This window comes from uncultured Arcobacter sp., from assembly GCF_937982575.1.
Classification (GTDB): domain Bacteria; phylum Campylobacterota; class Campylobacteria; order Campylobacterales; family Arcobacteraceae; genus Arcobacter.
In genome coordinates this window covers 57,672-115,342 of sequence record NZ_CALJLR010000006.1, presented here as the reverse complement: position 1 = coordinate 115,342, position 57,671 = coordinate 57,672, and the positions used below count along the sequence as shown (strand labels likewise).

The window sequence follows — 57,671 nt, the reverse complement described above, 5'->3', positions numbered from 1 at the left end:
AGGAACCATCCTTTTTTGTTTATGCAAATCTTCTAAAATAGTAAGTCCATCAGTATCTGGAACATTTATATCAAAAACAAGTAAATCAAATTTCTCATTTTTTAGAGTTTCCACACATTGATTACCATCCATAACTGAAATTACAACATGTCCTGTTGATTTAAGATATTGGGTAATGGCATTATTTAGCATAATATCATCTTCTAGTAGTAGTATTTTCATTTATTTGCCTTAAATATATATGTAAAACTTGTATTATCCAAATCAGAAGTAACATTTATAATAACTCCCTCTTCATCACAAATTCTTTTAACTAAATTTAATCCTAATCCAAAACCATTTTTTGATTTTTCTTCCCTATAGTATTCATCAAATATTTTTTCTGGCTCTTGTATTTTTTTTGAATGACTTGAAACTGTAAATTTAAAAAAGGTATTGATTTTTTCTACCTTTACATTTATATCTTCACCATTGTTTGTATACTTTATGGCATTTGATAGGGTGTTATCAACTATTCTTTGGAGTTTTGTTTCACTAAAATTAATCTTCATCTCATCACAATTACACTCTAAGTTAAATTTTGATGAGACTTGAGTTGCTACACTCTTGAAAAAATAGACTCTACTTCGTACAAAATCAACTAAATCCAGTGAATAAACCTTGTAATCTACTTGGTCTTTTTTTACAAGATAACTCAAATCATCATAAATAGAAAAAATACTCTTCATTGCAACTTCTATATTTGAAAGATATTCATCTTTGCCATACTGCATTTCATATAATTCAATATTACTCATAATAACAGATAAGGGAGTGTTGGTTTCATGAACTGCGTGTCTTAAAAAAAGTTTTTGATTTTTTAGAATATTTTGTGAATATTTCATCTGCTCTTCTAATATTTTTGATTGTTCATTGTGGTCTTTTGCACTTTGTTGTATCAAGTTTGTTAGTGCTTGAATAGTTTTTGCATAAGAGCTTTCTGTTTCATTTACTAGTTTATTTGGTTTTATTAAATTATCTCTTGTATGTTGAGTATTTTCAGTTAATCCTACTAGGGTAATAGTTTGATTCATAAGTTCATTTTTCTTATTTGTATGGAAAAACTCTGCATAGGTAAAAAAACCAGAAGTTGGAGCAATGGATGCAAAAGGTTCAATTTCAACTTTGATTAGACTTTGCATATATCTTCGTCTTGCCATACAAGAGTATATGAAAAATGTCTCTGCTTGATAGTTATTTATATTTTTTAAATATTTTACGGGATTTTTCATAATCATCTCTGCATTTGCAAATCCAAGTCTTATTTTATCACCTTTATATAAGTTACCTCCACATCCAAAACTTCCATCTGGGTATCTTGTAAGAACAGCACGTGCAACAGAGATGCCATTTCTTTGAACTATTAGTGGAAACTCTGTATATGAATCAGAACTACCAAGATACTTTTCATAAAAGGCTATTGCATCCATTCCTGCAATTTCATAGATTCTATTTCCTTTTACCTTATCAATAGTATGCTCAATTCCAATAGGTGACCAATCATACTTGTGGTCATTGAATACTTGAAGAGTATCTGAATTAAGTGATACAGCAACTGCTCCACAGCTTATAATCTTTTTTCCACAAGATACAAAGGTTTGTTTAAAGTGTCCATTATCTCCAGCCATTCCGCCACAAACCATGATATCTTCATTAAAAGCAGTAATTCCTTTTAGGTAATCTTCTCCATTGGTACTTGTTCCATCTGTAAATGTAATGATAAGTTTAGTCTTTTCAGTTACTAACTCTTTTGCTATTTCATATCCACTATTAAAAGAGTTAGTACCCTCTTTCATAGAGACTTTTATAGAAGTGTTTTCAAATATAGATATCGAAATAACTGTTTTAAAAGTAGAGACTTTTTTATCTTTTATCTCTCCATCTGTTGTGGTTCCTAGAATAATTGCATTTGGTAAATTATTGACTAATAGATTAGTCAGATATTGTAAAGTATTTTCATTTTGTCCACAAAAAATTTGTATTAGAATATTTTTTTCATCTTTAAATAAAGAATAATCTATCTCTTTTTTAAATGAATTATTTTGATATGTATAGTTATAAGTATTCATAAAAATATTGTAGCATAAAATATTAATTTTTTTATAAAAAAATAGGCTAATTTTCAATAGACTTTAAATGCTGTAAATACTTTAAAATGGGCTTTTATAAGAAAAATATCAACGCTATATTCATGCTATACTTTTCGCTATATTCAGGCTATAAAATTCATGTAAGATTTCGATACAGAAAAATTCTGGTAATCAAAATTTTTCATATTTTGACATTAATTTAAATACAAAAGGAAAAAAAATGGCATACGTAAAACCAACATATAAATCTCAATATGAGAACTTCATTGGTGGAGAATGGATAGCTCCAAAAAGTGGTGAATATTTTGAAAATCTTTCTCCTGTTGATGGTGAAGTTTTAACTAAAATTCCAAGATCAAATGAAGCAGATGTAGATGCAGCAGTTGCAGCAGCAATGGTAGCTTTTGATTCTTATAAACACTCTTCTGTTATTGAAAGATCTACTATGTTAAATAAAATTGCAGATGCAATTGAAGCTAACTCTGAAGCGTTGGCAATTGCTGAAACTTTAGATAATGGTAAAGCAGTACGTGAGACACTTGCAGCAGATGTACCTTTAGTAGTTGATCACTTTAGATATTTTGCTTCTGTTATTAGAGGAGAAGCTGGTTCTGTTGCTGATTTAGATGAAAATACAATTTCTCAAGAAGTATATGAGCCTTTAGGTGTTGTTGCTCAAATTATTCCTTGGAACTTCCCTTTATTAATGGCAGCATGGAAAATAGCTCCTGCATTAGCAGCTGGAAATGCAGTAGTACTAAAACCTGCATCTGCAACTCCAATGTCAATTTTGATGTTAATGGAAACAATTCAAGGTGTTCTTCCAAAAGGTTTAGTAAATATCATTAATGGTGCTGGTGGAAAAATTGGTAAACATTTATCAACTCATCCAGATATCAAAAAAGTTGGTTTTACAGGTGAAACTACAACTGGACAACTTATTATGCAATATGCTACAGAAAACATTATCCCATCTACATTAGAACTTGGTGGAAAATCACCAAATATCTTCTTAGAATCAATAATGGATGCTGATGATGAGTTCTTTGATAAAGCTATTGAAGGTCTTGTACTGTTTGCATTTAACTCAGGGGAAGTTTGTACTTGTCCTTCAAGAGCATTAATCCAAGAGTCAATCTATGAGCCATTTATGGCAAGAGTATTAGAGAGAGTTAAAGCTATCAAATTAGGAGATCCTTTAGATCCTACGTGTATGATGGGTGCTCAATGTTCAACTTCTCAAAAAGAGAAAATTATGGATTACATCAGAATTGGTAAAGAAGAGGGTGCTGAACTATTAATCGGTGGTGATGAATATAAAAGTGAAAAATATCCAAATGGAAACTATATTCAACCAACACTATTTAAAGGTCACAATAAAATGAGAATCTTCCAAGAAGAGATTTTTGGACCAGTTCTTGCTGTTACTACTTTTAAAGATGAAGATGAAGCATTAGCTATTGCAAATGATACTATTTATGGATTGGGTTCTGGTGTTTGGTCAAGAGATGCACATCAATTACATAAATTCTCAAGAGGGATTGAAGCAGGTCGTGTATGGGTTAACTGTTATCATATGTATCCATCTCATGCATCATTTGGTGGATATAAAAAATCAGGAATCGGAAGAGAAACTCATATGATGATGTTAAACTCTTATAGACACACAAAAAATATCTTAACTTCTTACAGCAAAAATGCGTTAGGTTTTTTCTAGGCCTTTACTTTAAAGTAAATAATTTTAAAATGCATAGAAGAATCTCTTCTATGCATTTTTTTTTGCTAGAAGAATAAAAATAGGAAAAGGAAAAATATGGCAACTGAAAGATTATCTGTAACCCCGGCTGCTGCTGAGGTAATAGAGAGATTAAAAGAAGAAACAGGTGAGTTGGTATTTAACCAAAGTGGTGGATGCTGTGATGGAACAGCTCCTATGTGTTATGCTAAAAGTGATTTTTATGTTCCAAGTCGTAATATAAAAATGGGTGAAATTTGTGGCTGTGAATTTTTTATAGATAAAGATCAATTTGAATATTTTAAGCATTCACATATAACTATTGACGTAAAAAAAGAAAAAGCTGCTTTTGGAAACTCTTTTTCATTGGAAATAGATTTAGGTTATCAATTTATTACAAGATCTAGAATTTTTACAGATGAAGAGTATAAAGAAATAGAAGATTTAAATTAAAATGCTACTTTTTAATAAGTAGCATTTTAAACCTATCTCCCATACCTGTTGGGTCAAGTAAAGTTTTTACTTTTTGAACCTCTTTTAAATAGTTCTCTTCACTTACATTTTTTTGTAAAATTTCAAGTAAATATAAAATCCCAAACTCTACTAAAGCTTTCAATTGGGTTTGATATTCAACCTCGCATTTACAAATATCAGAAAAACTATCAATTACTTGAGAAAAGTTTACATCATAGGTAATATCTGAGTTTTTATAAAGTTTAGTTAATTCAATATTTTCATCAAATATCGGGAAAACTTCATGATTAGAATAAACCCTACATGAGAAATCATTTCTTGGATATTTTTCCCCATAATCAAAGGTAAGAAAGTGAAAGTTTTTGATATTTGTACAAATATTTTTTGCAAACTCTTCATATCCTAAGGCTAATTCACCTTTTGTGATTTTGTATTTTTTACATTTAGTTTTTATATCTTCATCAAAACAATCTTCAAATATAATCTTATCATCTATTACACTTGCAGTTTGGAGTTTTTCATCTTTTGTATAAACTAATTCACAAGCAAAAGCATCATAAATCTCATTTGCTACAATAAAAGCATTGTCAAGTTTTACTTCACTAATATCAGAATAAAAATCAACCTTTATAGTATTTCCAAAAGAGTTTTGTAAATACTCTTTTTGCTCAAGTTGAAGATGTTCAAACCTTTCAACTATAGCGAAGTTTAGAGTTTCAAGAAGTTTTGGATTTAGGGTATAGATAAATTGTATAATATCAGCCAATAAATAGCCGTGATGGGCACCAATTTCTAAAATAGTAGTATTGGCTGGTAATTCATTTTTAGATATAGTATCAACGATTTTTTTAGCTATGCTTCCACCAAAAAACATTGAAGTTGAAACAGCAGTAAAAAAGTCTCCGTCTTTTCCAATAGCCTTATATTTTGTATAATAACCATCTTGTCCATAAAGCCAATTGTTAAAATAATCACTAAATTTTTTTTTCATGGGCGTAGTTTATCTAAAATCTGTTTATAAAATGTTACTAGAGTGTAACTGCTATTGTGCTATAATGACAAAATAAATATGAAAGGATTATATTATGGATAAAAGAACAAAAATATTAGCAACATTAGGCCCAGCAAGTGATACATTAGAAATAATTGAAGGTTTAATTAAAGCTGGTGCAAATATGTTTAGACTTAATTTTTCACATGGAAGTCATGAGTATCATTTAAACACGTTAAATAATATTAGAACAGCAATGGAAAACTTAAATACAACAGTAGCTATTCTACAAGATATATCTGGACCAAAGGTAAGAATTGGGGATTTAAAAGAGCCTTTTGAATTAAGAAAAGGTGACACTATTAGATTTGTAAAAGAAGATATAGTGGGTTATCAAGAAACAGAAAATACTTATGTAGCTTCACTAAACTACCCAGAATTACTTGATAAAGTAAAAATAAATGAATATATTTATTTATATGATGGAACTATAAGAGCAAAGGTTATAGAAACTGGAGTTCAAGTAAAAGCAGAAATTGAAAATCATGGAAAATTAGGTTCACGAAAAGGTGTAAACTTTCCAAATACTGTAATTGATATTGATGTTATTACCCAAAAAGATAAGATAGATATTGCATGGGGAGTAGAAAACAGAGTTGATTATTTTGCTATTTCATTTGTACAAAACAAAAAAGATATGGAACATGCAAGAGAGCTTTTAAATGGATACAATGGAAAGTTAATTGCAAAAATTGAAAAGTTTGATGCTGTTGAAAATATTGATGAAATTATAGAAGCTAGTGATGGGCTTATGGTTGCAAGGGGTGATTTAGGTATAGAAGTTCCTTATTATGAAGTTCCAACTATACAAAAAAGACTTATCAAAAAAGCAAATGCAGCTTGTATGCCTGTAATTACAGCAACTCAAATGCTTCTATCAATGACTGAAAATGAAAGAGCAACAAGAGCAGAAATCTCTGATGTTGCAAATGCAGTTTTAGATGGAACTGATGTTGTAATGCTTTCTGAAGAGAGTGCTGTGGGAACAGACCCTATCAATGTAGTTGAAACTATGAGTAATATTATTGCAAAAACAGAAGAGATTTATAACTTTGATAAGCATGATAAACTTGAGTATACAGATGAATTTGATGTTATTCAAGGAACAGTTACAAAACTTGCTGATGATTTAAATGCAAAAGGTATTTTAGCACTTACAAGTTCAGGAAAATCAGCTATGAAGATATCAAGATATAGACCAAAAACAAAAATCTTAGCATTTTCTCATGAAGTAAAAACTCTAAACTCTTTATGTGCTATTTGGGGTGTTTATCCTATTAGTGTAATAAAAGAAGGACAGGCATCTAAGATGATTCAAAAGATGCTGAAAAATTTAGAATCAAGAAATTTACTTGACAAATCTGGACCATATATAGCAACTATTGGATATCCAGCTGGTATTCCTGGAAGTACAAATACTATCAAAATCCTAACAGAAGGTGAGATTGAGTACTATTTAAATCTACCAAGTAAGAAGAAATAATCTTCTTATTTGAGTGGTAATTTTATCTCAAATGAAGCTCCAAAAAAATCTTTGTCTTTATAATTAAAATTAATATTACTAGTTAAGATTTTACCACCTAGGTTACTTTCAACAATATTTTTACTCATATATAGACCTATTCCTGTACCTTGAGATTTGAATTTTGTTGTAAAATATGGTTCATAGATACGAGGTAAAATTTTTTCATCTATTCCACCTGCATTGTCATAAATTTTTATTATTAATACTCCATTATTTTCATAAGAACTTATAAAAATATATCTTTTATTTTTTATATTATGCAGTGCATCTTTTGCATTATTTATAATATTTAATAAAACTTGGATGAGTTCATTTTCAAAAGTATATAGTTTTACCTCTTTTATATCTAAGACTATTTCAATATCATTATTTTTTAAATTAGCAGAAACTAAATTTAGTACTCTTTGTATAGTTTTGCTTATGAAAAATTCTGTCTCTTTTTTATCTCTTGAATAAAAGTTTCTAAAATCATCTATTGTATTTGATAATATAATTGTTGTTTGCACAATGTTTTCTAAATCATCTTCTAAGTTAGATTCATTTAAATCACCAAGTTCTCTTTTTAGTTTTAGACCACTTGCTAGTGTACTAATTGCAGATAGAGGTTGTCTCCATTGGTGGGCAATATTTCCAAGCATTTCACCCATAGCAGCCATTTTTGATTGCTGATTAAGAGCAATATCTTTTTCTCTAATAACAGAGAGTTGGTTCTCAACTTTTTCTTCTAAACTATTATTTAAATGTACCAGCTCCTGATTACTTTGGGCTAGTTTTTTTGAGTAAAAATCAAAGATATTCTTTAATTTCTTTGATAAATATAGAAGTAGAAATATTACGCTTCCCGTAATTAAAAATGATATTAAAAGTATGCTTTTAATATCTTCACTTAGTTTGGTTTGTAAATTTTCATCAAATCTATTTATCTCTTCTTCTAAATCATCAGTATACAAACCAGTTCCTATTATGAAATCATAATTTGGGATATATTTTATAAAAGAGATTTTTTTTGATTGTTTAAAATTTTTAAAAATTTTATTTGATTGAGTATATTCAAGAAAGCTACTGCCCTCATTTAAAGCAGTATCAACAACTTTTGTAATAGTCTGTTTTATTTTTTCATCTTCTATTAATTCAAAGGGGATATTTAATATTTGTTTATTTTTATGTACAAGGGTAGTCTTATTTGCATCTACTACAAAAATATAACTTTCATCAGAAAAGTTAAGTTTATCTATAAAAGTTAGTATTTTATCCTTGCTTGTACTGTTATTTGATAAAAATAGAGAAAGGTCTTCAATTCTCTCTTTTATTTTAACTTTTAAATTTTCTTTATGGGTATTTTCTAGGTATTCAATATCTTTTTCATGGGAAGTATATTTTGAAGATATAAAAATATTTGTAAGTAGAAAAGATGTTAACACTACACCAATAATTGGAAGAAGTAACATCCATCTGATTATATTTGCTTCATTTTTATTCATTTAAAATTATATCATAAAAAAACGTCTGATAAAGTTTATAATTATTAACTTATTTTTGAATATATTTCAAGTAACTCAATTTGCTTTTCAATGCTCAGAATTTTAAGCTCTAATTCTCTTATTTTTTTAGAGTTAAGCAAGGTATCAACATCACTTTGAGTTTTTAATTCTGCCTCTTTTTCTTCTACAATTACATCCAATAAAGAGTTATATAACTCATAATCATCTTTTGCAATAGTTATTTTTGAATCTATCATTTTTATTTTTGATAGTTTACTTTTGAAGAAATTCTCTTGTTCTAAAATTACATTATCAAAATCAAGTTTTGCTTTTAGATAATCTATTCTTGTACTTTGTATATCGTTATATGTTCTTGTATCAAGGGGCATTGTAACTTTTATACCGTAGTTTTGAACACTTTGATCTATATTGATAGTAGGGTTATTACTATCGTGATATTTTGTATAATCAAAAGTTGCACTAACTGTTGGAAGATATTTTGATATGGTCATCCATGTATAGTCATTTTTACTAGATATATCTGCTTTTGACTTTAGGATGTTTAGATTGTTTTTTATAAAAGATTCTTTTTCTAAAAGCTTAAATTTTGGTAATTCAAAACTTGTATAATCACCCTCTGCATAAGTGTTAAATTGATTTATTAATTCCTCTTTTTGATAAACTAATTCAGCCAAAGCATTTTTACTTGTATTTGTATCTAAAATTGCAGTATCAAGGACTGATGTATCTGCAAAGCCATTAAATACTTGCTCTTTTTTTCTTTGAATATCTATTTGTCCATTTTTTACTAAAAGCTCTTGTTTTTTTATCTCTAATATTAATTTATGTATATTAAAAAGCAGTGTAGTAGTATCTTTTATAAGAGCTTTTTTCTGTAAATCTAAATCCAAATGTGAATAAAGTCTAGTGGCATTTGCATATTTTATAGCTTTATAAATTCCACCAGCTTTAAAAATAGGCTGATCTATTGATACTAAAGATTTTTCAGTATCATAAGTCTCTCCATATACTTTTGAGTAAGTATACATGATTGGATTTATCCAATCTTTTTTGAGTTTTGAACTATCTTCTTCAATTTGCTCTTTTGATAAATCAAAAATCTCTAATCTCTTTTTTGAAAGAATTGAGTCATCAAGTTTATCTGTCGTTTGAGCTGCAAATGAAGAACTAGCAAGAAAAAAAATAGTTGCTAGTGATAGTTTAAATCTTAGAGATAGCATCATCTAACCTTTTAAATCCTTCATCAATTTCTTCTTTTGTAATAGTAAGTACTGGCAAAAGTCTTAAAGTACTTCTTCCAGATTTTAAAACAAGTACACCATTTTCAAAACTATTTTTAATAATAGCAGCTAAAGTCTCTTCATCTTTTACTCTAAGTCCTCTCATAAGTCCAAGACCAACTTTTGAGCTAAAGATATTAGGGTATTTTTCAAAAATAGCACTTATTTTTGATTCAAAATAGATAATTGCTTCATCTAGGGCACCTGTATCTTTATATTTATCCAAAATATCTAAAACTTCTAAAGAGGCTCTTGTTACTAAAAAGTTACCTCCAAACGTCGAACCATGGTCTCCTGGAGAGAAAATATCTTTGTGTGTAGTTAAAACTGCACCAATAGGAACTCCACCACCTAAACCTTTTGCAAGTGTTATGATATCTGGTTCTATTTCATATAGATTTGAGGCTAAAAATTCACCTGTTCTATATACTCCTGTTTGAACTTCGTCAACTATAAGTAAGATCTCTTTTTCTTTTAAAAATTTTGCTAGTTTTTGAATCTCTTCTTTTTCAAAAGGTTGAACTCCACCTTCTCCTTGCACAAGTTCTAACATAACAGCAACTGTCTCTTCATCTATTGAGTTATAGATATCATTGATTTGCTTATTGTATGAGAATCCATCAGGATATGGAGAAAAGTTTACAGAGTGAAACTTATCTTGTCCAGTTGCTCTTACTGTTGTGATAGTTCTTCCATGAAAAGAGTGCTCTAAAGTTATAACTTTATATTTTTTATTTGCAAATTTTGTTTGTCCATATTTTCTTGCAATTTTTATGGCACCTTCATTTGCTTCTGCTCCACTATTTGCAAAGAATGTTGCAATATCAAGCCCACTAAGTTGAGCAATTTTTTGGGCTAAAAGTGCTTGGGGTTCGATTGCATAAAGGTTTGAGATATGAGTAATTTTACTTGCTTGCTCATAAATAGCATCAGCAACTTGCTTATTGCCATGACCAACACTAACAACACCTATACCTGAAGTAAAATCTATATAACTATTATCTTTATCATCAAAAAGTGTAGCATTTTTTCCACTTTTAAAGTTAACATAATTTCTTGCATAGGTATTTAATACATAATTTTTATCTAATTCTTCTAACATTTTATAAACTTCCTAAATAAATATTTTTATTATATCGAAAAAATATTTTTAATTTGTCACAGGATTGAAGGTTTTTTTAAAATATCTATTTAAATCAAAAATTCCTGAGTTGATTGGTTGTTGTTTATTAAACTCATTTTGAAACCAATCATATACTTCCCAAAAGTTTTTATTATCCCTTAGAATAAAGTATTTTGATAGTTTTACATCATCGTCGTTTTTATAATTTATCAAAAGATTAAAAAATGCGCTTAAGTCATCTTCCTTAACTACAATAAATAGGTTTGGATATGAACCTACAAATCCTTCTATTATATTTATGTCATCTTTTTTTGGATTTAATCTTTGTTTTTCATCAAACATAAATGCAACATTGTCATGCCATTTATTTATAACAATAGAATATACATAATTCTGACCATTATTCATCTGTATTCTTAAATATGAAAGATTGAAATTATCACTTGTATATTTTTTAAAAAGTGATATGTTCTTTCTTGAAGTTAGATTTTTAAAACTGTTTTCTATTTTTTCTTTTGTGGAATATCTTCCTAATATTGGTGTTTCTTTATGGTCATTATCTACAAAATTGATACTATCTTTTTTTGTATTTGTGTGGTCTAATATTTTTAGCATAAACTCTTTTTTGTACTCTTTTGTTGTGTAGTTTATATGCGTCTTATTTCGGGAAGGAGTATATGTTGTTAGCCATCTTGCTTTATATCCTAAATACCACTTATCAAATTGATTTTTTCTAATATCTTTTGGAAGATACTCTAAAAAGTTGCTTTCACCCTCTATTCTTAATCTATCCATATATTTTCTCACAAGCAACTTGTGGGGAGTGTTACCAAATACATCAAATCCAGCTACAAGTGAATAATAAAGTCTTTCTAATAAAGGATAATCAATAATCCACATGGTCTTGGGAATATTTCCCAATGCTCCTTTATGAACTGATGAAGAGTTGAAATGCCTATAAATAGTTAGCATGGCATCATCGTTATTGTTACTTTGATTTCCTTTCCAAATACTATTTATATCTAGTGCTTTTTCATTATGTTTTTCATATAGCTCATTCTTATTTTTATAATAAGTAATAGTATCTTTATCATAATTATAAAAGTCAAAAGTATCTAAAATAGCGGTGTTTGCTCCGTATTCATTAGGGATGCTTAGATTTTGTGAATTATTTTGTATGAAGTTTCTATCATGAATAGTTATATCATATTTGGGGTCTTTAAAGGCAACCCAAAAATGGTCATTTATAACGTTTAAAGCAATTTGTCCTTTACAAACAGGACCTCTAATAAAAGTCATTATAAAGTAATGTATATTATCAAGCAAAAAGTTATATCTTGATGTTGCAGGTATTTGTTCATACGCAGTTAAAGGATTTGCAGCTATTTTTGAGTCATAACTTACAAGTATTGGTTTATTTTTCCACTCTATATTTATAAAAAGGTCTTGATATCTTTTTAGTTTATTTGTATCAAGTTCATATACCATATGTGTTTTATGCACAATAGATGATGTGATTTTTTGAAATCTATAATAAAAGGGTTCTTTTGCTTCATCATATGGAAGTCTTGTTGCTATTACTTCTATAGGGGTATTGGGTTTTGTGTAAGACCTAACAAGTTTATAAAAGTCTTTACTATTGGGAAATTTTATGTGGGCTAAAAAAAGGTGTTCATAAATATATCTAGCTGTTACTTTATGTTTTATATCTTCTTGATTTAAAAAATCTTCAAATATTTTTATCTCTTTTGGTTTGTTTGCTTTTTTTATATTTGGTTTTTTGATTCCATTATCAAGCCAAGTCATAAGAAGGTTGAACTCCTCTTTTTTAAGAGACGGAAAACCATAAGGCATGCCGTGATAAGGCTTTTTATCTAAATATTTTTCAAGTTCATTTTTATCTTTTATACAAGTTAGTTCATCCTCTTCAGGAGCATAGTCACCTTTTACTTGGGAAAAAACTTCTTTTTGGTTTAATAAATAAGCCATAATAGAGGCATTTAGATTTGGTACTTTTTCATTTATTGCAAAAAAGCCTTTTTCTCTCCATTGTTCTGTTGTATGGGCATCTACAAAGAGTCTTGTCATTTCAGCAGCTTCTATTCTATTTTTATAAATAGGCTCTTTTGTTGCCCCTCTTAAAAGTCCTTCTAGTGAACTCATTTTTAATTGACAAGGTGAATTATAACAAGAGTGACATACTACACATCTATTATCTAAAATTGGTTTTGTATCATTTTCGTATGAAATTTCTTTTTTTATTTTTTCAAAGGTGATTTTTTGAATAAACTCTGCTTTTGCATTTGAAAGGATTAAAGTGGTAACAAATAGGATAAAAAGAGAAAATTTCATTGAGTTCCTTATGGAGAATAAGAAAATATTATAACCAATTTAATCTTTTTTTTGATAAAATCTGTTTTTAAAAAGGCAAGGATAATAGATGCAAAATCTTATAAAAACTTCAGACTTTTCTAAAGAGGAGATTATTTCATTATTTGATGATGCGAAAGTATTTTTAGATATGAAATCACGGGATATTTTAAAGGGTAAAATAATAGTTATTTTATTTTTTGAAAATTCTACAAGAACAAGAAGTGCATTTGAAACAGCAGCAAAAAGATTGGGTGCAGACATTATAGCTTTAGATGTAGGTACTAGTTCTAGAAGTAAAGGTGAAACAGTATTTGACACAGTTGCAAATATCAATGCAACTAAACCTGATGCTATTATTATAAGACATTCAGAGTGTGGATTACCTGGAAGTTTAGTTGATTATGTTGATTGTCCTATTATAAATGCAGGTGATGGAAAACATGCTCACCCAACTCAAGCATTACTTGATCTTTTTACTATTATGGAACATTTTAATGATGATGTAGAGGGAAAAAAGATTGCTATTGTAGGTGATGTAAAAAGTTCAAGAGTAGCAGGTTCAAATAAAAGACTTCTTCCTCGATTTGGTATAGATGTTTGCTTTGTGGCTCCTGATTGTTTTAAAGCAGAGGATGATGAGTATAAACAGTATGATAATATATCAGAGATTATTGATGAGGTTGATGTTGTAATGAGTTTAAGAACGCAACTTGAAAGACATAATGAGATATTTTTTCAATCATTAAATGATTATGCAAAAGATTATTGTATTACAAAAGATACTTTTGGTGATAGGGATATTTTACTTTTACACCCAGGTCCAGTGAACAGAAATGTGGATATAAGTGATGAGATGTTAGTTGACCCTAGAAATAAAGTTTTAAAACAAGTTACAAATGGTGTTGCAGTTAGAATGGCAATACTAAAAAAACTAATACTCAATCAATAGAATATCTTTGAATAATAAAGAACTAATCGATAAACTTAATAATTATGGCTCTTTAAAAGAGCCATTTTTTTTTATGATAAGTTATGATTTAAGTAACTATTATGTAAAAGCTCTAAAAGATTTAGATGAAGATATAAAATATGAAATCTCATCTAAAGATAAAAACTATACTACAAAAAATAAAAGTCTAAAAAAATATCCAATTAGTTTTGAAAAATACAAAAAAAAGTTTGATTATATTCAAGAACAGATTGCCTGTGGTAATAGTTATTTACTAAATTTAACGGCAAAAACTAAAATAGAAACGACCTTAAGTCTTGATGAAATATATGAAAAAGCAAATGCAAAATTTAAAGTAAAATTCAAAGATGAATTTGTCTGTTTTTCCCCTGAGCGATTTATAAAAATCAAAAAAAACAAAATATTTACCTATCCTATGAAAGGTACAATTGATGCTTCAATCCCCAATGCTAGTGTTAAAATATTGGGAGATATGAAGGAGATGGCTGAGCATACAATGGTAGTGGATTTGCTTAGAAATGATTTAGGAATTGTTTCAAATAAAGTAAGAGTAGAAAAGTTTAGGTATATCGATCAAATAGATGCAGGCGATAAAAAACTTCTACAAGTAAGCTCTAAAATATCAGGAGAGTTGGAAGATAATTGGAATGAGAAACTTGGAGATATTCTTATATCACTACTTCCAGCAGGCTCAATTACAGGAACACCAAAGAAAAAAACTGTTGAGATACTAAAAGATATAGAAGGGTATGAAAGAGAGTATTATACTGGTATTTTTGGAGTTTTTGATGGTAAAAATTTGGATAGTTCTGTCATGATTAGATTTATTCAAAAAGATAAAGATGGAGAGTTTTTTTATAAAAGTGGTGGAGGAATTACTTGTGATAGTAGTGCAAAATTAGAGTATCAAGAGCTTCTTGATAAAATTTATATACCATCTTAATGAATATCTAATTTATATCCAATCCCCACTTGAGAAGTGATAGCCTCTTTTGGTAGTTTTTTTCTTAATCTTTTAACCAAGGTTCTTATATTTTCATTTGTTGTTAAATCACCCTCCCAAACATATTGTTCAATTTGTTCAAAAGTCACTATTTTCTCACAATTTTTAATTAGTAGATTTAAAAGTAAAATCTCTTTTTTTGCTAACTTCACCTCTTCTTTATTTTCATTATATAAAATCTCACAATCTGTATTATAAATATAACCTTTTGGTAAAACTATACTATCGTTGCACTTTTTACAAAACTTGTCTAATTTTAACTCTAGTTCATAAATATAAAAGGGTTTTTTTATATACTCATCACAGCCTTTATTGTAGGCATCTTTTATTGTCTCTAATTCAACATTTGCACTGATTATAATAGCTGGTGTTTTTTCATCCATAACTCTTAGTTCTTTTAATAAACTAATACCGTCAATCCCAGGTACATTTATATCCAATATAAAACAGTCGTAGCCATTATATATAGCATCTAAAGCATCTCTACCATTTTCAAACCAGTCAACTTTATAGTTTTTTTGAGATAGTGCCTCAATAATTAAATTTGATAATCTTTTATTATCTTCAAGTAGTAATATTTTCATTTTCTAACCTATTTTTTATGGATAAAAAGATGCAAGCACCCACATCACTCTTTTGTGCTCTTATTGTCCCACCCATTTTTTCTTCAATCATTAGTTTTACCATATAAAGTCCAAAACCATCGCCATTTTTTTTAGTTGTATAAAATGGTTCAAATATTTTATCTTGATTTTCTTCTTTTATCCCTATACCATTATCTTGTATATAAATAGAAGTAAACCCATTAATTGAATTGACTTTTATAGATATCTTACCTTCAAAATCTTCACTCTGTCTTCTTTTTAAGATACTATCTTTTGAGTTATTTATAATATTTAAAATTGCTTGTTTAAACTCATTTACATAGCCATATAAAAGGTATTTTTTATCGTTTTCATATGTTATATCAATATTTATATAGTTATATTTAATATTATGCTCAATTACTCTTAAAAGTTGTTCTAAAGAGGAGTTTATTTCAAACTCACTTTTTCTTAAAGATGGTTTTATAAAATCCCTAAAATCATCAATTGTATTTGTCATATATTTAACTTGTGTCATAATCTCATCCACAAACTCTTTACTATCATTTAAGGAGAAGTTTTTTTTCTCTTTTTTATAAAGTAGCTCTTGTGCAATAGTAGATATCTCTATTAATGGTGCCTTCCATTGGTGTGCAATAGAAGTCATCATCTCTCCTATTTCAGAAAGTTTTGAACGCTGTATTGTAAACTGTTCATCTTTTTTTCTTCGGTTTTCTAGTTTTTTGATTTGGGTTATATCATTTATAATTGTAACAATCCCAGCTTCAATATTTTTTTTATTTAGATATTTTTTTCTTCTTATTAGGACATTAATAGTTTTTCCATCTTTTTCTAAAGTAGTCTCTAATTCACCAACAAAACTTATACTATCATCAACTTTTAGACAAAGATTAGGAGATATATCTCTTAGTTTTCTTCCAATTATTTCATCTTTTGAAAGGTTTAAAAAATCACATAAATAGTCATTGCAACCTAGAATAATACCTTCATTACTTTTCCAAAAAATTATACTTTTTATGTTGTTTAATAAAACATTATCCAATTTATTTTGTTCTAGTAGTTTTATCTCTAAATTAAATTTTTTTATAATATTAACAATAAGCCCAATAATTAAAAGAATAAGTAATGGCATAAGAATAAAAGCACTATCAATAAACTTTCTATTTTTTTCAAAAAAACCTTTTGGTTTATTTATTATGTTTGAAAAAAGTGGTATATCTGAATTTAATAAATTAAATTTTTTTAATACCTCATGATCAAAATAATATTTTGATGGAGGAGTTGAAATATTAATATCATGTACAGGTATATCTTGCAAAATATCTACAGTTTTTAAAGCTGCCAATCGTCCCTGTTCAAATGGCTCCACCATAATCCCACCAATAACTCCCTGACCTAAGTGGATAGAATTTAAAGCAAAAACAGGATATGCGGAGTTATTAAAAAACTCTCTTAGATGGCTATAGGGAACATATTCTTTATTTATATCTTTGTATAAGCTTGTAAATAAAATAGCACTATTTTCAGGGAGATTTTTTACTTTTTTGTCTAAAGTATGTATATCTATCTTATTATCAAAAATTATATTAATATCATTTTTAAACTCTGACATTGCTTTTACTATCTGCTTTTTTATAGCTTTTGAAGATAGGGTATCATCACTTATTATATATATGGTATTTAGATCTTTTATAACATCTTTGATTAATGCAATATTCTCTTTTATCTCTTTGTACTCTATAACCCCAGGTATTGTATTTTTAAGTTTATTTGGAATTTTGATACTTTCAAAATTTTCCACACCACAAAAAACGATTTGTGAGTTATTAAATATCTCTTTATGATTGGATAGGGCAAAATTAAAAGCAAAATTATCAGCAGTAATTATTACATCGTAGTTTCTATTTGAAAATTTCTTTTTGTAAAGTTGATGTAAGATATTAAAATACTCTTCATTAGTTATCTTTTTGCTATCCATATATTCAATGGTGAGTTCATAGTTTGGATATCTTGAAAGTACACTTTTAATACCTTCTGTTATGGTATCACTCCACTTTAAACCATTATTATAAGAGTGTAGAAGTAAGATTTCTTTTTGAGGATTTGCAAATAATGTGCCTAAAAAAATGAGAATAAAAAATATAAATTTCATATATAACCTAATAATATTTCTCTCATTTTATCAAAAAAGAGAGTAAAAACACTTTTTTTGATATCATATTAAAAAATTTTAGGTGAGATAAATGAAATACTTTGAAACTATTAAGTGTGATGACAAAGAGATTTTTAACTTAGATTTTCATAACTCAAGAGTTGCAGCAACTATTGGCAAAAATATTGATTTAAATGAGTACATTTACCCAATCAATAGCAAACTTTTAAAGTGTAAAGTTATATATAATGATGATGAGATATTGGATGTCTCATATACTGAGTATAAAAAGAAAGAGATAAAAAGTTTCAAAATTATATATGATGATAAAATAGAGTATTCAAAAAAATATTTAAATAGAGAAGAGTTAGATAGACTCTACGAAAAAAAACAAAAAGCCGATGAAATCATAATTATAAAGAATGGATTAGTTAGTGATACATCTATTGCAAATATAGCAATATATGATGGTACCAATTGGTATACTCCTAAAAAACCCTTATTAAATGGGACTTCAAGACAAAGACATTTGAAACTTCAAAATATAATTGAAAAAAACCTAAGTGTTGCTGACTTAAAATCTGCAAAAAAAATTGCCCTTATGAATGCCATGATTGATTTTGATATTTTACATAAGCACATCCTATTGTAATCAAAAAGTTTTTTTTCTAATATAAAATCCTTTTGTGTGACTACAAAAGGAGAAAAAATGAGAAATACAATATTCATAATTGAATATGCAAAGGGAAGTGATAAAGGCTTTGATGGTTTTAGACCTGATACAAAACCAATCTTGGATGCTATAGAAGAGCTAACTAATTATAAAACAGAAATAGTTTTTTATAGACCAAATAGAAAATATGATTTATTGGATTATTTAAAAGAAAAAGCAGTTTCGATTATAAGTAGAATCAATCCAGGAAACCTAAAAGAAGCGGATGAATATTTCCAATTTTTAAAAGCACTTGGAAATGCTGGAATAGTAGTGCATACTCATCCAGATGTTATGATTAACCTTGATTTTAAAGATATCCTAGCCAAACTAAAAGGGACCAAGTTGGGAGATGATGAGAGCTATTTTTATCACACTTTTACTGATTTTGCTACAAGATTTCCAGCTGATTTAGATAAACATGGCATTAGAGTTTTAAAAACAAATTATGGCTCAACAGGTGAGGGTGTTTATTTAGTATCAAAAAAAGAAGATGGTTCAATATTTTCTGTGGAAGCTGTAAATAATCAAAAGTTTTATTACGATGACATAAATGAATTTTTACATAAATTTGAACCAAATTTTGAAGATACCATATCAGAATATGCTGCATATTTTACTGGAAAAACAGGATTTGTGGGATGTAGATATTTAGAAAGAATTGCAGAAGGTGAGATTAGAGTTTTACTTGTAAACGATAAAGCAATTTCTGTTGTTCATAAAAAACCTCAAGAGGGACAGTTCTCTGCGACACTTTTCTCAGGGGCAAAATATAATTATGAATCACCAAGTGAGCCTAAATGGAAAGATGTAGTTGAGCTAACAATGAATGGACTAAAAGATTTAAAACCCTATCTAAATGGTCAAAATTATCCACTTCTATGGACTATGGATTATATTTTGGATTATAATGAAGATGGCAGTGATAAATATGTTTTATCAGAGATAAACTGTTCTTGTGTGGGAATAACAACAGAATTACAGTATGCAAAAGAAGTAGCCCAAGTGTTTGTTCCAAAAAAGAAAAGTAAGTAAATAATGGAGTAATTTTACTCCTTATTTATATAAACTCTTTTTAGTAAATTCTGCCATTTGTCATCCTCTCCCCAATTTACATTTACTTTTTTACCTATTTTATAACCATTCATTAAAAAAGATTCTTCTTCATTAAATATAAACCTTACATTGAGTTTTGGTCTTTTGTTTAAGGGGATAACTTTAAAGCTAAGATTATCTAGAACATATGGTATTTCATCTCTTGATTTAAAATAAAACAAAACCATGTGCTCTGTATCTCTTCCCTCAACTTTTACAACAGCTAAAAAAAGATTGTCTTTTGAAAATCCATTTTCAATAAGTGAAAAATATTTGGCAATGGTATAATCTTCACAATCACCTCTTCCTTCAATAATAAACTCTTTTCTTGTACTCCAATGATCGCTTATACCATATTTTTGTTGGTCTTGCTGGGGAAGTATATTATTAAAAAAACTATTTATATGTGAGAGTTTTCTAATCACAGAATAATTTTTAATTTTCTTTTTTAATTTTTGATAGTTTTTGATTCTAATAATGATTGCATTTTTATTTGGACTAGCTTTAATTTTTTCTATGTCAGCTCTAGTAAACTCAATACTTTTGCCATAAATTAATGTTGAAAGCAGTAGAATAGTTATAAAATTTTTCATGGAAAAATATAATAACATGGATTTTTAAAAAAAGGGATTAAATATGATAAGTGACATAATTGAGAATAATGATTTTAAAAATATAATGATTAAACAGATTTATGAAATGATAAATTTTATGTTAGAAAAAGATAGTGAGTTTGCAATTACTGTAAATGTAGAAGGGGCAACTTTCTCGCCTACTTTACCTACAAGCATAGAAAAGAAGTTATCAAAGTTTTCACTTTTTGTTTTGAGTAATTATACATATTCAACTATAAAAATAGATGAAAAAGTTATCTCTTTTGAAGCTGGTTTTGGAACAGAAAATTTTGGTTCAACTGTTACTATTCCTTTGGAATCAATTTTTCAAATAGTAATAGAAGATTCTATTTTATTGATTAATCCAGTTGCAACTGTAGAGAAGTTTAACGATAGTTCAAAAGCATCATTACATAAATCTATAAATGTATTTAAAAATAACCCTAACAATCAAAAATTTCAATAAAAGGTAAAACTTGGATATAAGCAAAGAAGAGAAGAGACTAGTATTAATTATTAGATACTCTCTACCTATTTTTATTATCTTTATTACAATATTAGCATCTATTTTAGTTACATATGAACATAAAAATAATATTCAATCAGAAAAAGAGTATATAGAAAATCAGTATATAATCGACCAAAAAGAGGTAATAAAAGCAGATTTAAATAGAGTTTATAAATATATAGATAATAAAGAGAAAAAAACAAAAGAGAATTTGCAAATTGATTTAAGAAATAGAGTAAATAATGCATATTCAATACTAAATTCAATTTATGAAAATAATAAAGATAAAAAAACAAAAAAAGAGATTATTGAGCAGATTAAATATGCACTAAAAGATATACGGTTTAGTAATGGCAAAGGTTATTTCTTTGTTTATACGATGGATGCAAATACAATACTAAACTCTGCTTTTCCAAAGTTTAATGGAATGAGTTTTTGGAATCATCAAGATGCAAAAGGTACTTTTATATTTCAAGATATGAAGAAGCTGTTAAAAAACAATAATGAAGTTTATTATGATTGGTATTGGAAAGATCCTTTAAAAAAAGAGGGAAATGAACGCTTAAAAATAGGATACTTCAAAAAGTTTGAACCCTATGGTATTTATATAGGAACAGGTTTTTATTATAAAGATTATGAATATAGTTTAAAAGAAGAGGTTGCAAACTATATTTCAAAACTAAGATATAAAGATAATAGATATATCTTTGTAATAGATGAATACAGAAATTTAATAGTTAATAAATATAAAAGTATTTTATATAAAAATATTCAGGAAAATACAGATGGTGATTTTTGGGAAAATAGTATTGATGACCTAATAAAGAAAAAAAACAAAACAGATGGATTTTATGTAGAGTATGGCTTAAAAGTTGATGAATATGTGGATCCTATCAAAAAAATATCTTATCTTTTATATTTTGAAAATTGGGATTGGGTATTAGGAACTGGATTTGAATTAAGTTCTATAAAGAGTACTATAGAAGATAAACAAAACTATTTGGAAGAGAAATATAAAAATTATTTAAATAGTATATTTTTATTAGGCTTTACTTTTGTCTTTTTTATTCTAATATTCTCTTCTTTTATATCAAAATATATAGAAAAAAGTTTTTTAAATTATACGCGTAATCTTGAAGAAAAGCAAAATTTACTTTTAAAAGCTCATGAAATAGGAGGTTTTGGGAATTGGGAAATGGATACGAATAGTATGACTGCTATTTGGTCTGATTCCATAATAAAAATCTTTGGTATAGAAAAAGTACCTAAAAAAGTAGGTCCAGAGTTTTTAAAAACAATTATGCATAAAGATGATTGGAAGTGTTTTGAAAGTTCCATTTATACTGCAATTAAAGAGCATAAAGAACATAGATGTACTTATAGAATTATCAAGCCAGATGGCTCAATTGTTTGGGTTGAATGCAAAGGTTTATATGATTCCTCAACAAAGAAAATTCTAGGTACTATTCAAAATATTACAGAAAGAATGCAGTTTGAAATAGATAAACAAGAAAAAGAAAAACTAATACAGTATCAAAGTAAAATGGCTGCAATGGGTGAAATGATAGGGAATATCGCCCATCAATGGAGACAACCTCTTTCTGTAATATCTACAGCATCAACAGGTATTAAACTAAAAAAAGAGATGGGAGAGTTAAGTGATGAAGATTTACTTAACACAATGGATAATATAAATAATTCGACTCAATATCTATCTCAAACAATTGATGACTTTAGAAACTTCTTCAATCCAGCACAACAAAATTTTACTATGGTAAGTATTGAAGATATTATTGAGAGTACTTTTAATTTAGTTCATACACAATATGTATCAAAAGGTATATCTATTATCAAGAATATAGAAGATATAAGTTTTAAGACATCTAAAAATGGCTTAATTCAAGTATTAATCAATATTTTAAATAACTCCAGAGATGTATTAGCAGAACAAAATAAACAGAAGAAATATATCTTTATAAATAGTTTTAAAAAGAGTAAAGATTTAGTTATAGAAATCTATGACAATGGAAATGGAATAGATGAGAAGATAATAAATAGAATATTTGAACCCTATTTTACTACAAAATATAAGTCTCAAGGTACAGGAATAGGTCTGTATATGAGTCAAGAGATAATAGAAAAACAGTTAAATGGAAAAATAGTAGTTGAAAATTATAGTTATAATTATGAAGGTGAAGATTATATGGGTGCAAAATTTACAATCAAGATATCTCTATCTTAATTGTAGAGTTTTATTTGTTTGGTGAAAATGGGAACAGAGCGCTTCCCCATGTAAGGCCAGCTCCAAATGCATCAAAAAGTACATTCTCACCAGCTTTGATTCTTCCTTGTTCATATGCGTAGTTCATAGCCATAGGAATTGAAGCAGCTGATGTGTTTCCGTATTTATCAACAGTTACAACAGTTTGTTCTTCAGTTAATTTTAGAGCTTCACCAACAGCTTTGATTATTCTAAAGTTTGCTTGGTGAGGAATAAAGTGTTTAATATCTTCTGGTTTTAAATTATGTTTTTCTAACATAACTTGTACATCAGAAGTTAGCGTTTTAACAGCTAGTTTGAAAGTCTCATTCCCTTTCATTTGGATACAAGCTAGTTTTTGCTCCAAAACTTCTGGTGAACATGGATTTTTACTTCCTCCACCAGGAGTCATAATTAGATGGTCATAATCCCCATCACTAGAACATTTTACATCTACTATTGCTTCATCTTTGTTTTCAGTTGCAGATATAATAGCTGCTCCTGCACCATCTCCAAAAATAAAAGCAGTTCCTCTATCTTCATAATTTAAAATAGAAGTATATTTTTCAGCACCGATTATAAGTACATTTTTTTTCATTCCAGATTCAATAAAAGCTTTAGCAACAGATAAAGCATATACAAATCCAGTACAAGCTGCACTTATATCGAAAGCTTGTACATCTCTTAGACCTAATTTTGATGCTGTTACACAAGCAGTAGAAGGCATACAAAGATAATCAGGAGTAACAGTTGCAAATACGATTAAATCCACATCGCTTACTTCTATTCCTGCTCTTTGAATAGCAAGAGTGGCAGCTTTAGCTCCCATATCAGATGGATATTCATCTTCAGCTGCTATTCTTCTTTCTTTGATACCAGTTCTTTTTGTTATCCATTCATCTGACGTATCCATGATTTTTTCAAAATCTGCATTTGTCATGATTTTTTCTGGTATGTAAGCACCAATTGATCTAAAAGCTGCGTAAGCCATTCTTAGTCCTTAAAAATTTCTATATTTTGCAAGTTTATCTTCTATATCTTGTTCTAGTCTAGAACTTGCTGCACTTATAGCTTGATTTATTGCATTTTTAATAGCTTTAGGATTTGATTTTCCATGGGCTATAATAACTGGAGCTTTAACACCTAATAAAGGAGCTCCACCATACTCTGCATAATCAACTCTAACTTTTAAAGATTTAAAAACTTTTCTCATCAATACAGCACCTGCAATAGAGATTAGAGATCTTTTTAGATTTTTTTTCAATATTTGACCAATTGTGTCTGCTACACCTTCGGCAGTTTTTAATAATATATTTCCAATAAATCCATCACAAACTACAACATCAACTGTTCCTTTGAAGATATCACTACCTTCAACATTTCCAGCAAAGTTTTTTATTTGTGAATTAGTTAGTAATTCATAAGCTGCTCTTGTAACTTCGTTACCTTTTGATTCTTCTTCCCCATTACTTAGTAATCCAATAATTGGTTCATCAAGTTTCAAAACATCTTGAGCATAGATTTGTCCCATAACTGCAAATTCAAAAAGATTTTTTTCATCACAATCAACATTTGCACCAACATCTAAAACCAAAGTATTTTGGTTTTCACTTGTTGGCATAAGTGTAGCTATTGCAGGTCTTGTAACACCTTTAATTCTTCCAATTCTTAATGTTGCTAAAGACATAGAAGCCCCAGAGTGACCCGCTGAAACAACAGCATCTGCAAGACCGGTTTTTACTAATTCAATAGCTTGGTAAATTGAGCTGTCTTTTCTTTTAAGTGCATCTGTTGCATGATCTTGCATTGATATTACATCATTACAATCATGGATTTCTATTCTTTTTAAGTATTCATTTGGAATAAGTTTAAGTAGTTCGTCTTTTTTACCTACAGCAATTGCAGAAAATGCTGTGTTAATTCGTAGTGCAGCTATAAGGCCATCAATGATAGGCTCGGGACCGAAATCCCCGCCCATCGCATCAATTGCTATTTTAAGCATTAGTTTTTATATTCGCCAGTGTTTGGGTTAACTGTATGAGGCATCTTCCAAGTTCCGTCACTATCTTTTACAGGTCTTTTTAATGTAATTTTATAGTGAGTTCTTCTTTTAGCTGCTCTTGAGTGTGATACTCTTCTCTTTGGTACTGCCATGTTATTCTCCTTTTAATATTCTTTTTCTATACTATCTTTATTTTCTAAACAAAGAGTACAAATGTGATAGTCACTTCTTATAGATGAAATTTCACTTTCGATTATTTCATCAAAGTCAATCATATCGTTTTCTATTTCAATTACTAAGTTTTCCAACTCAGATTCATCTTTATACACTCTATCAGATAATAAAAATTCTAAATTTTCATTAAGTTCAATAGTGTATTCAACCCCGCATCTACAACAATCTACAGATGCAGAACCTACTAAAGCTGCTTCAACTTTAGCTAACGTAGGCGATATTTTACAAAAAGTACCCTCTAATTTAACTGAAGCAAGTTCAACTGAGAACTCTTTTGCAGTAAAAGGGACTTTTCTAAATTCTATTTGCATAAATAATTATTAACAGATTTCTCTATCTGAAAAGAAAAATTTAATTTCATTAGCTGCATTCTCTAAAGAATCAGAACCATGAACTGCATTTGCATCAATTGAATCAGCAAAATCAGCTCTAATTGTACCAGCAGCAGCTTCTTTAGGATTAGTAGCACCCATTAAATCTCTGTTGATTGACATTGCATTGTCACCTTCTAAAACTGAAACTACAACAGGTCCAGAAATCATAAATTCTACTAGTTCACCAAAAAATGGTCTTTGGGCATGTACAGCATAAAAAGCTTCAGCGTCAGCTTTGCTTAGTTGCATTTTTCTAGTAGCAGCAATTCTTAGTCCAGCAGATTCAAATCTGTCTAAGATTTTCCCTACAACATTTTTAGCAACAGCATCAGGTTTGATGATAGATAACGTTTGTTCCATATGATATTTTCCTATTTTAAATTTCAAGTCGCGGATTATATCTAAAAAAATAAAAAAAGGCAAGTAGTTTAAAACTACTTACCTTTTCTACTATATTAAAAATATTATAATATTAGTCTTCTACGCAAGGCTCTCCGGCTACTTTACCTTCTGTATCAGGATTTTCTCCCCATACAATACATCCTTCAGTAGGACAAGCTTCAGCACAAGCTGGTTCGTCATGGTGACCTATACATTCAACACATTTGTCTTCATATACATAATAAATATCTTCACCTGTAGGATTTTCGTCATTATCCACAATTGCTTCAACTGGACACTCATCTAAACAGGCATCACAGCTGATACATGTATCAGTAATTACTACTGCCATTCTAACTCCTTTGTTATACTTTTGAATAACTTTATCACATCAAATATAAATATATCTTTAAAATTTATTAAACAAAAAGCAATTATATTTGAAGAAATTTAGCTATTTTTTAGAATTTTTTTTTCTTCATGTGTAAAGTAGCCACTAAAGTGTAGTTTTTTATAAATATTTTAAAATAAATTTTATTTTTAAGCAGAGTAATAGAGATATCTTTTTTACACACATTTTAATACTCTTTATATATAAGAGAGAAAATATTCATAATATATGACTTTAAGGATAATTTTTATCCTAAAGTAAAATTTTTCTTAAATATAAAATTAAACAAAATAGTTGATGTTTTATTTTAGAATATTGTATTATACTTACATTACTTAAAACTTAAAAAAAGGAAATAAATATGTTAGTTACAAAAAAAGCTCCAGATTTCACAGCAACAGCTGTACTTGCAGATGGTCAAATTGTTGAGGATTTTAATTTATATGAAAACATTGGTGAAAAAGGTGCGGTTTTATTTTTCTACCCATTAGACTTTACATTTGTATGTCCATCAGAAATTATTGCATTTTCAAAAAGAATTGAAGAGTTCTCTTCAAGAGGTGTAAATGTTATTGGTGTTTCAGTTGATTCACAATTTTCTCACTTTGCATGGAGAGAAACTGCTGTTGAAAACGGTGGAATTGGAAGAGTTAAATACCCATTAGTTGCAGATTTAAGCAAACAAATTTCAAAAGATTATGATGTATTATTCGGTGATGCTGTAGCACTAAGAGGATCTTTTTTAATTGACAAAGATGGAACTGTAAGACATGCAGTAATCAATGACTTACCACTAGGAAGAAACATTGACGAAATGATTAGAATGGTAGATACTATGATATTTACAAACGAAAATGGTGAAGTTTGTCCTGCAGGTTGGGCAAAAGGTGACGAAGGTATGAAAGCTTCAACTGAAGGTGTTGCAGAATACTTAGGAAAACATGAGGCTGATTTATAATAATCATTTTTAAATATTGAATAAAAAGGTGTCAAGTAATTGGCACCTTTTTTGTTTTATATAAATAATATTTGACAAATTCTAAAATAAAGACTAAAATTACACCACTTAAAATTCTATACACAGAATTAACTACAAAAAATCACTTTACTGAAAATGACAAAGGTCTAAATATAAATGGAAGAGACAACAACTCAAACTAAGAAGAATACTCCCTCAAAAGGAAATTCTAATGGCAGAAAAACTAGGACACATATCCCTGTAGAAGGGCATACAATTGAAAAACTAAGAGAATATCCTTTAGAAGAACTACTTCAAATAGCTAAAAAACTCGATGTTGAAAACCCTCAGGAACTTAAACGACAAGAACTTATGTTCTCTATTTTAAAAACACAAATCGACCAAGGTGGATTTATTCTTTTTACAGGTATTTTAGAGGTAAAAGATGGTGGATTTGGTTTTTTAAGAGCAATGGATGGAAATTTTTCTGATACTTCTAATGATTCTTATGTAAGTGCAACACAAATCAAAAAGTTTGCACTTAGAACTGGGGATATTGTTACAGGACAAGTTAGACCTCCAAACAAAGATAGTGAAAAATATTATGCTTTACTTAAAATTGAAGCAATAAACTATCTACCAATACATGAATCAAAAAACAGACCACTTTTTGATAACCTAACACCTTTATATTCAACAGAAAGATTTAAATTTGAGTATGAATCAACTAAAATGACAGGAAGAATATTAGACTTATTTTCTCCTATGGGTAAAGGTCAAAGGGGACTTATCGTTGCTCCTCCAAAAACTGGTAAAACAGAACTTTTAAAAGAACTAGCTCACGGTATTTCAAGAAATCATCCAGAAGCTCACTTAATGGTTTTACTAATAGATGAAAGACCAGAAGAAGTTACAGATATGCAAAGAAGTGTAAAGGGTGATGTTTACTCTTCTACATTTGATTTACCTGCTCAAAATCATGTTAGAGTTGCTGAAATTGTTATTGAAAAAGCAAAAAGAATGGTTGAGATGAAAAAAGATGTTGTTATCTTACTTGACTCAATCACAAGACTTGCACGTGCATATAATACAGTAACACCAAGTAGTGGAAAAGTACTTTCAGGTGGGGTTGATGCAAATGCACTACACAAACCAAAAAGATTTTTTGGGGCTGCTAGAAATATAGAAGAGGGTGGAAGTTTAACTATCATCTCAACTGCACTTATAGATACAGGTTCAAAAATGGACGAAGTTATTTTCGAAGAGTTCAAAGGTACAGGAAACTCAGAAGTTGTACTTAGTCGTGATGCTTCAAACAAAAGAGTTTATCCAGCTGTTGATATTATCAAATCAGGTACAAGAAAAGAAGAACTACTTCTTACTCCAGATATCTTACAAAAAACATGGATACTAAGAAATGCAATCGCATCTATGGATGAAGTAGAAGCGTTGAAATTTCTTTATTCTAAGATGTTAAAGACTAAGAATAATGATGATTTTTTCTCAGGAATGAACGAATAGCTTCATAAAACTGCCTCTTTTTGCAAATTTCCGCGTCAGTTGCGGAAATTTTGCTCGTCATGTACTAATTGTACACTCCAACACAAAATTACCCCACTTCCTTGAACTTTACAAAAATATTCAGCTTTCTGAAGCTATTACAATGTAAATGAAAAATTCATTAAATAAATAATTTGCTATAATCCCCCCATGCACAAAAAATTACAAAAATATATAGAATCATATGATTTAATACAAAATACAAATACTTACGAACTAAAACCAAATGGTGGAATGATAGTTTTAATCAATCAAAATGATAAATGTGAAGTTCTTATTCAGGAGGAACTTTTTATTTTGGATAGTTTTCAAGCTATGTTAATCAATGCTTATGAAGAATCTGTAAGTATACAATCAGCCGAAGAGATTACTTTAGTAGCTGTTAGATTTAAAGGGGCTGGGGCTTCTTTTTTTTATGAAGAGTTTATGGATGAGCTTATGCATCATCCTACTGAGCCTATTTATTTACAAAAAGATATTTTGAAAGGTTTTGATAATTTTGAAGTAGAACTAGATGTTTATTTTCAAAATCGATTTAAGCCTAGTAAATCTCAGTTTGGTGTTATGCGAATAATTGAATTGGTTGAAAAAAATGATGGTGACTATGATATGGAAGAGGTGTTGAGAATAGCTAATGTACCTAGGAAAATCTTTGATAAGGTTTTTAGATGGCATGTGGGTTTGGCTTTAAAGAGTTATGCAAGTATTCGAAAAGAGTTATTGCAATAGTTATTTAAAAACTTTTTCATACTGCTCAACTCTAAAGTCAAAGGTTGTGTAGTTTGGATTCTCTTTTTTCATCTTTTTGTAGTACTCATTTGCTCCTATACTTCTGTTTGCTGCATTTGATGGGGAGGTTAAACTTATGGTTTGGATTTCTCTATTATCATAGGTAAATTTATGTTTTTTTGGGATGTTCTCACAGATGAGTTTTAAGGCTATATTCTCTTTTTTTAGGACTTGTCTAAAGAAGTATTCTGGGGAGTTTTTACATAATCCGCCTGTGAAGATTATAGTTTGGATATTTTTGTATTTTTTTATAAAACCAAGTATATCCCTTAAAACTACTTCACTCATACCTATATCACTAGCATCTATTTTTTCTCTTTTACACGATTGGACAATATCACAGACGCCTATTTGATTTTTTATTAGGAACTCTTTTCTTAAATTTGTAGATTCAATACTCTTATCAAAGGGTAGATTTAGATTATGGATTTTGTTTAAGACTTGCCAAAGTAGGTTATCTTTTGAACCATAACAAAAATCCACATCGCTTTCTTTGAACTGTTTATTACAAAACCTTGGAGGTGGTAAAGTTCCTACTAAAATCTTTTTTGTTTTGTCATTTAAGAACGGTTTATATGGATGGAAATGAAAAAACAAAATAGACCCCTTTTTTAATAGTGTAGTTTAATTATTACAAAAAAGAAATTAAAATTAGAATATAAAAAATAATTTTTATTTTCTAATTTTTATATTCATTATTAATTCTTGCTGAATTAAATTATTAACATTATTTTATATAACACGTTTAAAACTACAAGTGCTAAAATCAAAGATTACATACTTTAAGTAAATTATTTATAAGTTAGAAAACCAAATTAAAAGGTTTAACATGAAAATAATAGCAAGTTATTTTGAAACACTTGAAGAGTTGATAGAGAAAAATAATCACCACCAATACTTATTGCTTGTTGCTTCTAAAACAGATGTAGATTTAAATCTTTTAAAAAACTCTGATATTAAAATCTATGGTGGAATATTCCCTCAAATAATTTTTAAAGACAAAGTATATGACTATGGAGTAATAGCTATAGAGATAAGCAATAATATGAAATCAAACTTTATAAAAGATATAAGTAATGCTTGCTTGGATAAAAATGATTTTAAGAATATAAAATCTGTTATTACTATTTTGGAAGGTTTATCAAATTACACAGAACCATTTATCCAAGAGCTTTTTGAAAATGTAGACATCCATACAAATATACTAGGAGCAGGCGCTGGTTCTTTTGAGGATAAAAGCGAAGCTTTTATTTTTGATAATAGTGGATTTTATAAAGATGCAGCGATTTTGATTAGCCTAAAAAATAGTATTGATTTAGGTGTAAAACATGGCTGGGAATATTTAGATGGACCATATGTTGTAACTTCAGCAGAAGGTAATATTGTAAAAACTATTGACCACCGAAGTGCTTTTGAAGTCTATAAAGAGATAGTTGAAAAAGATTATCAAGTAGCCTTAACAAAAGAGAACTTTTTAGAAATCTCAAAAAATTATCCCTTTGGTATTGTAAAATACAAAGGCGAAGAAGTAGTAAGGGATCCTATTGCTTTTGATGGTGATAATTTAATTTTAGTAGGAAAAGTTTCAAATAACAGTGTCTTAAATATTTTAAAAGGTAAAAACGAAAGTTTATTGAAGGCATCAAGGGAAGCCATAAGTGATGCTTTGAAAAATAGTTGCGAATTTATACTTGTTTTTGATTGTACTACAAGAAAAAGCTTTTTAGAAGATAAGTTTGATGATGAGTTAGGTACAATCTATCAACAAACAAATGCTTCTACTTTTATAGGAGCCATATCTATTGGTGAGATAGCCAATGAAGGTAATAAATATATTAATTTTTTAAATAAAACTTGTGTAATAGGTGGTATATGCTTTTAAGTCAACTCTCAATCTCGTACAAATGTCATAGTTCAATAGGTAACAGCCTAAAGTTAAAAGATATGATAAATGAAGTAATAAAAACCTTTATTATGGAAACTGATGCTATTTATGGAAGTTTTTATCTAACAAAAGAAAATATAGAACCTATTGTTTCCCATGGAAAAAAACTAGACTTTGATATAAATGATTTACTCAAAAAAAGTAAAGATGAAAAAATAATAGTCACCTCTCTTTCAGAGACAATAAATGCCTTATTATACAAACTTGAAAATGGTTTGATAATATTTTTTTATGATAAAGAGATTGATTTAGAATTTATCACTTCTACTTATGAAAGCTTTAGACAAAAATTAAATATAAGCATAAACTCTTGTTTAAATGTACAAAAACTAGAAGAGAAAAACCTTGAGTTAGAAGACTTGACTTTAAATTTAAAAGCTAAAGTAAAAACAGCAATAGAACTTACAAAAGAGAAAGAAAAACAGTTTTTTGAGCAATTAAAGATGGCACAAATGGGTGAATTAATAGGAAATATTGCTCACCAATGGAGACAGCCTTTAAGTGTTATTTCCACAGCTGCAAGTGGCATGAAAATAAAAAAAGAGCTTGAAGTTTTAAGTGATGAAGACTTTTTTCATTATGCTGATAGTATATTAAATAATGTAACTTTTTTATCGGATACTATTGATGAATTTAGAGACTATATAAAAGAGAGTCATAAAGAAAAAGAGATAATTGTTCAAGATAGAGTAAAGATGGCTTTCAAGATGGTAGAAACAAGTTTTTCTATTGAAAATATAAAAATCATCGAAGATACTATGGAAAAAGAGCCCATAAAATTCAAACTTATTTTAGGAGAACTTCTTCAAGTAATTATTGCCATTTTAAATAATGCTAGAGAGGCTTTATCTAGTAAAAAAAGTTCTGATAATTGGGTTAAATACTCTGCATATAAAGATGAACATAGTGTAGTTATTACGATAGAAGATAATGCAGGTGGAATTAAAGAAGAGATAATAGATAAAATCTTTAATCCATACTTTACAACAAAACATCAGTCCCATGGTACTGGTATTGGACTATATAGTAGTTACGATATTGTAGTTAATCATTTAGGTGGTACTTTAGATGTTGAAAATAGTGAACATGGAGCTAAGTTTTTTATAAAACTTCCTTTGAATATTAACTATACAATTTAGTCTCAAATTTAATTTCTTTGTACTAATGAATTTATATAAAAACTTATGATAGAATATTTGCTTATTATGAAAAAGGTATAAATTGAGAGTAGGCGTATTTGATTCTGGCATTGGTGGTTTAACAGTTGTTAAAGCCATAACAGAAGTTTTAAAAGGTGCTGAGATTTTTTATATTGCAGATACAAAGTTTGCACCATATGGGGAAAAATCAAAAGAACAGATATTAAAACATAGTTTTGATATTGCTAACTATTTGATTAAAACTCATAATATTGATGCTTTAGTAGTTGCTTGTAATACAGCAACTTCAGCTGCAATAAAAGAGTTAAGAGAACATTTTCCACAACTTATAGTAATAGGAACAGAACCTGGTATAAAACCAGCTATACAGTTAAGTAAAAATGGAAAAATTGGGATTTTAGCAACACCTGCCACTTTAAAGGGTGAAAAGTATCAACTGTTAGTTGATGTTTTGTCAACTTCTAGTTCGCATATCACTTTGTATGAACAAGCTTGTCCAGGTCTAGTTCAGCAAATTGAAAATGGTAAAATAGATGATGAAAAGACATTTTTACTTTTACAAAATTGGTTAAAGCCTATGAAAGAAAATGGGGTAGATACAGTAGTTTTAGGTTGTACACATTATCCTTTGGTAGAAGATACAATAAAAAAAATTATGGGTCAAAATATAAATCTAATCGAAACAGGTTATGCAATAGCAAACAGATTAAAAGATTTATCAAAAGATTGTGGTCATTTTAATAATGGTGAGTTGAAAGTAAATGTATACTTCACTTCATATATTAATTTAGAAATGATAAGTAAAATATTAAATTCATGGAATAACGGTGGGGAAATAGTGGTAAGGAATATAAATGAGTGAGAATCAAAATTCACAAAAGAAAGTTTTAGCCCTAAAATATAGACCAAAAAGATTTGAAGATTTAGTTGGTCAAGGAACTGTCTCTCAAACACTATCTTTAGCTTTAGATTCAAATAGATTATCCCATGCTTATCTCTTCTCAGGACTTAGAGGAAGTGGAAAAACTTCAACTGCTAGAATTATGGCAAAAGCTTTATTATGTTCAAGTGGTCCTACTTCAAAGCCTTGTGAGGTTTGCGAAAACTGTGTAAGTGCAAATACAAATCGTCACTTAGATATTATAGAGATGGATGCAGCTAGTAATAGAGGTATCGATGATATAAAAGATTTAATAGAACATACAAAATACAAACCAAGCAGTGCTAGATTTAAAGTATTTATAATCGATGAGGTTCATATGCTTACAACACAAGCATTTAATGCACTTCTAAAAACACTAGAAGAGCCTCCTGGGTTTGTAAAGTTTATCTTAGCAACTACTGACCCACTAAAACTTCCAGCTACAATTTTAAGTAGAACACAACACTTTAGATTTAAAAAAATCTCTCATAAAGATGTAATGCATCACTTAACTCATATTTTAAATGAAGAAAAAATAGAGTTTGAAGATGATGCTTTAGCCATAATTTCAAGAAGTGGACAAGGAAGTTTAAGGGATACATTAACTTTACTTGACCAAGCAATTATTTTCGCCAAAGGAAAAGTTACAACAAGTGCTGTTGTGGATATGTTAGGACTTATTGACCCAGAGTTTTTAGATAACCTTTTTGATGTAGTTTTATCTTGTGGAGATATAACTCCTATCATTGAAACACTTGAAGAGTATGAAGCTGGTTCTGTTTGTGATGAGATGACTATATATCTTAAAAATAAAATGCTTTATGGAAAAGACCCAAAATTTAATATCTTTTTATATGATAGATTCTTTAGAATCCTAGGGGATGCCAAACATCTATTATCTTTAAACTCTGATCCAACATTTGTATTGATTTTGACACTCTCAAAAATGAGTGAAGCTACAAATCTAAAGACTCTAGATGAGCTAATTGATGAGGTGCAATCTTCTCCTGTAAAAGAAGTAAGTCATCAAAGTCATTCAAATAAAATGACAAGTGCAGTAAATCAAGATGTTGTATTAGAGCACGCTCATGTCGAAAAGCCAAAAGTAGAAGAAAAGCTTGAGCAACAAGTTGTAGCAAGTGTTGTTGAAGAGCCAAAAGTTATTGAAGATATACCTGTACAAGAACCAAAAGTAGAAGAGAAAATTGAAAAAATAGTTGACCCAAGTGTTGAATTATATAGTGAACTTACAAAAAAAGTTTATGAGAGAAGTCATGACTTAGGTGTATGTTTTGAGAAAAACTTTATTTTCCAAAGTTTTGAAAATAATATTTTAAATATAGTATCTTATGCCCAAGATGAGGATAGAAAGTTTTTATATAAACATTTTGGTATTATAAAAACCTTTGCTAAAGATGTATTTGGCTTAAACATTGAATTAGAGTTTAAAAAAGGCGAAATACAAGAGCAAAAAAAAAATGATGTAAATCCGTCAATAGATGAGCCAGAAGCAAATATTGATGATATAAACTTAGAACTACAAGAAGAAGATGAGACTCAAGAGGAAGTAGGTTCTATGATAGAAGATATAGAGATGGGGGCAGGTTGTGTAGCTAGTATGCATGATTCTTCACAAGCAAAACCTTCCCAAAAAGAGCTTCAAATGGAAGATATATTAAACTCAACTATGTTAAATAAAGCAAAAGAGTTATTTGATATTAAAAAAATAACAGTTAAAACAAAAGTATAAAAGTAAGGAGAAATAGATGAGAAATTTAAAAAAAGTATTAATGATTTTTTCTATATTTGCTATAGGTTTATATGCAAATGATCTTGATAAAGATATTATAAATTTTGAAAAAAAGAGACTTTCAAACAATGCTAGAGTAGAGATTCAAGATGTTAAAATAAATACAAAACTAAGAATGAAAATGCCAATAAATAATTGGTATGGATATATAATAGATGTAAAAGCAAAGGTAAAAGATAAAGAGATAAATGCTAAAGATATAGTTTTTTCAAATGGAGTAGTTGTTGCAGCTGATTTATTGGATTTAAAAACTGGAAAATCTTTAAAAGATTTATTAGAACCAAAATTTGATACAAAATATTATAGTGAAAAACATTTAATAGCAGGTAATCATAAAGCAAAAGATAAAGTAGTAGTATTTTCAGACCCTTTATGTCCATTTTGTATGGATTATGTTCCTGATGTAATAGAGCATGTTAATAAAAATGAAGATTCAATTGCTCTTTATTATTATCATTTTCCACTATTAAGAGTTCATCCTGCCTCTGCAACTTTAGTAAAAGCTATGAATATAGCAAAAAGTATGAATATAAAAGATGTAGAGAGTAAAGTTTATCAAATCGATTGGGACAGATACTTTAAAGTTGATTCAAAAGATGAAGAAGAGATATTAAAGGCTTTTAATAAAGAGTTTAATATAGAAATTACAAAAGAAGAGTTAAACAATCCTACTATTATGAATTCTATTTTAGAAGATGTAAAAATAGGTGAAGAGCTTATGGTAAGAGGAACACCAACAATTTTTGTAAATGGTGAAAAAGATAATACAAAATTAAAATATGAGACGTTAGGGGATAGATAATGAAGAAAATAGTAATTGCAACAAGAAAGAGTAAATTGGCACTTTGGCAAAGTGAATATATAAAAGCTGAACTTTTAAAACACTATCCTGATATGCAAATAGAGTTACAAGAGTTTTCAACAAAAGCAGATAAGATTTTAGATGTTCCATTAGCTAAAATAGGTGGAAAAGGACTTTTTACAAAAGAGTTAGAAGTAGCCTTACAAAGTAAAGAGGCTGATATTGCTGTTCACTCTTTAAAAGATGTTCCTGTTGAGTTTGAAGAGGGTTTTGTATTAGCTGCTCTTACAAAAAGATTTGACCCAAGAGATGCTTTTTTAAGTGAAAAGTATGCAAGTATACATGAGCTTCCAAAGGGAGCAGTTATAGGAACTACAAGCCTAAGAAGAAGAATGGAGTTAAAACTTTTAAGACCAGATATAAATCTTAAAGATTTAAGAGGAAACATAAATACTAGAATTGCTAAGTTAAAAGCTGGCGAATATGATGCTATTATTTTAGCGGCAACTGGTGTTCAAAAACTTCAAATAGAAGGTGAAGTTAAATATTTTACTCCAATTTCTATTGATGATATGATTCCATCAATGGGACAAGCAACTTTAGGAATAGAGACTCTTGATAATCCTGAACTTGTAGAGCTACTATCTGTTTTACATGATAAGAATGCACATATTGAATCAACTATCGAAAGAGATTTTGTAAGAACTTTAGAGGGTGGTTGTCAAGTTCCAATAGGTGTAAAAGCTACAATTTTAGATGAAAACTCTATTAGAGTTCAAGCAATTGTAGGTATGCCTGATGGTAGTGAGTATGTTGAAGAAGATATTACTGCTGATATTGATGATTTTGAAACTATTGGTCAAACTGTTGCACAAACATTTATTGACCAAGGAGCAAAAGAGCTGTTAGCACGTGCAGAAAAAGTAGCTTTTCAATAAAATGCTAGACTTTTGTTACGAATTTTAAGTAGTATTGTTGACTATTTTATTAAAAGTAATATTTATAAGGAGTGATGATGAGAATAGATGTAAATAATGTGGCATTTTGTTTAGTTGATGTACAAGAAAGACTTTATCCGCATATGACAAACAAAGATGAGATAGAGAAAAATTTACTAACATTGGTAAAAGGTTTACAGCTTCATGAGGTTCCTTTTATAGTAAATGAACAGTACAAAAAAGGTATTGGGGAAACAATTCCAAGTCTTAGAGAACTTGTTGATGAGTATCCACACTTTGAAAAGACAACATTTTCTTGTTGTAAAAATGAAGAAACAATGATTGCAATTAACTCTTTAGATAAAAAGCAAATCATAGTTGCAGGAATTGAGACTCATGTTTGCGTACTTCAAACTTGTATTGATTTATTAGAAGCTGGATATCAAGTAGTTTTAGTAACTGATTGTGTTACTTCAAGAAAACAAAATGATACAGAAATGGCAATTGCTAGATTGATTCAATCAGGGGTAATACCTACAACTTATGAGTCACTATTATTTGAACTAACTGTTAATGCTAAACACCCACAATTTAAAGGTATATCTGCCTTAGTTAAATAGTAAAGCACCTTTGGGTGTTTTACCAATTTATTCCTTTCTTTCCTAAAGAATCCAATATCTCATTTGTTTTACTAAAGTGTTTACATCCAAAAAATCCTCTATAAGAAGATAATGGACTAGGATGTGGGGCTGTTAATATATGATGTCTTTTATTATCTATTAGTTTTGTTTTTGATATGGCAGGGCTTCCCCAAAGTAAAAAGATTATATCTTCACAGTTTGCTGAGATATGTTTGATAATATTATCTGTAAATATCTCCCAGCCTAGTTTATGATGCGATTTTGGTTTTGATTCTTCTACTGTTAAAATAGTATTTAAAAGAAGAACTCCTTCTTCTGCCCAAGGAGTTAAATCCCCATCAAGACAAGATGAATCTTTTCCTAAATCCTCTTTTATCTCTTTTAATATATTTTGCATAGAGGGTGGATTTTTTATCTCTTTTGGAGTTGAAAATGATAAGCCTTGTGCTTGTCCTTTTCCATGGTATGGGTCTTGTCCTAGTATTACAACTTTTAGTTCATCAAAAGCAGTTTTCGCAAAGGCATTAAATATTTTATCTTGAGGAGGAAAAACAGTTGATGTTTCATATCTTTTATCAATCTCATTTTTTAAGTTTTTATAATACTCTTGCTTTTGTTCTTTATTTATAATCTCATTCCAAGTTTTCATACAACTCCTTTAAAATAAAGCCGTATTATGACGAAAGTAAAATAAAAAAAGGGAAGAGACTAATCTCTTCCCTTTTTGTTGTTTAAAGTCTTTGACTATTAGTCCATAGTTCCTTCTGGAACATGAACATAACCTTCCATGATTATTCTAGCACTTCTACTCATTGTTGCTTTATCAACTATATATTGACCATCATTATTTTGAATAATTGCACCAACTTTAAGTGTACCTGATGGATGTCCAAACTCAACTGCAGTTTTTTCTCCCCCACCAGCAGCAATATTTACTAATGTTCCTTCAATACAAGCAGCAACTCCAATAGCAACTGAAGCTGTTCCCATCATAGCATGGTGTAATTTTTGCATAGATAAAGCTCGCACGTGCAAATCAATTTCATCTGCTTTAACTTCTTTTCCACTTGATGTAGTAAAATCACTTGGTGGTGCAACAAAAGCGATTTTTGGAGTATGTTGTCTTGTTTCTGCTTCTTTCAAGTCTGAAATTAGACCCATTTTTAATGCAGCATAAGATCTAATTATTTCAAATCTTGCTAGTGCATCAGCATCAGAGTTAATATCAGCTTGAAGTTCAGTTCCTTTGTATCCAATATCGCAAGCATTTACAAAACATGTAGGAATACCAGCAGTTATCATAGTAGCTTTAAATGTACCAATTCCTGGAACCTCTAAATCATCTACTAAGTTTCCAGTAGGAAATAACTCTTCACTAGGATCAACAGGTTCTGCAAACTCTAATACGATTTCTTCAGCAGGAAATGCAACACCATCAATGTAATAATCTCCCATTTCTTTAACTATTCCATTTTCCATAGTTACATAACAAAGAATAGTTTTTTTGATATTTGCTTGCCAAATTTTTACACAACAAACACCATTTTCAGGCACATTATCAACTAAACCTTCTTTAATAGCAAAAGGACCAACTGCACTAGATAAATTTCCACAGTTTCCACTCATATCCACAAAATCTTTATCAATAGCAACTTGACAGAAATAGTAGTCTACATCATGCCCAGGAACATCTGATTTACCTACTAAAATAGCTTTTGAAGTAGAAGAAGTCGCTCCTCCCATACCATCCATTTGTTGTTTATAAATATCAGGACTTCCAACAATTCTTTGAAGTAATTTATCTCTTTTTCTTGAATCTTCTTGAGCCTCTTTTGGTAAATCTGCTATATTAAAAAATGTTCCTTTAGAAGTTCCACCTCTCATATATGTTGCTTTTACTTTAAATTGTGGTTTATAAGACATTCTGTTTCCTTAAAATATTTGATTAAAACTTATTAAAAAAATCCAATGATTTCTCTAATAAATAGTTAAAAGAAGAGTTTTCTCTTCTTTTAACTTAGATATTATTTACCTTCAGCAATAACATCTTTAGCGAATTTTTGTAAAATACCACCATTTGTATAAACATCAACTTCAGCAGAAGTATCAAGTCTACATAAAACAGGGAATTTAACAACTTCACCATTTTCTCTAGTCATAACTACAGTTAAGTCACATCTAGGAGTAATCTCACCTTCGATATCAAAAGTTTCACTTCCATCAATAGCATAAGTATTTCTAGTATCACCTTCTTTGAATTGTAATGGTAATACACCCATTCCAACTAAGTTAGTTCTGTGAATTCTTTCAATTGATTCAGCAATAAGTACTTCAACACCAGCTAATCTAACACCTTTTGCAGCCCAGTCTCTTGAAGACCCTTGACCATAATTTGTACCAGCGATGATGATTAGTGGTTGTTTTCTTTGAGTATAAGTCTCAATAGCTTCCCACATTCTAGATTCTGTACCCTCAGGCATAATCTTAGTTAAAGAACCTTGTTTAGTTTCCCCATTTTCATCTTTAACCATTTCGTTAAATAGTTTTGGATTTGCTAAAGTTGCTCTTGAAGCTGTATGATGATCCCCTCTATGTGTTGCATAAGAGTTTAAATCTTCAACAGGTAATCCCATTTTTAAACAATATTCACCAGAAGCAGAGCTTGGTAAAATAGCATTTGATGGAGATAAGTGGTCTGTTGTTATATTATCAGGGAATACACCTAATGGTCTCATACCTTTAAGTGCAGGCATTTGCATATATTCATCTTCCCAATAAGGAGGTTTATTGATATATGTTGACGCAGTATTCCATTTATAGAATGGGTCAATTTTAACGCTATCTAATAATTCTCTTTTGAACATTGGCTCATAAATGTTGTTGTACATTTCAGGTCTAACACATGATTTTTCAACAGCATTAATCTCTTCATCTGATGGCCATAAATCTTTTAATTTAATGTCATTACCATCTTTATCTTTTCCTAATACATCATTTTCAATATCAAATCTAATAGTACCAGCTAATGCATAAGCAATAACAAGTGCAGGTGAAGCCAAAAATGCTTCTTTTACATATGGGTGGATTCTTCCATCAAAGTTTCTATTTCCAGATAATACAGCAGTTGTATAAACATCTCTATTTACAACTTCTTCTTGGATTTTAGGGTCTAGGGCACCTGACATACCATTACAAGTAGTACATGCAAATCCAACAACACCAAATCCTAATTTTTCCATTTCAGGTAATAATCCAGCTTCTTTTAAATAAACTTCGATTACTTTAGATCCTGGTGCTAATGAAGATTTAACCCAAGGTTTTCTTGAAAGTCCTAGTTCATTTGCTTTTTTAGCTAGTAATCCAGCTGCGATAACGTTTCTTGGATTTGAAGTATTAGTACAAGAAGTAATTGCTGCAATTAAGATACCACCATCAGGGATGAAATCACCTTCTTGTGTCCATTCTTTTACTATACCTTCAGCTTTTAACGTTGAAGTTGGCACTAATTTATGAGGTTTAGATGGACCTGCTAAAGATCTTGTAACTTTTGATAAATCAAATTCAATAGTTCTTGCATATGTAGCATTGTCAAATTGGTCAGCCCATAATCCATTTGCTTTTGCATAAGCTTCTACTAATTTAACTTGCTGTGCATCTCTACCTGTTACTGTTAAGTAATCAATTGTTTGAGAATCAATAGCAAACATACCAGCACTTGCACCATATTCAGGAGTCATATTTGCAATAGTTGCTCTATCTCCTAAGTTAAGGTATTTTGTACCAGCACCAAAGAACTCTAAGTATGCAGAGATAACATTGTTTTCTCTTAAAAATGATGTCATAGCAAGTGCAATATCAGTAGCAGTAATACCTTCTGATCTTACCCCAGTAATTTCAACACCAATGATTTCAGGAACTCTCATATAAGAAGGGTTTCCAAGCATAACATTTTCAGCTTCTAATCCACCAACACCAACAGCGATAACACCAAGTGCATCAACATGAGGAGTATGTGAATCTGTACCAACTAATGTATCAGGAGATGCAATTCCATCAATATTGTGAACAACAGGAGACATTTTTTCAAGGTTGATTTGGTGCATAATTCCATTACCTGGAGGAATAACATCAACGTTATTAAATGCTTCTTTTGTCCAGTTGATAAAGTGGAATCTATCTGCATTTCTTCTATCTTCGATATCTCTATTTTTTTGGAATGCATCTGGATCAAATCCACCACACTCTACTGCTAATGAGTGGTCAACAATAAGTTGTGTAGGAACAACAGGGTTAACTTTATCAGGGTTTCCACCTTTAGAAGCAACTGCTTCTCTTAAACCTGCAAGGTCAACAAAAGCTGTAAGACCAAGAATATCGTGACAGATAACTCTTGAAGGATACCAAGGGAAATCTTTGTCAGTTCTTTTTTCAATTAATTGAATTAAAGAGTCTTTTAAATCTTCACTTGGACATTTTCTAATTAAGTTTTCTGCTAATACTCTTGATGTATAGTTAAGTTTTTCAAAAGAACCAGGAGTGATATCTTCAACTGCTGCTTTTACATCATAGTAGCTAGTATCGAAACCTTCTAGTTTTTTAAGATATTTATCATTTGTCATTTTTATATCCATTTAGTTTGTATTTAAAAGGATGAGTGCAAAGACTCATCCTTTTAGTGTTTGCCAAAGGTGGCACTAGAGTATTTTAAGTTCTTATCTTTCTTCTATAGGAACGTATTTTAAGTCTTCAGGTCCAGTATATGTAGCAGAAGGTCTAATGATTTTTCCATCTTCTCTTTGCTCAATTGCATGTGCACCCCATCCAGTAACTCTTGAGATGATAAAGATTGGAGTAAACATATCTGTTGGAATTCCCATTTGGTTGTAAGAAACTGCAGAGAACCAGTCTAAGTTAGGGAACATTTTTTTGTTATCCCACATGATTGTTTCAATTCTTTCAGCAACGTCATACATTAATGTATTGTTGTTTTCTTTAGATAAATCTTCAGCAACTTTTTTGATTACTACGTTTCTTGGGTCACAAGAAGAGTAAACTGGGTGTCCAAATCCGATAATAATCTCTTTTCTAGCCATTCTTTCTAAGATATCTTTTTGGGCTTCATCAGGTGAAGAGTATCTTTCTTGGATATAAAATGCAACTTCATTAGCTCCACCATGTTTTGGACCTCTTAATGCTCCAATTGCACCAGTGATACAAGAGAACATGTCAGAGTTTGTTCCAGAGATAACTCTTGAAGTAAATGTAGATGCATTAAATTCATGCTCAGCATAAAGGATTAATGATGTATGCATAGCTCTAACCCAAGATTCTCTTGGTTTTTCACCATGTAATAGGTGTAAGAAGTGACCACCAACTGTATCATCATCAGTTACAACATCAATTCTTTTTCCATTGTATGCATAGTGGTACCAGTAACATAACATAGAACCAAAACAAGCCATTAATTTATCTACAATTGCTTGAGCTTCATCTTTTGGATGAGATTCATCTTCAGACATAATTGCTCCAAGAACTGAACAACCTGTTCTCATAACATCCATTGGATGAGCAGTTTTTGGTAATTGCTCTAATGCAATTTTTACTCCAGCTGGAATATCTCTTAAACCTTGTAATTTAGTTTTATAAGCTGCAAGCTCAGCTTTATTTGGTAATTTTTCATGAACGATTAAATGTGCAATCTCTTCAAACTCTGCTGTGTTAGCGAATTCTAAAATATCATATCCTCTATAGTGTAAGTCATTTCCACTTTTCCCAACTGTACAAATAGCTGTATTTCCTGCAGATTGCCCCGATAATGCAACTGATTTTTTTGGTTTAAATCCTGTAGTTGTAGTGCTCATATTGTCTCCTTTTGTAATTAATAAATATTTATGTTTTTTGTAAAGCTAAAATTATTTAGCTTTACCTTTTGAAAATAATGCATCCATTTTTTGCTCATAATCGTGGTAACCTAACATATCGTAAAGTTCCATTCTTGTTTGCATAGTATCTAGTGTACTTTCTTGAGTACCTTTATCTCTTAATTCTTGGTATACATGTAAAGCAGCTTTGTTCATTGCTCTAAATGCAGATAATGGATAAAGTACCATTTCAATACCTACACTTCCTAGTTCTTCAGTAGTAAACATTGGAGTTGCCCCAAACTCAGTAATGTTTGCTAATACAGGTACAGACATTTGATCACAAAACTCTTTGTATTCTTTTAATGTATGAACAGCTTCTGCGAAAATTGCATCTGCTCCAGCTTCAACATAAGCTTTTGCTCTAGCAACTGCAGATTCTTGACCTTCAGACGCATGTGCATCAGTTCTTGCAATGATATAGAAGTCTGGGTCTAATTGCATTTTAGCATCAACAGCAGCTCTAATTCTGTCACACATCTCTTCAGTTGTAACTAACTCTTTGTTTGGTCTGTGTCCACATCTTTTTGCAGCAACTTGATCTTCAATATGTAATCCAGCAGCACCAGATCTGATAAATTCTTTAACAGTTCTAGCTACGTTAAATGCATGTCCCCAACCAGTATCAGCATCTACGATTAATGGAGTATCACAAATAGAAGTAACTCTTCTAATATCAATACAAACATCTTCAATCATAGTCATACCTAAATCTGGTAAACCATAAGATGCGTTTGCAATACCACCACCTGAAAGGTAAATAGCTTTATATCCTACTTTTGTAGCTTGTAATGCTTGGTAAGCATTAATTGTTCCTACAATTTGTAAAGGAGTCTCTTCCTTAAGTGCTTCTCTAAATTTTTTTCCTGCGCTCATGTATATCCTTTAAATTTTTAGTAAAGATAGTATACATTATAGTGTTGATTATGTATTGTATAATAGTTGAATTGAAAAATACAATTTTTAGACTTTATTTAGATTTATGTACAATATTTGTTTTTATGTATAATAATGGTACAATTTGAACTTAGAAAATGAATAGGAAGAGAGATGTCTTATAAAACAAGCATAGATAAAATAATAGAAATATATAAAAGATCAAATTTAAGTATATCAAAATTTGCCTCATTAATCCAAAAAGATAGAAGAACAGTAACTTCATGGGTAGATAGAATAACTGATGTTGAACCTTCAATAAATGTCAAAGATAAAATTTGTGCACTCTTTAGATATCCAGATTATATTTGGGAAGAGGCTTGCAATGACGAAGAGTTTATAAAATCAATAACTCAAATTCCCCAAAAAGAAGTAAGAATCATAGATGAAGATTATTATGGAAGATTAAAGTACATTATGGAGATGGAAGCAAATAGAAGATTTGTAATACAAGCACAATTTCCAGGTCCAATGTATAGGGATACAGCAGTAAAAAGAATATATAGAACACTGACAAGTTCTGATATAGAAGAGTTAAAACAAAGTAGAATTACCCAAATGCTTAGATATGATTATGATACTACAGAGTGGTACTCCATTAAATCTATACTCTCATTTTGTTTTGCTAGTATTGGGAACTTTTATACAAAAGAGGAAAAGATAAAAATATTGGAGCTTATTTATGAGTTGTTTAACAACAACTATAATAAAAAGCTTTTTTTATTTGACTCCTTTTCAAGAAAAATATATGGGATGGAGACAACCTATATCTCAATCAATGTAAAACAAAAGGTACTATTTTTTAAATCACCTATTGAATCAGTTTTTATAGAAATAAGAAATAAGAATTTAGTTGAGCGAATGCATAAGTATTACTCTTCACCTATTGAAGCTCCAAGTCATGTTAACTTTTTGGAGTCTGTAAAAATTATAAAAATTCTTCAAGATGCATTGAAGTATGGTAATGATATAAAACAAGCATATGAAACAATAAATAGAATGACAGATTATGGTGAACTATTTTATAATAACTTAAGTGTGGACTTACAAAAAGAGGTAAGTGAACCAAAATTAGGACAAAGAAGAAACTAAGATGAGTAGTAGAGAAAAACTTTTAGATGTAGCCTTTGAAGAGATTTATCAAAATGGTTATAGCGCAACTTCAGTTGATAAGATTTTAAAAAAAGCCAACATGAATAAAGGGAGTATGTATCACTTCTTTAAATCAAAAAAAGAGTTGGGACTAGCAGTAGTTAATGAAAGAGTAAACTCTTATATTGTAGATAAATATAGTATTTTGTTAAAACACGAAAAAAATATTTGTGATGAATTAATAAAACTAATTAAAAATAGAAATAGCTTTGATTTTACTTGTGGCTGTAAACTTAACAATCTTATGCAAGAGTTATCTCCAATAGACAAGGACTTTAAACAAGCTTTAGAAGTAGTTTATACAAGATTTGAAAATATTATTGAACAGATTTTAGATAAAGCAGTTTTGAAAAATGAAATCAAACACGATGATACAAAAGCACTCTCTATGTACATAGTAGCCTCTATTGAAGGGTGTTTAGGTACAGCAAAAAAATCACAAGATGGAAGCTATTTTCAAACTTGTATCTCTCAGCTTGAACTCTTTTTAAACTCCCTAAAAAAATAAATCTAAAAAAGTCTTGACTAATCAGTCAAGACTTTGCTATACTTTTACTTGACCATATAGTCAAGAGTAAAATTTAAGATAGAAAGGATAGCAAATGTCACAAGTTATTGGAGTAATTATATTATGTTCATCGTTTGTTGCATTGATTGTTATGAGCTTTGTTCAAAATGTTTAAAAGAAATTATAGGAATTATTACTATAATAATGTAATAAGACTAATTAATAAAAAGAAAGGTACTAGATGAAAATAGTGATATTAGATAGAGCAACATTAGGTGCAGATATAAACATAGATATTTTTAAAGAGTTTGGAGAGCTAGTATCTTATGATAAAACAAATGCAAATGAGACAAAACAAAGAGTAAAAGATGCAGATATAGTAATTACCAATAAAGTAGTTTTACGAAAAGAGCAAATAGATGATTCAGCTATAAAACTTATATGTATAACTGCAACAGGAACTGATAATGTTGATTTAGAGTATGCAAAAAGCAACAATATTGAAGTAAAAAATGTGGCTGATTATTCTACTTCTAGTGTGGTTCAAGTTGCCTTTGCGATGATATTTTATTTTGTTCAAAAGCTAAACTATTATAAAACCTTTATAGAAGCTGGAAAATGGGAAAAAGCACCAGCTTTTACAAATTTGCATGAAATCTTTTTTGAACTAGATAATAAAAGAGTAGGGGTTATTGGTTTAGGAGATATTGGCGCAAACTTAGCAAAAAAAGCGGAGGCTTTTGATTGTGAAGTAGTCTATTACTCTACAAGTGGGAAAAATAATAACTCAACTTACAAAAGAGTTGAGCTTGATGAGTTGTTAGAAACATCAGATATTATCTCTATACACTCTCCTTTAAATGACAATACAAGAAATCTATTAAAATATGAGAATATGAAAAAGATAAAAGAGGGTGCTATTTTATTAAATCTAGGACGTGGTGGAATTATAAATGAAGATGATTTAGCCAAAATTATAGATGAAAAAGAGATTTATTGCGGGATTGATGTGTTTGCAAAAGAGCCAGTTGAGAGCACAAATGCACTACTAAAAGTAAAAAACAAAGATAGGTTACTTTTAACTCCACATATAGGTTGGGGATCAAGTGAAGCTAGAAATAGACTTATGAAAAAAGTAGCACAGAATATAAAAGATTTTTTAGATAAATAAAAGGAAAAATAATGAGTAAAGCATTGATTATAATAGATATCCAAAATGATTATTTTGAAGGTGGAGCTAGTGAGTTGGTAAACCCTATAAAAGCAAGCCTAAGAGCAAAAGAACTTTTAGAATACTTTAGAAAAAACAAAATACCAGTATTTCATGTACAACATATAAATATAAGAGAAGGTGCAAGTTTTTTCTTAGCAAATACTAAAGGTGTACAAATACATGAAAATGTAAAACCCCTTGAAGATGAAATTATCATAGAAAAAAACTTCCCAAATAGTTTTTTACAAACAAATCTAGAAGCAGAACTAGAAAAACAAAATATAAAAGAGCTAGTAATTTGTGGCATGATGAGTCATATGTGTGTAGACTCCACTACAAGAGCAGCTTTTGATTTGGGTTATGATTGCACTCTTGTACATGATGCTTGTACAACTAAAGATTTGGAATTTGAAGGTAAAGAGCTAAAAGCTAGTGAAGTACATAACTCTTTTATGGCTGCAATTGGAAGTGTATTTGCTAAGCTTGTATGTGCAGAGGAAATCGTAAAGAGTTAAGATTTAGTAGAAATAAATAAGTAACTTTAAATCTATTTTTGTAGAATAAAGAAAAAATATAGGATAGATTATGATAAAAAAGATTTCTATTTTATTTCCTTTATGGGCAATACTATTTTCTCTTCTTGCCTATCTACAACCGAATTTGGTAATTGGTTTTAAGTCTTGGATTATTCCTCTTTTGATTCTTATTATGTTTTGTATGGGAATAACACTAAAACTTGATGATTTTAAAAGAGTTTTTAAAAGACCCAAAATCATAGCTTTGACAGTGATATTACAGTTTTTATTTATGCCTTTATTTGCTTTTTTAGTATCTAAGTTGTTTAATTTATCAGATGAATTACTTGTGGGTATGGTTTTAGTAGGGGCAGTTTCAGGTGGAACAGCTTCAAATGTAATAGCATTTTTAGCAAAAGCTGATGTGGCACTTTCTATTACTATGACTATTGTATCAACTCTTTTATCAATAATTATAACTCCATACCTAACACTTCTTTATGTGGGTCAAACTGTACCAGTTCCTGCTTTAAGTATGTTGTTTAGTATTTTAAAAATAGTATTTATACCTGTTGTTGTAGGACTTATAATAAATCATTTTTTTAATAAATATATCGAAAAAAGACATGATATTTTTGCTTTATTGTCTATTATTTCTATTGTATTTATAATAGGTATTATTATAGGGCTTAATGAAAGTAGAATTTCTACTATCGCATTATCATTGATGCTAGCAATAGCTTGTCATAATCTCTTAGGACTACTTAGTGGTTATTATTTTGCCAAAATGTTTGGATATGATAAAACTGTATGTAAAACAGTTGCCATAGAAGTAGGGATGCAAAACTCCGGCTTAGCTGTTGTTTTAGCTATGAAATACTTTAGTGCCTTAAGTGCACTTCCTGGAGCTATATTTAGTATTTGGCATAATATTTCAGGTTCTATTCTTGCTGGTATTTGGGCGAAAGAAGAAGAGGGGAAAATCAATTAGTATGTTTAAAGGTATTATTTTTTTATAATACTCTCTTGAAGAGGTAAACCTCTCCGCTTTCTTACTTTTTGGTCTCGAAAAAGTAAGCAAAAAAGACTGCCGAGTTGATGAAGGCGAAGCTTCCTAAAATTTCAGTCTTTTTTTTCTGCGTTGCGGAACTCCTAAATAATGACCATTTAGGTCATTATTTACTCAAACAGTCCTCACTGTTCCCCGAAAAAAAAGCCTAAAATTTTAGCTTCATCAAAGGCAGAAAGAAATTCCTACGGTTGCTATTTCCTCTGTATTATCAGACAATTAATTAGAGTAAGTAAAAGTTAGGAATCTAAACAAATCAAAAATGTAAATGTCCTTATCCCACCTTTGATTCCAACATTTGCAAAAGCCGAATGTTTATTTTTCTCTTTTCTAAACAAGATTGGCAACTGTTTGAGTGTTTAAAAGTTGCTAAATGCAAGTTTTAATAAACGAGTTTTGCCAAGCAGAAAAGATAAAAATAATAAGTGAGGGAACCCCAAGGGCTTTGAAACCGTTGGTGGTTTTGCTTACTTTGTCCACACAAAGTAAGATAAAGCGAAGACCTTTAGGTGTTTATGATATTATAAAAATCGAAAATAAAATAAATTGTAAAATTATCAAAAAGTTTTGTTAGAATAAATAATAAATTAAAATTTTAATTAAGAGGTTAAAATGGCAAGACCATCAAAAAAGCAACAATTAAAACTACAAGAAATTATCTCTACAGGTTTAGTTAATAGAGATAGTGAAATATATATTTCCTTTGAAAATGAACTTAGCAAATTAAGTAAATATGAAAAACCATATATTTTTTGTTTAGCATGTGAAATTAGAAGGGTTGAAAAAGATTCTGAATATTTAGAGAAAATTAATAAACGAAAATATCTTGCTTGGGTATCACATTTACTTGATGATGATTTTCCCCCTATATCATTAGTTCCTTTATCAACAGTATGGGAATCCCTTGAAGAAGAAAGATATAATGAAATAGTAAATGATTGTGAGTTTACTATTGGATTTATGCGTTTTGAAAGCCTGAAAGAAAAATTAACAAAAGACGAATTAGAAGAAATAATATATCATTCTACTGAAGACCACACTTTTGATATTAAAACTATAATTCAACCTCGTAAATACAATTTAGTACAACCTTATATTAAACAAGGTGAAATATCAAAAAAAGTATTAGTAGAAATAGATTTTACAAAGCCTTTAGGCGATATAGAGGAAACAATAAAAGCTATTAAAGATAAATTTGATAGCGATCCTTCTTATATTAAATCACCATTTGAGGAATTAGATGAGAATATAACAGCATTTATGTGTAGTATAGAAGAATGCGAAATTTTTAAACATAAAAGCCCAAAAACTTTAGAGGGGAAGATGGTTGATTTACTATTTATTTATGATTGTAAAGTTGTAGGACTATCTGAAAAATATATTACTGATGAAATTACAAAGTATTGGAAGGAAACAAAAAAAATTTCTACTGAAGAGTTTTATTCTTTTGATGCATATTATAAACAAGCAAAAGAATTAATTGACGAAGAACAATATAGATGTTTTTTACATGGAGTAAAAACAAATTTATTTAATAACTACCGTTATTGATTTACTTTTTCACAATACCTTTTATTTATAGCTAGTTTATAAATGTCTTTTTTTAACAAAAAATATAATCTATAATACCATTTGTACAAACAAGGAAACTTATTCGTAAGTATATGTTTCCTGATAATTAGCTAATTATTAATTTAAAATTAATAAGGAATTAAAATGGAAAGAGAAAAAATACAAAAGTTGGATATAAAAATATGTTTAAATGTTTCAATAAAAGGTTTAAAAAGAATTGTCTATTCTTATTTAAAAATAAAATTAACTGAGATGTTATTAAGTTTATTTACATAAACCCTTAACTCAAACTATGCTACCATCCTAAAATGAATAATAAACACAAAATACTAAAAGATATTTTCGGACATGAACACTTTAGAAGCTTCCAAGAAGAAGTTGTAGATAGCATTATCAATAAACAAGATGTATTGACCATCTTACCAACTGGTGGTGGTAAATCACTTTGTTATCAACTCCCAACCCTCCTTATGAATGGAATAACAGTCGTAATCTCTCCACTAATCGCCCTTATGCAAGACCAAATAAAAGCACTCAATGACTTAGATATAAAAGCTGAAATGATAAGTTCTTCTCAAAGTGGTGAAGAGAATGGTTTTACTATGCAGAAGCTTTTGAAAGGTGAGTTGAAGTTTATTTATGTGGCACCTGAGAGATTTACTTCTAATGAGTTTGTTGGAGTGTTACAGCGAATTGATATAAACTATTTTGTAATAGATGAAGCACACTGTGTATCTGCTTGGGGACATGAATTTAGAGCTGAGTATAGGAACCTTGATAAACTTAAAAGACTATTTCCTAGTACTCCTATTGCTGCATTTACTGCAACTGCTACTAAAAAAGTAGAAGCAGATATTGCTTCAAATTTAAACTTGCAAAATGCTAGGCATTTTCGTGCTAAAACACATAGGGATAATCTTGATATAAAAGTAGAACCACGAATATCAAATGGTAAGAAACAGATATTAAGTTTCCTAAAATCACATAAAGGCTTATGTGGAATCATCTATACCTTTACTCGAAAAGAAGCAGAAGGTACAGCTCAGTTTTTGTGTGAAAATGGCTATGCCTCAAAAGCTTATCATGCGGGATTATCGCCTGCTGTTAAAGATGAAGTTTATGATGCTTTTGTTTATGAGAAGATTGATATAGTTGTAGCTACTATTGCTTTTGGTATGGGAATTGATAAGTCAAATATTCGTTTTGTCATACATACAAGCTTGCCTAAAACACTTGAAAACTATTATCAAGAGATTGGTCGTGCTGGGCGTGATGGTGATATGTCTTATGTGTACTTACTTTACTCAAAATCTGATGAGGTAAAAAGAAAAATACAAATAGAAGATGCTATAGATACTGGATATAAGCAAACTGGTCTTGATAAACTTGAAGCTATGTATCGATACTGTGTCTCTAATAATTGTCGGCATAAAATCATCGCAAACTATTTTGAAGATGAGATAGATGATTGTAAAACCTTGTGTGATAATTGTACAAAGGGTGAAGTAGAACTTGTAGATGTAAGTGTAGATGCCCAAAAGTTTTTAAGTGCTATTTATAGAAGTGGACAGAGATTTGGAGTAAATCATATTATCGATATATTAAGGGGCTCAAAAAATCAAAAGCTACTAGAGTTTGGACATGACAAGCTCAATGTTTATGGCTTGGGAGCAGATAAAAGCAAAAATGAATGGATAGCAATTTCTGATAAACTAATAGACCTAAAAGCTCTAGATTTAGGTGAGTTTAGAGCTTTAAAAATAACAAATCTAGGAATGCAAATATTAAAAGGTGAAGAAAAACTTTTAATAGATAGTGATAAGCTAGGTATTGCTCAAAAGATTGAAGAGGAAGTGACTGAGCTTAGTTTTGATGAAGAGTTGTATGAGAAGTTTAGAACCTTGCGAAGAGAGATAGCTTTGGAACATGAAGTACCAGCTTATGTGATATTTGGTGATAAGACTTTAAAAGAGTTAGCTTCAAAACTTCCCCTTACAAAAGAAGAGATGCTAGATATAAATGGCGTAGGTCTTGTAAAATATGAAAAATATGGAGAAGCCTTTTTAACTTTATGTAAAAGTATCAAAGAAGAGTTTAGTGAAAAGTTAGAAGAAAAAGTACCACTAAAAAAACTCACAAAAACTTATTTGGAGACTTTTGATTTAATCCAAGAGAATAAGACAGTTGAAGAGATAGCACAAATACGAGATTTGGGTTTGAGCTCTGTTTTATCTCATATTTCTGTTTTAAGTGAGCATGAAAAAATATCACAAGAGAAAAAAGAAGCACTTCTAAAGCCACTTGAAATCCCAGATGAGATTAAACAATGGATTGAACAAGGACTAAAGTATGAAACGCTAAAAGAGCTAAGACAATACTTGTACTTGTATGAGTATATGAAAAAACAGAGTAATTAATTACTCTTGATTAAAAAGTAGAATCGTATCTATGAAAAGAGTAAATACTTCTAGATTTTGGAACAAAGGCTTTTGATAAAAACTTTCTGAGGTAAGCGAACATTTTAAATCCTTTTAGATGTTTGTTAATATAGCTAATACAAGTTTCGTTCCCTTGAGTTTAGAATAAAAATTCTAATGATTAAATATGAATCTGCTAGAATACAATATTAAAAAAATATAAGGAATATCATTGAAACAATATCTAGATTTATTACAACATATTTTAGACAATGGTGTTAAAAAAGAGGATAGAACAGGAACAGGAACTACATCTGTTTTTGGATATCAAATGAGATTTGATTTGAGTGAAGGTTTTCCTCTTGTAACTACTAAAAAAACACATCTTAAAGCTATCATTTCTGAGCTTTTATGGTTTATCGAGGGTAGCACAGATGAGCGAAGATTGGCTGAGATTAATTTTGGTGATGTAGCTGCTAATTTAGTGGGTAAAAAAACTGTATGGACTGCAAATGCAGATGCCCAAGGAAAAGCCTTAGGATATACAAATACAGATACCGTAAAAGAGTTAGGACCTGTATATGGAGCTCAATGGCGTTCTTGGATTGGTCATGATGGAAAAGCTATTGATCAATTATCTGATTTGATAAATCAAATCAAAACTAATCCTGATTCAAGAAGACTGATTTTATCAGCTTGGAATGTGGGTGAAATAGAAAAAATGGCACTGCCTCCTTGTCATACTTTTTTTCAGTTTTATGTGGCAAATGGAAAACTATCTTGTCAACTATATCAAAGAAGTGCAGATGTATTTTTGGGAGTTCCTTTCAACATAGCTTCTTATGCACTACTTACTATGATGATGGCACAAGTTTGTGACTTAGAACTTGGGGATTTTGTACATACTTTTGGAGATGCACATATCTATTCAAATCATATAGATCAAGTAAATTTACAATTAACAAGAAAACCTTTTCATAAACCAACAATGAAAATAAATCCAAGTGTAAAAGATATCAATGATTTCAAAATGGAAGACTTTGAGTTAGAAAATTATGAGTGTCACGAAGGAATAAAAGCAGTAATGGCTGTATAGCCAAAAGGCAACTCATTGCCTTCTTTAGAATTTTGCTACTTTTAAAAGGAATTTATTTCCTTTGTTAAAAAGTAGATATATAAAATATGGTTCCTTTTTATTGGGAACCAATTAAAAGGAATACAGTATGATAGTATCAATGATTGTAGCATATGGAAATAATTGGGAAATAGGTCTAAATAATCAGATGTTATGGCATATCTCTGAGGATTTTAAAAACTTTAAAAATATAACTTCTGGACACCATCTTTTGATGGGTAGAAAAACCTTTGAATCAATAGGTAAGCCCCTTCCAAATAGAACATCGCTTGTTTTATCAAAGAGTGGATTTGAACATGAAGGTGTTCATACTTTTGATGAGGTTCAAGATGCTTTTAATTTTGCACGAGAAAATGGAGAAGAAGAGCTTTTTATCATAGGTGGAGCAAATATCTATAAAACACTTTTCCCATACGTTGATAAAATGTATCTAACTGAAGTTGATTTTTCAGGTGTAGCAGATGCCTTTTTAGAGCCAATAGATTTTTCTACTTGGGATTTAGCACAACAGAAAGATTATGATGAAATAGTAGAAGATGATGAACTAAAAAGTCCAGCTTGGAAATTTAAAGTTTGGGTGAAAAAAGATTGATTTGAATCATTGGAAAGAAGCTAGAACTATTTTATAATAAATTTTTAGATTAAGACTTTGGAGTTGTTTTGAATAAAATTTATGGTAGTTTTATATTCTTTTTTTATTTTGTAAAATATCCAATTGTGATATATCTTACAGTCTCTTACTTTTATTTAAATTTTCCTCAAAATATTGTAATGCATATTTTAGGAGTAATCTCAATAATTCTTATACTTAAAGATTGGATTTCATTATATATAAAACCTAAAAAATCTTCAGGAATAAACAAATGACATATCTCATAATAAAATTAATACATATTTTTTCAGTATTTATATATGGTGGTTTTTTATTTACGGATAATCTATTTTTATCTAAAATAAAAAAAGACCTAAGTGAAAAAGAGCATTCAAAAGTGCGAGAATACTTTATGCAATATGTTAGAAAAGTAGTTCCCAAAGCTTTACTAGTAGCTGTTGCTTCTGGAATTTATCTCTTTTTTGTAAATTTTGGTGATATTGCAGATGAGGGCTTGAGTAATTTTCAAATACTGCTTGGTATAAAAGCAGTACTTGGACTTTGGCTAGGTATTCGAGGTATTTTACAAGTATTTTTTTCAATACAGCCTTTAGTCTTTAAAAGCCACATTTTCCCTTTTATTTTAGTAATAATTATTATATTTTTATCACAAATTATGTTTTCTGTTTAATCTTCTGCTAGCCATTTAGGATTAAAAATCTTAGATGACTGAGGGTAGTGTCTGTGAGAAGGGATATTGTTTACTACTATTGCAATTATTAAAAGAATAAACGCCCCTGAAGCTACAGGATATAAGACATATAAAAATCCTAAATCATGTATTTGATTACTTCCAATTACAGCTATAAGTGCAGTCGCTCCTCCTGGAGGATGAAGGGTTAGGGTTAATTGCATGATTAAAATAGATGTAGCAACTGCAAAAGCAGAACAAAATAGTATATTGCCATGGAACAATTTAAAAGAGACAACTCCCACAAGAGCTGATAAAATATGTCCACCTATAAGGTTTCTAGGTTGTGCCAAAGGAGAGTTAACAGCTCCATAAACTAATACTGCACTTGCTCCAAATGAGCCTATGACAAGGGTTAAATCATTGTCATTTAAAATATCCATATGAAAAAATGAGATGGCTAATATTCCAAGAAATGAACCTATCCAAGACCAAATAATATTTGATCTTTCAATAGGTTCTGTATTTACTTTTTTAAACTGTTTAAAAAACTTTTTCATATATAAATCACTTTTTTTTGATAAATTTATAGTATCAAAAAGTATAAATAAAGAGTATGATTTAAATCAATTAGAGTTTTGCTCTTCTCTTATATTTGTAATAGTTTTTCCTCCAATTGCATAGTTATCAGTTGAAACTTCCTCTATAAGAACAACAGCACTAGAGGCTCCTCTACCAAAGATATCAGAGAAAAGTTCAGTTATACCTTTGGCTAATTTCTCTTTTTGTTCTTTTGTTGCTCCTCCATCTTCATGGGTCATTTTTATATTTATAAATGGCACGTTTAATCCTTTCTTGTCTTAATCTTTTACTATTTTTAACATTTTTGAAATGAGCAGTAAAACTACTCCACTTGAAACTATAAATGCAGTAAGATAAAGTGCATAATCATAGTTTCCAAACTTTTCTATTAAGGCAACACTATAAAGTGGTGCTAAAACTTGACCAATACCATAAGAAGTAGTAAGTGCTCCCATAAGAATAACTGGGTTTGCACCTGCTAGTTTTCCTCCCAAACTCATAAATAGTGCTACAAGACCTATAAACGTACCACCATATAAAATACCAGATAATAAGTTTAGGTACATATTATTTGTAAGTGCAGAGATAAGTATACCTATTACTTGAAGTGACATGGCAATGATGATTATATTTACACTTCCATATTTATGTGCCAAGTTCATCCAGATAATACAAGAAGGGATTCCAGCAAGTCCTACAAGTGTCCAAGTAAGGTTTCCATAACCTTCTAACCCTTCAAGGGAGTTAATAATATCAGGTATAAAAGTTGACTGCACAACCATCCCAACACCTTCACAAAAATATGCCATGATAAGAAGTATCACAAAGGGTGTAAATAGTTTTATATCAAAGTGATGCTTGGTTATATTTGTATTTACTTTTTTGCCAAAAGATAAAATATACATGGGATAAAAAGATACAAAAAAAGCAAATATAGTTAAAACAATCCAAGCATCGCTCCATGTTCCCTCAAAATAAAAAACTGCTCTTGCAATCAAATCTGTAACTAAAATAGAAAAACCAATACCAGAAAAATGTATTCCCATGGCTTTTGTTTTATTATCAATTTTTAGTTTGCTCATTACAATAGCAGAACCAACAATTAAAGCCATAGCTGCACCAAACCCTGCAACTACTCTTGATATAAGCCATAGGGTTTCATTTTGGGTAGTTCCTAAAACTAAAGTTGTCAAAATAGATAGAATCATTCCCAGTCTAAAAAACTTTACTTTTGTATACACATCTTTAATAAACACACTAAAAATAGACCCAGCAAGATATCCCACATAATTAACAGAGGCTAAAATACCTGCAAAACTAACAGTTAAATAATCTTCAAGCATAGGAGGA

At 29.5% G+C, this 57,671-nt stretch carries 55 protein-coding genes (2 of these 55 cut by a window edge); 30 read left to right on the top strand and 25 right to left on the bottom strand.

All coding sequences use genetic code 11. The annotated features are described in order from the left end of the window. Window positions 1–222, bottom strand: partial view of a response regulator transcription factor gene (locus tag Q0617_RS05660; protein ID WP_298751411.1) — the start only. 438 nt of this gene lie to the left of the window's left edge; only the first 222 of its 660 coding nucleotides appear in the window; its start codon is at window positions 220–222; its stop codon lies beyond the left edge, outside the window. Then, window positions 219–2,108 (bottom strand): FIST N-terminal domain-containing protein, encoded by a 1,890-nt coding sequence (locus tag Q0617_RS05655; RefSeq protein ID WP_298751409.1) that lies wholly within the window; start codon window positions 2,106–2,108, stop codon window positions 219–221. The genes Q0617_RS05660 and Q0617_RS05655 overlap by 4 nt, the downstream gene beginning before the upstream one ends. Before the next feature lie 241 nt (window positions 2,109–2,349). Between Q0617_RS05655 and Q0617_RS05650 the strand changes: the two genes are divergently transcribed. Together Q0617_RS05650 and Q0617_RS05645 are read left to right on the top strand one after the other, a co-directional pair. Continuing rightward, window positions 2,350–3,846: an aldehyde dehydrogenase family protein gene (locus tag Q0617_RS05650; RefSeq protein WP_298751407.1), complete on the top strand. Its 1,497-nt coding sequence runs from the start codon at window positions 2,350–2,352 to the stop codon at window positions 3,844–3,846. A 96-nt stretch (window positions 3,847–3,942) separates the two neighbouring features. Beyond that, complete coding sequence (locus Q0617_RS05645; RefSeq protein ID WP_298751406.1) at window positions 3,943–4,317, top strand: DUF779 domain-containing protein; 375 nt, start codon at window positions 3,943–3,945, stop codon at window positions 4,315–4,317. 4 nt (window positions 4,318–4,321) lie between these two features. On the opposite strand, the gene Q0617_RS05640 is transcribed toward Q0617_RS05645, so the two are convergent. Beyond that, on the bottom strand, window positions 4,322–5,329 hold the full coding sequence (locus tag Q0617_RS05640) for an SAM-dependent methyltransferase (RefSeq protein ID WP_298751404.1): 1,008 nt from the start codon (window positions 5,327–5,329) through the stop codon (window positions 4,322–4,324). 94 nt (window positions 5,330–5,423) lie between these two features. Here Q0617_RS05640 and pyk point away from each other — a divergent pair, with 94 nt between their 5' ends. After that, on the top strand, window positions 5,424–6,872 hold the full coding sequence (gene pyk, locus Q0617_RS05635; RefSeq protein ID WP_298751402.1) for a pyruvate kinase: 1,449 nt from the start codon (window positions 5,424–5,426) through the stop codon (window positions 6,870–6,872). A 5-nt stretch (window positions 6,873–6,877) separates the two neighbouring features. Here the strand turns inward: pyk and Q0617_RS05630 are convergent, their stop codons facing one another. From Q0617_RS05630 to Q0617_RS05615, 4 genes are read right to left on the bottom strand one after another with little or no spacing between them, the layout of a single operon-like run. Further along, window positions 6,878–8,395 (bottom strand): cache domain-containing protein, encoded by a 1,518-nt coding sequence (locus Q0617_RS05630; protein WP_298751399.1) that lies wholly within the window; start codon window positions 8,393–8,395, stop codon window positions 6,878–6,880. 44 nt (window positions 8,396–8,439) lie between these two features. After that, window positions 8,440–9,639 carry a TolC family protein gene (locus tag Q0617_RS05625; RefSeq protein WP_298751398.1) on the bottom strand — a complete coding sequence of 400 codons (1,200 nt, stop codon included), beginning with the start codon at window positions 9,637–9,639 and terminating at the stop codon, window positions 8,440–8,442. Next, window positions 9,617–10,798, bottom strand: a complete 1,182-nt coding sequence (locus tag Q0617_RS05620; RefSeq protein ID WP_298751397.1) for an aspartate aminotransferase family protein — start codon at window positions 10,796–10,798, stop codon at window positions 9,617–9,619. The genes Q0617_RS05625 and Q0617_RS05620 overlap by 23 nt, the downstream gene beginning before the upstream one ends. 48 nt (window positions 10,799–10,846) lie before the next feature. After that, window positions 10,847–13,171 (bottom strand): fatty acid cis/trans isomerase, encoded by a 2,325-nt coding sequence (locus tag Q0617_RS05615; protein ID WP_298751396.1) that lies wholly within the window; start codon window positions 13,169–13,171, stop codon window positions 10,847–10,849. Window positions 13,172–13,259: 88 nt separating this feature from the next. On the opposite strand from Q0617_RS05615, the gene Q0617_RS05610 reads away from it, so the two are divergent. Next, the gene (locus tag Q0617_RS05610) at window positions 13,260–14,141 is read left to right on the top strand and encodes an aspartate carbamoyltransferase catalytic subunit (protein WP_298751394.1); all 882 of its coding nucleotides are present in this window, start codon (window positions 13,260–13,262) and stop codon (window positions 14,139–14,141) included. Between the two features lie 7 nt (window positions 14,142–14,148). Further along, the gene (locus Q0617_RS05605; RefSeq protein ID WP_298751392.1) at window positions 14,149–15,105 is read left to right on the top strand and encodes an aminodeoxychorismate synthase component I; all 957 of its coding nucleotides are present in this window, start codon (window positions 14,149–14,151) and stop codon (window positions 15,103–15,105) included. Here the strand turns inward: Q0617_RS05605 and Q0617_RS05600 are convergent. Both Q0617_RS05600 and Q0617_RS05595 read right to left on the bottom strand, forming a co-directional pair. After that, a complete protein-coding gene (locus Q0617_RS05600; RefSeq protein WP_298751390.1) occupies window positions 15,102–15,749 on the bottom strand; it encodes a response regulator transcription factor in 648 nt (215 codons plus the stop codon). The two genes, Q0617_RS05605 and Q0617_RS05600, sit on opposite strands and share 4 nt — an antisense overlap. Then, window positions 15,730–17,922 carry an ABC transporter substrate binding protein gene (locus Q0617_RS05595; protein WP_298751388.1) on the bottom strand — a complete coding sequence of 731 codons (2,193 nt, stop codon included), beginning with the start codon at window positions 17,920–17,922 and terminating at the stop codon, window positions 15,730–15,732. Before Q0617_RS05595 ends, Q0617_RS05600 begins: the two co-directional genes overlap by 20 nt. A gap of 91 nt (window positions 17,923–18,013) precedes the next feature. Between Q0617_RS05595 and Q0617_RS05590 the strand changes: the two genes are divergently transcribed. Next, window positions 18,014–18,574 (top strand): aminotransferase class IV family protein, encoded by a 561-nt coding sequence (locus Q0617_RS05590; protein WP_298751386.1) that lies wholly within the window; start codon window positions 18,014–18,016, stop codon window positions 18,572–18,574. Between the two features lie 57 nt (window positions 18,575–18,631). Further along, a complete protein-coding gene (locus Q0617_RS05585; RefSeq protein WP_298751385.1) occupies window positions 18,632–19,669 on the top strand; it encodes a Cj0069 family protein in 1,038 nt (345 codons plus the stop codon). A 14-nt stretch (window positions 19,670–19,683) separates the two neighbouring features. Here Q0617_RS05585 and Q0617_RS05580 read toward each other — a convergent pair whose 3' ends face one another. Continuing rightward, window positions 19,684–20,322, bottom strand: a complete 639-nt coding sequence (locus tag Q0617_RS05580; RefSeq protein WP_298751383.1) for a transglutaminase-like cysteine peptidase — start codon at window positions 20,320–20,322, stop codon at window positions 19,684–19,686. 43 nt (window positions 20,323–20,365) lie between these two features. Here Q0617_RS05580 and Q0617_RS05575 point away from each other — a divergent pair, with 43 nt between their 5' ends. Together Q0617_RS05575 and Q0617_RS05570 are read left to right on the top strand one after the other, a co-directional pair. Continuing rightward, window positions 20,366–20,809, top strand: a complete 444-nt coding sequence (locus tag Q0617_RS05575) for a hypothetical protein (protein WP_298751381.1) — start codon at window positions 20,366–20,368, stop codon at window positions 20,807–20,809. Window positions 20,810–20,819: 10 nt separating this feature from the next. After that, window positions 20,820–23,093: a cache domain-containing protein gene (locus Q0617_RS05570; RefSeq protein ID WP_298751379.1), complete on the top strand. Its 2,274-nt coding sequence runs from the start codon at window positions 20,820–20,822 to the stop codon at window positions 23,091–23,093. A 10-nt stretch (window positions 23,094–23,103) separates the two neighbouring features. Here the strand turns inward: Q0617_RS05570 and Q0617_RS05565 are convergent, their stop codons facing one another. From Q0617_RS05565 to Q0617_RS05540, 6 genes are all read right to left on the bottom strand, one after another. Then, window positions 23,104–24,102: a beta-ketoacyl-ACP synthase III gene (locus Q0617_RS05565; protein WP_298751377.1), complete on the bottom strand. Its 999-nt coding sequence runs from the start codon at window positions 24,100–24,102 to the stop codon at window positions 23,104–23,106. 9 nt (window positions 24,103–24,111) lie between these two features. After that, window positions 24,112–25,113 carry a phosphate acyltransferase PlsX gene (gene plsX, locus Q0617_RS05560; RefSeq protein ID WP_298751376.1) on the bottom strand — a complete coding sequence of 334 codons (1,002 nt, stop codon included), beginning with the start codon at window positions 25,111–25,113 and terminating at the stop codon, window positions 24,112–24,114. After that, window positions 25,113–25,265: a 50S ribosomal protein L32 gene (gene rpmF / locus Q0617_RS05555; RefSeq protein WP_298751375.1), complete on the bottom strand. Its 153-nt coding sequence runs from the start codon at window positions 25,263–25,265 to the stop codon at window positions 25,113–25,115. The genes plsX and rpmF overlap by 1 nt, the downstream gene beginning before the upstream one ends. Before the next feature lie 12 nt (window positions 25,266–25,277). Beyond that, a complete protein-coding gene (locus Q0617_RS05550; RefSeq protein WP_298751374.1) occupies window positions 25,278–25,658 on the bottom strand; it encodes a hypothetical protein in 381 nt (126 codons plus the stop codon). A gap of 9 nt (window positions 25,659–25,667) precedes the next feature. Next, window positions 25,668–26,081: a nucleoside-diphosphate kinase gene (gene ndk, locus Q0617_RS05545; protein WP_298751372.1), complete on the bottom strand. Its 414-nt coding sequence runs from the start codon at window positions 26,079–26,081 to the stop codon at window positions 25,668–25,670. Window positions 26,082–26,193: 112 nt separating this feature from the next. Continuing rightward, window positions 26,194–26,454 carry a 4Fe-4S dicluster domain-containing protein gene (locus tag Q0617_RS05540; protein ID WP_298751370.1) on the bottom strand — a complete coding sequence of 87 codons (261 nt, stop codon included), beginning with the start codon at window positions 26,452–26,454 and terminating at the stop codon, window positions 26,194–26,196. 400 nt (window positions 26,455–26,854) lie between these two features. Here Q0617_RS05540 and Q0617_RS05535 point away from each other — a divergent pair, with 400 nt between their 5' ends. From Q0617_RS05535 to Q0617_RS05525, 3 genes are all read left to right on the top strand, one after another. Further along, window positions 26,855–27,451 carry a peroxiredoxin gene (locus Q0617_RS05535; protein ID WP_298751368.1) on the top strand — a complete coding sequence of 199 codons (597 nt, stop codon included), beginning with the start codon at window positions 26,855–26,857 and terminating at the stop codon, window positions 27,449–27,451. 177 nt (window positions 27,452–27,628) lie between these two features. Continuing rightward, window positions 27,629–28,972 carry a transcription termination factor Rho gene (gene rho, locus Q0617_RS05530; RefSeq protein WP_298751366.1) on the top strand — a complete coding sequence of 448 codons (1,344 nt, stop codon included), beginning with the start codon at window positions 27,629–27,631 and terminating at the stop codon, window positions 28,970–28,972. Window positions 28,973–29,161: 189 nt separating this feature from the next. Continuing rightward, window positions 29,162–29,740: a hypothetical protein gene (locus Q0617_RS05525; protein ID WP_298751364.1), complete on the top strand. Its 579-nt coding sequence runs from the start codon at window positions 29,162–29,164 to the stop codon at window positions 29,738–29,740. On the opposite strand, the gene Q0617_RS05520 is transcribed toward Q0617_RS05525, so the two are convergent. After that, window positions 29,741–30,397: a uracil-DNA glycosylase family protein gene (locus Q0617_RS05520; RefSeq protein ID WP_298751360.1), complete on the bottom strand. Its 657-nt coding sequence runs from the start codon at window positions 30,395–30,397 to the stop codon at window positions 29,741–29,743. Window positions 30,398–30,629: 232 nt separating this feature from the next. Between Q0617_RS05520 and Q0617_RS05515 the strand changes: the two genes are divergently transcribed. The 7 genes from Q0617_RS05515 (at window position 30,630) to Q0617_RS05485 (ending at window position 37,997) form a co-directional block, all read left to right on the top strand. Beyond that, on the top strand, window positions 30,630–31,682 hold the full coding sequence (locus tag Q0617_RS05515; RefSeq protein ID WP_298751358.1) for an FIST C-terminal domain-containing protein: 1,053 nt from the start codon (window positions 30,630–30,632) through the stop codon (window positions 31,680–31,682). Beyond that, window positions 31,673–32,884, top strand: coding sequence for a HAMP domain-containing sensor histidine kinase (locus Q0617_RS05510; protein WP_298751356.1), 1,212 nt, complete (start codon window positions 31,673–31,675; stop codon window positions 32,882–32,884). Before Q0617_RS05515 ends, Q0617_RS05510 begins: the two co-directional genes overlap by 10 nt. 82 nt (window positions 32,885–32,966) lie before the next feature. Next, window positions 32,967–33,767: a glutamate racemase gene (gene murI / locus Q0617_RS05505; protein WP_298751354.1), complete on the top strand. Its 801-nt coding sequence runs from the start codon at window positions 32,967–32,969 to the stop codon at window positions 33,765–33,767. Beyond that, window positions 33,760–35,577 carry a DNA polymerase III subunit gamma/tau gene (locus Q0617_RS05500; protein ID WP_298751352.1) on the top strand — a complete coding sequence of 606 codons (1,818 nt, stop codon included), beginning with the start codon at window positions 33,760–33,762 and terminating at the stop codon, window positions 35,575–35,577. Before murI ends, Q0617_RS05500 begins: the two co-directional genes overlap by 8 nt. 16 nt (window positions 35,578–35,593) lie before the next feature. Continuing rightward, entirely contained in the window at window positions 35,594–36,439 is an 846-nt protein-coding gene (locus Q0617_RS05495) for a thioredoxin domain-containing protein (RefSeq protein WP_298751350.1), read from the top strand. After that, on the top strand, window positions 36,439–37,377 hold the full coding sequence (gene hemC, locus Q0617_RS05490) for a hydroxymethylbilane synthase (protein WP_298751348.1): 939 nt from the start codon (window positions 36,439–36,441) through the stop codon (window positions 37,375–37,377). The genes Q0617_RS05495 and hemC overlap by 1 nt, the downstream gene beginning before the upstream one ends. Window positions 37,378–37,454: 77 nt before the next feature. After that, window positions 37,455–37,997, top strand: coding sequence for a hydrolase (locus Q0617_RS05485; protein WP_298751346.1), 543 nt, complete (start codon window positions 37,455–37,457; stop codon window positions 37,995–37,997). A gap of 19 nt (window positions 37,998–38,016) precedes the next feature. Here the strand turns inward: Q0617_RS05485 and ung are convergent, their stop codons facing one another. The 5 genes from ung to prpB all read right to left on the bottom strand — a co-directional run bounded on the left by ung (window position 38,017) and on the right by prpB (window position 44,815). Further along, window positions 38,017–38,667 carry a uracil-DNA glycosylase gene (gene ung / locus Q0617_RS05480; RefSeq protein WP_298751344.1) on the bottom strand — a complete coding sequence of 217 codons (651 nt, stop codon included), beginning with the start codon at window positions 38,665–38,667 and terminating at the stop codon, window positions 38,017–38,019. A gap of 98 nt (window positions 38,668–38,765) precedes the next feature. After that, on the bottom strand, window positions 38,766–39,941 hold the full coding sequence (gene prpF, locus Q0617_RS05475; protein WP_298751341.1) for a 2-methylaconitate cis-trans isomerase PrpF: 1,176 nt from the start codon (window positions 39,939–39,941) through the stop codon (window positions 38,766–38,768). Window positions 39,942–40,042: 101 nt separating this feature from the next. Continuing rightward, window positions 40,043–42,637, bottom strand: a complete 2,595-nt coding sequence (acnD, locus tag Q0617_RS05470; protein ID WP_298751339.1) for a Fe/S-dependent 2-methylisocitrate dehydratase AcnD — start codon at window positions 42,635–42,637, stop codon at window positions 40,043–40,045. A gap of 93 nt (window positions 42,638–42,730) precedes the next feature. Further along, window positions 42,731–43,879 (bottom strand): 2-methylcitrate synthase, encoded by a 1,149-nt coding sequence (gene prpC, locus Q0617_RS05465; RefSeq protein ID WP_298751337.1) that lies wholly within the window; start codon window positions 43,877–43,879, stop codon window positions 42,731–42,733. 51 nt (window positions 43,880–43,930) lie between these two features. Further along, on the bottom strand, window positions 43,931–44,815 hold the full coding sequence (gene prpB, locus Q0617_RS05460) for a methylisocitrate lyase (protein WP_298751335.1): 885 nt from the start codon (window positions 44,813–44,815) through the stop codon (window positions 43,931–43,933). 174 nt (window positions 44,816–44,989) lie between these two features. Here prpB and Q0617_RS05455 point away from each other — a divergent pair, with 174 nt between their 5' ends. The 11 genes from Q0617_RS05455 (at window position 44,990) to Q0617_RS05405 (ending at window position 55,739) form a co-directional block, all read left to right on the top strand. Then, the gene (locus Q0617_RS05455; RefSeq protein ID WP_298751333.1) at window positions 44,990–45,967 is read left to right on the top strand and encodes a hypothetical protein; all 978 of its coding nucleotides are present in this window, start codon (window positions 44,990–44,992) and stop codon (window positions 45,965–45,967) included. 1 nt (window position 45,968) lies between these two features. Continuing rightward, window positions 45,969–46,535: a TetR/AcrR family transcriptional regulator gene (locus Q0617_RS05450; protein WP_298751331.1), complete on the top strand. Its 567-nt coding sequence runs from the start codon at window positions 45,969–45,971 to the stop codon at window positions 46,533–46,535. Window positions 46,536–46,776: 241 nt separating this feature from the next. Then, entirely contained in the window at window positions 46,777–47,706 is a 930-nt protein-coding gene (locus Q0617_RS05445) for a D-2-hydroxyacid dehydrogenase (RefSeq protein WP_298751329.1), read from the top strand. 11 nt (window positions 47,707–47,717) lie between these two features. Further along, window positions 47,718–48,263 (top strand): cysteine hydrolase family protein, encoded by a 546-nt coding sequence (locus tag Q0617_RS05440; RefSeq protein WP_298751327.1) that lies wholly within the window; start codon window positions 47,718–47,720, stop codon window positions 48,261–48,263. A 70-nt stretch (window positions 48,264–48,333) separates the two neighbouring features. Continuing rightward, on the top strand, window positions 48,334–49,254 hold the full coding sequence (locus Q0617_RS05435; protein WP_298751324.1) for a bile acid:sodium symporter family protein: 921 nt from the start codon (window positions 48,334–48,336) through the stop codon (window positions 49,252–49,254). 690 nt (window positions 49,255–49,944) lie between these two features. Next, complete coding sequence (locus Q0617_RS05430) at window positions 49,945–50,883, top strand: hypothetical protein (protein WP_298751322.1); 939 nt, start codon at window positions 49,945–49,947, stop codon at window positions 50,881–50,883. Between the two features lie 165 nt (window positions 50,884–51,048). Then, a complete protein-coding gene (locus Q0617_RS05425) occupies window positions 51,049–51,180 on the top strand; it encodes a hypothetical protein (protein ID WP_298751321.1) in 132 nt (43 codons plus the stop codon). 32 nt (window positions 51,181–51,212) lie between these two features. Then, a complete protein-coding gene (gene recQ, locus Q0617_RS05420) occupies window positions 51,213–53,321 on the top strand; it encodes a DNA helicase RecQ (protein WP_298751319.1) in 2,109 nt (702 codons plus the stop codon). A gap of 232 nt (window positions 53,322–53,553) precedes the next feature. Further along, window positions 53,554–54,417: a thymidylate synthase gene (locus Q0617_RS05415; RefSeq protein ID WP_298751317.1), complete on the top strand. Its 864-nt coding sequence runs from the start codon at window positions 53,554–53,556 to the stop codon at window positions 54,415–54,417. 127 nt (window positions 54,418–54,544) lie between these two features. After that, a complete protein-coding gene (locus Q0617_RS05410) occupies window positions 54,545–55,048 on the top strand; it encodes a dihydrofolate reductase (RefSeq protein ID WP_298751315.1) in 504 nt (167 codons plus the stop codon). A 271-nt stretch (window positions 55,049–55,319) separates the two neighbouring features. Next, window positions 55,320–55,739, top strand: a complete 420-nt coding sequence (locus Q0617_RS05405; protein ID WP_298751313.1) for a hypothetical protein — start codon at window positions 55,320–55,322, stop codon at window positions 55,737–55,739. Here the strand turns inward: Q0617_RS05405 and Q0617_RS05400 are convergent. The 3 genes from Q0617_RS05400 to Q0617_RS05390 all read right to left on the bottom strand — a co-directional run. After that, complete coding sequence (locus tag Q0617_RS05400; RefSeq protein ID WP_298751311.1) at window positions 55,736–56,299, bottom strand: HPP family protein; 564 nt, start codon at window positions 56,297–56,299, stop codon at window positions 55,736–55,738. The genes Q0617_RS05405 and Q0617_RS05400 overlap by 4 nt on opposite strands. Window positions 56,300–56,365: 66 nt before the next feature. Further along, a complete protein-coding gene (locus tag Q0617_RS05395) occupies window positions 56,366–56,581 on the bottom strand; it encodes a 4-oxalocrotonate tautomerase family protein (RefSeq protein ID WP_298751309.1) in 216 nt (71 codons plus the stop codon). A gap of 18 nt (window positions 56,582–56,599) precedes the next feature. Further along, window positions 56,600–57,671 carry the 3' portion of a YbfB/YjiJ family MFS transporter gene (locus Q0617_RS05390; RefSeq protein WP_298751306.1) on the bottom strand. The gene runs 113 nt beyond the window's last position, so 1,072 of the gene's 1,185 nt are visible here — the last part of the coding sequence; its start codon lies off the right edge, out of view; it ends in the stop codon at window positions 56,600–56,602.

Excerpts from the sequence above, each read along its gene's own strand:
- Q0617_RS05655 (WP_298751409.1), bottom strand. The coding sequence starts at position 2,108 with ATGAATACTTATAACTATACATATCAAAATAATTCATTTAAAAAAGAG.
- Q0617_RS05650 (WP_298751407.1), top strand. The coding sequence starts at position 2,350 with ATGGCATACGTAAAACCAACATATAAATCTCAATATGAGAACTTCATT.
- Q0617_RS05645 (WP_298751406.1), top strand. The coding sequence starts at position 3,943 with ATGGCAACTGAAAGATTATCTGTAACCCCGGCTGCTGCTGAGGTAATA.
- Q0617_RS05640 (WP_298751404.1), bottom strand. The coding sequence starts at position 5,329 with ATGAAAAAAAAATTTAGTGATTATTTTAACAATTGGCTTTATGGACAA.
- pyk (WP_298751402.1), top strand. The coding sequence starts at position 5,424 with ATGGATAAAAGAACAAAAATATTAGCAACATTAGGCCCAGCAAGTGAT.
- Q0617_RS05630 (WP_298751399.1), bottom strand. The coding sequence starts at position 8,395 with ATGAATAAAAATGAAGCAAATATAATCAGATGGATGTTACTTCTTCCA.
- Q0617_RS05625 (WP_298751398.1), bottom strand. The coding sequence starts at position 9,639 with ATGATGCTATCTCTAAGATTTAAACTATCACTAGCAACTATTTTTTTT.
- Q0617_RS05620 (WP_298751397.1), bottom strand. The coding sequence starts at position 10,798 with ATGTTAGAAGAATTAGATAAAAATTATGTATTAAATACCTATGCAAGA.
- Q0617_RS05615 (WP_298751396.1), bottom strand. The coding sequence starts at position 13,171 with ATGAAATTTTCTCTTTTTATCCTATTTGTTACCACTTTAATCCTTTCA.
- Q0617_RS05610 (WP_298751394.1), top strand. The coding sequence starts at position 13,260 with ATGCAAAATCTTATAAAAACTTCAGACTTTTCTAAAGAGGAGATTATT.
- Q0617_RS05600 (WP_298751390.1), bottom strand. The coding sequence starts at position 15,749 with ATGAAAATATTACTACTTGAAGATAATAAAAGATTATCAAATTTAATT.
- Q0617_RS05595 (WP_298751388.1), bottom strand. The coding sequence starts at position 17,922 with ATGAAATTTATATTTTTTATTCTCATTTTTTTAGGCACATTATTTGCA.
- Q0617_RS05590 (WP_298751386.1), top strand. The coding sequence starts at position 18,014 with ATGAAATACTTTGAAACTATTAAGTGTGATGACAAAGAGATTTTTAAC.
- Q0617_RS05585 (WP_298751385.1), top strand. The coding sequence starts at position 18,632 with ATGAGAAATACAATATTCATAATTGAATATGCAAAGGGAAGTGATAAA.
- Q0617_RS05580 (WP_298751383.1), bottom strand. The coding sequence starts at position 20,322 with ATGAAAAATTTTATAACTATTCTACTGCTTTCAACATTAATTTATGGC.
- Q0617_RS05575 (WP_298751381.1), top strand. The coding sequence starts at position 20,366 with ATGATAAGTGACATAATTGAGAATAATGATTTTAAAAATATAATGATT.
- Q0617_RS05565 (WP_298751377.1), bottom strand. The coding sequence starts at position 24,102 with ATGGCTTACGCAGCTTTTAGATCAATTGGTGCTTACATACCAGAAAAA.
- plsX (WP_298751376.1), bottom strand. The coding sequence starts at position 25,113 with ATGCTTAAAATAGCAATTGATGCGATGGGCGGGGATTTCGGTCCCGAG.
- rpmF (WP_298751375.1), bottom strand. The coding sequence starts at position 25,265 with ATGGCAGTACCAAAGAGAAGAGTATCACACTCAAGAGCAGCTAAAAGA.
- Q0617_RS05550 (WP_298751374.1), bottom strand. The coding sequence starts at position 25,658 with ATGCAAATAGAATTTAGAAAAGTCCCTTTTACTGCAAAAGAGTTCTCA.
- ndk (WP_298751372.1), bottom strand. The coding sequence starts at position 26,081 with ATGGAACAAACGTTATCTATCATCAAACCTGATGCTGTTGCTAAAAAT.
- Q0617_RS05540 (WP_298751370.1), bottom strand. The coding sequence starts at position 26,454 with ATGGCAGTAGTAATTACTGATACATGTATCAGCTGTGATGCCTGTTTA.
- Q0617_RS05535 (WP_298751368.1), top strand. The coding sequence starts at position 26,855 with ATGTTAGTTACAAAAAAAGCTCCAGATTTCACAGCAACAGCTGTACTT.
- rho (WP_298751366.1), top strand. The coding sequence starts at position 27,629 with ATGGAAGAGACAACAACTCAAACTAAGAAGAATACTCCCTCAAAAGGA.
- Q0617_RS05525 (WP_298751364.1), top strand. The coding sequence starts at position 29,162 with ATGCACAAAAAATTACAAAAATATATAGAATCATATGATTTAATACAA.
- Q0617_RS05515 (WP_298751358.1), top strand. The coding sequence starts at position 30,630 with ATGAAAATAATAGCAAGTTATTTTGAAACACTTGAAGAGTTGATAGAG.
- Q0617_RS05510 (WP_298751356.1), top strand. The coding sequence starts at position 31,673 with ATGCTTTTAAGTCAACTCTCAATCTCGTACAAATGTCATAGTTCAATA.
- Q0617_RS05500 (WP_298751352.1), top strand. The coding sequence starts at position 33,760 with ATGAGTGAGAATCAAAATTCACAAAAGAAAGTTTTAGCCCTAAAATAT.
- Q0617_RS05495 (WP_298751350.1), top strand. The coding sequence starts at position 35,594 with ATGAGAAATTTAAAAAAAGTATTAATGATTTTTTCTATATTTGCTATA.
- hemC (WP_298751348.1), top strand. The coding sequence starts at position 36,439 with ATGAAGAAAATAGTAATTGCAACAAGAAAGAGTAAATTGGCACTTTGG.
- Q0617_RS05485 (WP_298751346.1), top strand. The coding sequence starts at position 37,455 with ATGAGAATAGATGTAAATAATGTGGCATTTTGTTTAGTTGATGTACAA.
- ung (WP_298751344.1), bottom strand. The coding sequence starts at position 38,667 with ATGAAAACTTGGAATGAGATTATAAATAAAGAACAAAAGCAAGAGTAT.
- prpF (WP_298751341.1), bottom strand. The coding sequence starts at position 39,941 with ATGTCTTATAAACCACAATTTAAAGTAAAAGCAACATATATGAGAGGT.
- acnD (WP_298751339.1), bottom strand. The coding sequence starts at position 42,637 with ATGACAAATGATAAATATCTTAAAAAACTAGAAGGTTTCGATACTAGC.
- prpC (WP_298751337.1), bottom strand. The coding sequence starts at position 43,879 with ATGAGCACTACAACTACAGGATTTAAACCAAAAAAATCAGTTGCATTA.
- prpB (WP_298751335.1), bottom strand. The coding sequence starts at position 44,815 with ATGAGCGCAGGAAAAAAATTTAGAGAAGCACTTAAGGAAGAGACTCCT.
- Q0617_RS05455 (WP_298751333.1), top strand. The coding sequence starts at position 44,990 with ATGTCTTATAAAACAAGCATAGATAAAATAATAGAAATATATAAAAGA.
- Q0617_RS05450 (WP_298751331.1), top strand. The coding sequence starts at position 45,969 with ATGAGTAGTAGAGAAAAACTTTTAGATGTAGCCTTTGAAGAGATTTAT.
- Q0617_RS05445 (WP_298751329.1), top strand. The coding sequence starts at position 46,777 with ATGAAAATAGTGATATTAGATAGAGCAACATTAGGTGCAGATATAAAC.
- Q0617_RS05440 (WP_298751327.1), top strand. The coding sequence starts at position 47,718 with ATGAGTAAAGCATTGATTATAATAGATATCCAAAATGATTATTTTGAA.
- Q0617_RS05435 (WP_298751324.1), top strand. The coding sequence starts at position 48,334 with ATGATAAAAAAGATTTCTATTTTATTTCCTTTATGGGCAATACTATTT.
- Q0617_RS05430 (WP_298751322.1), top strand. The coding sequence starts at position 49,945 with ATGGCAAGACCATCAAAAAAGCAACAATTAAAACTACAAGAAATTATC.
- Q0617_RS05425 (WP_298751321.1), top strand. The coding sequence starts at position 51,049 with ATGGAAAGAGAAAAAATACAAAAGTTGGATATAAAAATATGTTTAAAT.
- recQ (WP_298751319.1), top strand. The coding sequence starts at position 51,213 with ATGAATAATAAACACAAAATACTAAAAGATATTTTCGGACATGAACAC.
- Q0617_RS05410 (WP_298751315.1), top strand. The coding sequence starts at position 54,545 with ATGATAGTATCAATGATTGTAGCATATGGAAATAATTGGGAAATAGGT.
- Q0617_RS05405 (WP_298751313.1), top strand. The coding sequence starts at position 55,320 with ATGACATATCTCATAATAAAATTAATACATATTTTTTCAGTATTTATA.
- Q0617_RS05400 (WP_298751311.1), bottom strand. The coding sequence starts at position 56,299 with ATGAAAAAGTTTTTTAAACAGTTTAAAAAAGTAAATACAGAACCTATT.